General features: G+C 67.6%; 42 protein-coding genes and 1 pseudogene (1 of these 43 cut by a window edge). 20 read left to right on the forward strand and 23 right to left on the reverse strand.

Features of this window, described 5'->3' with window-relative positions; genetic code table 11:
* Together QMZ26_RS03590 and dbpA are read left to right on the forward strand one after the other, a co-directional pair.
* Positions 1–744 carry the 3' portion of a YeiH family protein gene (locus QMZ26_RS03590; RefSeq protein ID WP_200733491.1) on the forward strand. It extends 336 nt beyond the left edge of the window, so 744 of the gene's 1080 nt are visible here — the last part of the coding sequence; the start codon falls outside the window, past its left edge; its stop codon occupies positions 742–744.
* Between the two features lie 227 nt (positions 745–971).
* The gene (dbpA, locus tag QMZ26_RS03595) at positions 972–2348 is read left to right on the forward strand and encodes an ATP-dependent RNA helicase DbpA (protein ID WP_283220600.1); all 1377 of its coding nucleotides are present in this window, start codon (positions 972–974) and stop codon (positions 2346–2348) included.
* Between the two features lie 78 nt (positions 2349–2426).
* On the opposite strand, the gene QMZ26_RS03600 is transcribed toward dbpA, so the two are convergent.
* The gene (locus QMZ26_RS03600) at positions 2427–2966 is read right to left on the reverse strand and encodes an adenine phosphoribosyltransferase (protein ID WP_079221597.1); all 540 of its coding nucleotides are present in this window, start codon (positions 2964–2966) and stop codon (positions 2427–2429) included.
* 298 nt (positions 2967–3264) lie between these two features.
* Here QMZ26_RS03600 and QMZ26_RS03605 point away from each other — a divergent pair, with 298 nt between their 5' ends.
* Positions 3265–5688 (forward strand): membrane-bound PQQ-dependent dehydrogenase, glucose/quinate/shikimate family, encoded by a 2424-nt coding sequence (locus QMZ26_RS03605; protein ID WP_283220601.1) that lies wholly within the window; start codon positions 3265–3267, stop codon positions 5686–5688.
* A 101-nt stretch (positions 5689–5789) separates the two neighbouring features.
* Positions 5790–6644 (forward strand): IclR family transcriptional regulator C-terminal domain-containing protein, encoded by an 855-nt coding sequence (locus tag QMZ26_RS03610; protein WP_283220602.1) that lies wholly within the window; start codon positions 5790–5792, stop codon positions 6642–6644.
* 80 nt (positions 6645–6724) lie between these two features.
* Here QMZ26_RS03610 and pcaC read toward each other — a convergent pair whose 3' ends face one another.
* The 12 genes from pcaC to QMZ26_RS03670 all read right to left on the reverse strand — a co-directional run bounded on the left by pcaC (position 6725) and on the right by QMZ26_RS03670 (position 18529).
* Positions 6725–7111, reverse strand: a complete 387-nt coding sequence (gene pcaC / locus QMZ26_RS03615; RefSeq protein ID WP_079221594.1) for a 4-carboxymuconolactone decarboxylase — start codon at positions 7109–7111, stop codon at positions 6725–6727.
* Between the two features lie 22 nt (positions 7112–7133).
* Complete coding sequence (gene pcaD, locus QMZ26_RS03620) at positions 7134–7919, reverse strand: 3-oxoadipate enol-lactonase (RefSeq protein WP_283220603.1); 786 nt, start codon at positions 7917–7919, stop codon at positions 7134–7136.
* Positions 7920–7942: 23 nt separating this feature from the next.
* Positions 7943–9286: a 3-carboxy-cis,cis-muconate cycloisomerase gene (locus tag QMZ26_RS03625; RefSeq protein WP_283220604.1), complete on the reverse strand. Its 1344-nt coding sequence runs from the start codon at positions 9284–9286 to the stop codon at positions 7943–7945.
* Between the two features lie 90 nt (positions 9287–9376).
* Positions 9377–9940, reverse strand: coding sequence for a protocatechuate 3,4-dioxygenase subunit alpha (gene pcaG, locus QMZ26_RS03630; RefSeq protein WP_283220605.1), 564 nt, complete (start codon positions 9938–9940; stop codon positions 9377–9379).
* Positions 9941–9944: 4 nt separating this feature from the next.
* Entirely contained in the window at positions 9945–10655 is a 711-nt protein-coding gene (gene pcaH / locus QMZ26_RS03635) for a protocatechuate 3,4-dioxygenase subunit beta (protein ID WP_079221590.1), read from the reverse strand.
* A 66-nt stretch (positions 10656–10721) separates the two neighbouring features.
* The gene (gene pcaF, locus QMZ26_RS03640) at positions 10722–11930 is read right to left on the reverse strand and encodes a 3-oxoadipyl-CoA thiolase (RefSeq protein ID WP_283220633.1); all 1209 of its coding nucleotides are present in this window, start codon (positions 11928–11930) and stop codon (positions 10722–10724) included.
* A 7-nt stretch (positions 11931–11937) separates the two neighbouring features.
* The gene (locus tag QMZ26_RS03645) at positions 11938–12585 is read right to left on the reverse strand and encodes a 3-oxoacid CoA-transferase subunit B (RefSeq protein ID WP_283220606.1); all 648 of its coding nucleotides are present in this window, start codon (positions 12583–12585) and stop codon (positions 11938–11940) included.
* Complete coding sequence (locus QMZ26_RS03650; protein ID WP_283220607.1) at positions 12582–13262, reverse strand: 3-oxoacid CoA-transferase subunit A; 681 nt, start codon at positions 13260–13262, stop codon at positions 12582–12584. Before QMZ26_RS03650 ends, QMZ26_RS03645 begins: the two co-directional genes overlap by 4 nt.
* A gap of 171 nt (positions 13263–13433) precedes the next feature.
* Entirely contained in the window at positions 13434–14753 is a 1320-nt protein-coding gene (locus tag QMZ26_RS03655; RefSeq protein ID WP_079221587.1) for an MFS transporter, read from the reverse strand.
* Positions 14754–14806: 53 nt separating this feature from the next.
* Entirely contained in the window at positions 14807–15658 is an 852-nt protein-coding gene (gene aroD, locus QMZ26_RS03660) for a type I 3-dehydroquinate dehydratase (protein ID WP_283220608.1), read from the reverse strand.
* A 35-nt stretch (positions 15659–15693) separates the two neighbouring features.
* Positions 15694–16995: a carbohydrate porin gene (locus QMZ26_RS03665; RefSeq protein WP_283220609.1), complete on the reverse strand. Its 1302-nt coding sequence runs from the start codon at positions 16993–16995 to the stop codon at positions 15694–15696.
* A 22-nt stretch (positions 16996–17017) separates the two neighbouring features.
* The gene (locus QMZ26_RS03670) at positions 17018–18529 is read right to left on the reverse strand and encodes a right-handed parallel beta-helix repeat-containing protein (protein WP_283220610.1); all 1512 of its coding nucleotides are present in this window, start codon (positions 18527–18529) and stop codon (positions 17018–17020) included.
* A 761-nt stretch (positions 18530–19290) separates the two neighbouring features.
* On the opposite strand from QMZ26_RS03670, the gene QMZ26_RS03675 reads away from it, so the two are divergent.
* The 5 genes from QMZ26_RS03675 (at position 19291) to QMZ26_RS03695 (ending at position 27570) form a co-directional block, all read left to right on the forward strand.
* Positions 19291–20676: an NAD-dependent succinate-semialdehyde dehydrogenase gene (locus QMZ26_RS03675; RefSeq protein ID WP_283220611.1), complete on the forward strand. Its 1386-nt coding sequence runs from the start codon at positions 19291–19293 to the stop codon at positions 20674–20676.
* A 65-nt stretch (positions 20677–20741) separates the two neighbouring features.
* A complete protein-coding gene (locus QMZ26_RS03680; protein WP_283220612.1) occupies positions 20742–22382 on the forward strand; it encodes an acetolactate synthase large subunit in 1641 nt (546 codons plus the stop codon).
* Between the two features lie 162 nt (positions 22383–22544).
* Positions 22545–24056 carry a lysine--tRNA ligase gene (gene lysS / locus QMZ26_RS03685; RefSeq protein ID WP_283220613.1) on the forward strand — a complete coding sequence of 504 codons (1512 nt, stop codon included), beginning with the start codon at positions 22545–22547 and terminating at the stop codon, positions 24054–24056.
* Positions 24057–24256: 200 nt separating this feature from the next.
* Positions 24257–25402, forward strand: a complete 1146-nt coding sequence (locus QMZ26_RS03690) for a two-component system response regulator (RefSeq protein WP_283220614.1) — start codon at positions 24257–24259, stop codon at positions 25400–25402.
* Positions 25399–27570, forward strand: a complete 2172-nt coding sequence (locus tag QMZ26_RS03695; protein WP_108746622.1) for a response regulator — start codon at positions 25399–25401, stop codon at positions 27568–27570. Before QMZ26_RS03690 ends, QMZ26_RS03695 begins: the two co-directional genes overlap by 4 nt.
* A gap of 220 nt (positions 27571–27790) precedes the next feature.
* On the opposite strand, the gene QMZ26_RS03700 is transcribed toward QMZ26_RS03695, so the two are convergent.
* From QMZ26_RS03700 to acnA, 8 genes are all read right to left on the reverse strand, one after another.
* A complete protein-coding gene (locus QMZ26_RS03700) occupies positions 27791–28663 on the reverse strand; it encodes a crotonase/enoyl-CoA hydratase family protein (protein WP_079221765.1) in 873 nt (290 codons plus the stop codon).
* Between the two features lie 160 nt (positions 28664–28823).
* Positions 28824–30500 (reverse strand): long-chain fatty acid--CoA ligase, encoded by a 1677-nt coding sequence (locus QMZ26_RS03705; RefSeq protein ID WP_079221766.1) that lies wholly within the window; start codon positions 30498–30500, stop codon positions 28824–28826.
* Positions 30501–30690: 190 nt separating this feature from the next.
* The gene (gene betA, locus QMZ26_RS03710) at positions 30691–32373 is read right to left on the reverse strand and encodes a choline dehydrogenase (protein ID WP_283220615.1); all 1683 of its coding nucleotides are present in this window, start codon (positions 32371–32373) and stop codon (positions 30691–30693) included.
* A gap of 105 nt (positions 32374–32478) precedes the next feature.
* Entirely contained in the window at positions 32479–33951 is a 1473-nt protein-coding gene (gene betB / locus QMZ26_RS03715) for a betaine-aldehyde dehydrogenase (RefSeq protein ID WP_283220616.1), read from the reverse strand.
* Between the two features lie 40 nt (positions 33952–33991).
* Positions 33992–34582: a transcriptional regulator BetI gene (betI, locus tag QMZ26_RS03720; RefSeq protein ID WP_283220617.1), complete on the reverse strand. Its 591-nt coding sequence runs from the start codon at positions 34580–34582 to the stop codon at positions 33992–33994.
* A gap of 167 nt (positions 34583–34749) precedes the next feature.
* Positions 34750–35382, reverse strand: coding sequence for an AAA family ATPase (locus tag QMZ26_RS03725; protein WP_283220618.1), 633 nt, complete (start codon positions 35380–35382; stop codon positions 34750–34752).
* Positions 35382–35756, reverse strand: a complete 375-nt coding sequence (locus QMZ26_RS03730) for a type II toxin-antitoxin system Phd/YefM family antitoxin (RefSeq protein WP_283220619.1) — start codon at positions 35754–35756, stop codon at positions 35382–35384. Before QMZ26_RS03730 ends, QMZ26_RS03725 begins: the two co-directional genes overlap by 1 nt.
* Positions 35757–35970: 214 nt before the next feature.
* On the reverse strand, positions 35971–38724 hold the full coding sequence (gene acnA, locus QMZ26_RS03735) for an aconitate hydratase AcnA (RefSeq protein ID WP_283220620.1): 2754 nt from the start codon (positions 38722–38724) through the stop codon (positions 35971–35973).
* Between the two features lie 271 nt (positions 38725–38995).
* Between acnA and QMZ26_RS03740 the strand changes: the two genes are divergently transcribed.
* Genes QMZ26_RS03740 through QMZ26_RS03750 form a run of 3 tightly spaced genes read left to right on the forward strand, consistent with a single transcriptional unit; the run spans position 38996 to position 43000 of the window.
* Entirely contained in the window at positions 38996–41086 is a 2091-nt protein-coding gene (locus QMZ26_RS03740) for a DUF4034 domain-containing protein (protein WP_283220621.1), read from the forward strand.
* The gene (locus QMZ26_RS03745) at positions 41076–42062 is read left to right on the forward strand and encodes a M48 family metallopeptidase (RefSeq protein WP_283220622.1); all 987 of its coding nucleotides are present in this window, start codon (positions 41076–41078) and stop codon (positions 42060–42062) included. Before QMZ26_RS03740 ends, QMZ26_RS03745 begins: the two co-directional genes overlap by 11 nt.
* 32 nt (positions 42063–42094) lie before the next feature.
* Complete coding sequence (locus tag QMZ26_RS03750) at positions 42095–43000, forward strand: hypothetical protein (RefSeq protein WP_283220623.1); 906 nt, start codon at positions 42095–42097, stop codon at positions 42998–43000.
* Between the two features lie 31 nt (positions 43001–43031).
* Here QMZ26_RS03750 and QMZ26_RS03755 read toward each other — a convergent pair whose 3' ends face one another.
* Positions 43032–43934, reverse strand: a complete 903-nt coding sequence (locus tag QMZ26_RS03755) for a LysR family transcriptional regulator (protein WP_049455867.1) — start codon at positions 43932–43934, stop codon at positions 43032–43034.
* A gap of 109 nt (positions 43935–44043) precedes the next feature.
* Between QMZ26_RS03755 and QMZ26_RS03760 the strand changes: the two genes are divergently transcribed.
* The 8 genes from QMZ26_RS03760 (at position 44044) to acnB (ending at position 52813) form a co-directional block, all read left to right on the forward strand.
* Complete coding sequence (locus QMZ26_RS03760; RefSeq protein WP_200733814.1) at positions 44044–45165, forward strand: 4-oxalomesaconate tautomerase; 1122 nt, start codon at positions 44044–44046, stop codon at positions 45163–45165.
* Between the two features lie 76 nt (positions 45166–45241).
* Positions 45242–46303, forward strand: coding sequence for an ABC transporter substrate-binding protein (locus tag QMZ26_RS03765; protein ID WP_283220624.1), 1062 nt, complete (start codon positions 45242–45244; stop codon positions 46301–46303).
* A gap of 14 nt (positions 46304–46317) precedes the next feature.
* Complete coding sequence (locus QMZ26_RS03770; protein ID WP_079221774.1) at positions 46318–47151, forward strand: ABC transporter ATP-binding protein; 834 nt, start codon at positions 46318–46320, stop codon at positions 47149–47151.
* Complete coding sequence (locus tag QMZ26_RS03775; RefSeq protein WP_006442371.1) at positions 47135–47911, forward strand: ABC transporter permease; 777 nt, start codon at positions 47135–47137, stop codon at positions 47909–47911. Before QMZ26_RS03770 ends, QMZ26_RS03775 begins: the two co-directional genes overlap by 17 nt.
* Positions 47912–48045: 134 nt before the next feature.
* On the forward strand, positions 48046–49482 hold the full coding sequence (locus QMZ26_RS03780; RefSeq protein WP_283220625.1) for a porin: 1437 nt from the start codon (positions 48046–48048) through the stop codon (positions 49480–49482).
* Positions 49483–49547: 65 nt separating this feature from the next.
* Positions 49548–49772: an AbrB/MazE/SpoVT family DNA-binding domain-containing protein gene (locus QMZ26_RS03785; protein WP_108759291.1), complete on the forward strand. Its 225-nt coding sequence runs from the start codon at positions 49548–49550 to the stop codon at positions 49770–49772.
* A gap of 6 nt (positions 49773–49778) precedes the next feature.
* Positions 49779–50177: a type II toxin-antitoxin system VapC family toxin gene (locus tag QMZ26_RS03790; protein ID WP_079221777.1), complete on the forward strand. Its 399-nt coding sequence runs from the start codon at positions 49779–49781 to the stop codon at positions 50175–50177.
* 44 nt (positions 50178–50221) lie between these two features.
* The gene (gene acnB / locus QMZ26_RS03795) at positions 50222–52813 is read left to right on the forward strand and encodes a bifunctional aconitate hydratase 2/2-methylisocitrate dehydratase (protein ID WP_283220626.1); all 2592 of its coding nucleotides are present in this window, start codon (positions 50222–50224) and stop codon (positions 52811–52813) included.
* Between the two features lie 133 nt (positions 52814–52946).
* On the opposite strand, the pseudogene QMZ26_RS03800 reads toward acnB, so the two are convergent.
* A pseudogene (locus QMZ26_RS03800) lies at positions 52947–53117 on the reverse strand (LysR family transcriptional regulator); the annotation flags it as partial.
* Between the last annotated feature and the right edge of the window lie 249 nt (positions 53118–53366).

Here is a 53366-nt window from a genome sequence, read left to right on the forward strand (position 1 = left end):
GATGCACTGGTGGTGGCCAGCACCTTCGGGCTTGCGTGCTGGCTGGGCGTGCGTGTTTTCAGGATGGACCGTGAGGCGGCGATGCTGATCGGCGCCGGCAGCGCCATCTGCGGCGCGGCGGCGGTGATGGCCGCCGAGCCGGTGGTGCGCGGGCGGGCGGCCCAGGTCACCGTGGCGGTCTCGACGGTCGTGGTGTTCGGCACGCTGGCGATGTTCCTGTACCCGGCGCTGTATGCACTGGTGCAGTCGCATGGCTGGCTGGCCATGGACGCGCGCCAGTACGGGCTGTTCACCGGTGCGACCGTGCACGAGGTGGCGCAGGTGGTGGCCGCTGGCCGCGCGGTGAGCGAGTCGGCCGCCGATACCGCCGTCATCACCAAGATGGTGCGGGTGATGCTGCTGGCGCCGTTCCTGGTGGTGCTGTCGCTGTGGCTGGCACGCGGCGGCAAGGCAGCGGCCGATGGCAGCGCGCCGCGCATCGTGGTGCCGTGGTTCGCGTTCGGGTTCGTGGCGGTGGCCGGTTTCAATTCGCTGCATCTGCTGCCGGCGGGTGTGCAGGCCGGGCTGGTGCAGCTGGACACCGTGCTGCTGGCGATGGCGATGGCCGCGCTGGGCCTGACCACGCATGTGTCGGCGCTGCGCCAGGCCGGGTTGAAGCCGCTGCTGCTGGCATCGATCCTGTTCGCGTGGCTGCTGCTGGGTGGGCTGGCCATCCACCAGGGTGTGCTGGCGGTGCTGGGCTGAGCGCCGGGGCGATGCCATCCACGCATGGCGTGGATCTACTGGATCGCGGTAGATCCACGCCATGCGTGGATGCAGCCCCGCCCCGGTAGATCCACGCCACGCGTGGATGCAGCCCCGCCCCGGTAGATCCACGCCACGCGTGGATGCAGCCCCGCCCCGGTAGATCCACGCCATGCGTGGATGAAGGCCCGGAGCGGGACCGGCCCCGCGCACAGGTACAATGTGCCATGACTGACTTTTCGACCCTGCCGCTGAGCCCGGCCCTGCAGCCCGGCCTGGACGCCCTCGGCTATACCACTCTCACGCCGATCCAGGCGCAGAGCCTGCCGGCGATCCTGGATCGCCGCGATGTGATTGCACAGGCGCCGACCGGCAGCGGCAAGACCGCCGCCTTCGGCCTTGGCCTGCTGCAGGCCATCGACCCCAGCCTGATCCGCGTGCAGGCGCTGGTGCTGTGCCCCACCCGCGAACTGGCTGACCAGGTTGCCAAGCAGATCCGCAAGCTGGCCACCGGCATTCCCAACGTGAAGCTGCTGCTGCTGGTCGGTGGCGTGCCGCTGGGCCCGCAGCTGGCCTCGCTGGAAGGCCATGATCCGCACGTGGTGGTCGGCACCCCCGGCCGCGTGCAGGAGCTGGCCCGCAAGCGCGCCCTGAACCTGGGCGCGGTGCGCACCCTGGTGCTGGACGAAGCCGACCGCATGCTGGACATGGGCTTTGAAGAGCCGATCCGCGAGATCGCCGGACGCACCCACAAGGAGCGGCAGAGCCTGCTGTTCTCGGCCACCTTCCCCGACAGCATCCGCGAGATCGCCCGCGACCTGCTGCGCGACGCGGTGGAAGTGACCGTGGAAGGCGCCGACCAGGCCCCGGCCATCCGCCACCTGTTCTGCGAAGTGGAACCGGCCCACCGGCAGAAGGCGCTGGCCGGCCTGCTGCTGAAGTACACGCCGGAATCGGCGGTGGTGTTCTGCAACACCCGCAAGGACGTGGACGAGGTCGCCAACTCGCTGCAGCAGTTCGGGTTCTCGGCGCTGGCCCTGCATGGCGACATGGAACAGCGTGACCGCGAGGAAGTGCTGCTTCGCCTGGCCAACCGCAGCTGCAACGTGCTGGTGGCCAGCGACGTCGCCGCGCGCGGCCTGGACGTGGAAGAGCTGGCAGCGGTGATCAACTACGAGCTGCCCACCGACGTGGAAAGCTACCAGCACCGCGTGGGCCGTACCGGCCGCGCCGGTGCCAGCGGCCTGGCGATCAGCCTGGTGGCCGGCCGCGAGAAGACCCGTGCCGAGGCGGTGGAAGCCCATATGGGCCAGCCGCTGGACTGGCAGAAGACGCCGCTGGCGACTTCGCGCCCGGCCGAGCTGCCGCAGGCGGCGATGCGCACCCTGCGCATCGATGGCGGCAAGACCGACAAGCTGCGCGCAGGTGACATCCTCGGCGCGCTCACCGGTGATGCCGGCCTTTCGGCCAAGCACATCGGCAAGATCGCGATTTTCCCGACCCGCTCCTACGTGGCCATCGCCCGTGAGCAGGTCAACAAGGCTGTCGCGAAGCTGGAAGCCGGCAAGATCAAGGGCCGTCGCTTCCGCGTGCGGATGATGTAACGGTCAAGGTGTGCGCCGGGCATGGCCCGGCGCTACCTGCATGCCGTGTCTAGCGCCGGGCCATGCCCGGCGACGCCATCAGAACACCAGTTCGGTGTGCAGCGGCAGGCCGGCTTCCCAGCGGGCGCGGCCACCCAGGCCGTCCAGCTCGACCAGCACGCCGGCACCCACCACTTCAACGCCCAGGCGGCGGACCAGCGACAGCGCGGCGCCCAGGGTGCCGCCGGTGGCCAGCACGTCATCGATGATGGCCACGCGCGCACCGGCCGGCAGCGCGTCTGCATGCACTTCGATGCAGTCGCTGCGGTATTCCAGCGTGTATTCCTCGCGCAGCACCTTGCCCGGCAGCTTGCCCGGCTTGCGCACCGGCACGAAGCCCACGCCCAGTTCCAGCGCCATGGCGGCGCCCAGGATGAACCCGCGCGATTCGATGCCGACGATGGCATCCAGCTGCTGCCCGCGCCAACGGTCGGCCATGGCCGAGATCGCGCCGCGGAAGTCTTCGCCGTGGGCCAGCAGCGGCATGATGTCCTTGAACAGGATGCCGGGCTTCGGGAAATCGGCGATATCGCGCAGGCGCGAAGCCCAGGCGGGGACGGCCACGGTGGCGTCGGTCATTGCAGCTACCAGCTTGTATGGCGGCATAGGGTAACCGGTTCGCCCCTGCCCTGCCCGTTCCCGGCACCACCGCGCCGCTGCGTTCCACCCGTGGCGGCCTGGCGTCACGCCAAAATCGCACACACGTGCGATAATCGCCCTAACCGGTCATTCACCCAGCCTGCGTCATAAGCAGGCCGACGCCTGCCCGCCGCCATGGCCCGCAGCCGCCCCGGATGCCGACGGCCCCCGCCACGCCTGGCGCGCGCGGGGCTTTGCCCGCCTCCGCGCGGGTTCTTCGCAATGAGGTTCATGCAACGTGGACGAGACGACGAAAGTTCCGGCCCTGTGCCGTGTGCTGGTGGTCCTGCTCGGCATCCTGGTGACCCTGTTCGGCCTGGCTCTGCTGGTCGGCGGTGTTCGCCTGGTACAGCTGGGGGGCAGTTGGTATTTCCTGCTGATGGGTGCGGTGTCGGCCGTGGCTGGCGTCCTGCTGGCGATGCGCCGGCCGAAGGGTGCGCTGCTGTACGGCCTGGCCTTCGTGGCCACGCTGGCCTGGGCGCTGGTGGATGCGGGCTGGGAGTTCTGGCCGCTGGTCTCGCGCCTGGTGATGCCGGCCGTGCTGGCCCTGCTGGTTGCCCTGGCCTGGCCGGTGCTGCGCCGCAGCCGCGGCCAGGCTGCCGGTCGCGGCGCCTATGGCGTGGCTGCAGTGCTGCTGGTTGGCCTGCTGGGCACGGCGGTGTCTGCGTTCCAGCCGCGCCCGGTACAGACCGCGCAGGGCACCACGCCGCCGGTGGTGCCGGTGGCCAAGGGCGCTGAACAGCGCGACTGGATGCACTGGGGCAACACCACCGCCGGCACCCGCTTCGCCGCGCTGGACCAGATCACCCCGGCCAACGTGAAGGAACTGCAGGTTGCCTGGACCGCGCACACGGGCGACGTGCCGGAAAGCAACGGCTTCGGTGCCGAGGACCAGAACACCCCGCTGCAGATCGGCAACACCCTGTACCTGTGCACGCCGCACAACCAGGTGATCGCCATCGATGCCGACTCCGGCAAGCAGCGCTGGGCGTTCGACCCCAAGGCGACCGCGCCGAACTGGCAGCGTTGCCGCGGCCTGGGCTATTTTGATGCGGCCACCGCACCCGCGGCGGCGACTGCAGCGGCCCCGGCGCCCGCGCCGATGCCGGCCTCGGAAACCGCCGGCACCGCCCCGGCGCTGTGCGAGCAGCGCATCCTGATGACCTCCATCGATGCCCGCCTGTTCGCGCTGGATGCGAAGACCGGCGCCCTCTGCCCGGACTTCGGCAGCAACGGCGTGGTCGACCTGAAGACCGGCATGGGCGAGATCAAGCCCGGCTTCTATACGCTCACCGCCGCGCCGCTGGTGGCGGGCGAGCTGATCGTGGTTGGCGGCCGCGTGGCCGACAACATCGAAGTGGGTGAACCATCCGGCGTGGTGCGCGCCTACAACGTGCGTACCGGTGCGCTGGCCTGGGTCTGGGATCTGTCCAAGGAAACCCCGGACGTGCCGCTGGATCCGTCGATCCACTACACCCGTGCCACCCCGAACGTGTGGACCTCGATGGCCTACGACCCGCAGCTGGGCCTGGTCTACCTGCCTACCGGCAACACCACGCCGGACCAGTGGGCCGGCGAGCGGACCCCGCAGGATGACAAGTACAGCTCGGCCGTGGTCGCGCTGGATGTTGCCACCGGCAAGGAACGCTGGGTCTACCAGACCGTGCACCACGATCTGTGGGACTACGACCTGCCCGCACAGCCGACCCTGACCGACGTGCCCGACGGCAAGGGCGGCACGCTGCCGGCCCTGCTGCAGATCACCAAGGCCGGGCAGATCTTCATGCTCAACCGCCAGACCGGCGTGCCGATCAGCGAGGTGCGCAACATCCCCGCGCCGCAGGGCAATGCACAGGGCGAGCGCTATGCCGCGACCCAGCCGCTGTCGGTAGGCCTGCCGCAGATCGGTGCACAGACGCTGACCGAATCGGACATGTGGGGCGCCACCCCGATCGACCAGATGCTGTGCCGCATCCAGTTCAAGCAGTTCCGCTACGACGGCATGTACACGCCGCCGGGCGAGGATCTGGCGCTGCAGTGGCCGGGTTCGCTGGGCGGCATGAACTGGGGCAGCGCCTCGATCGACCCGACCACCGGCTACCTGTTCGTCAACGACATGCGCCTGGGCCTGTGGACCAAGCTGATCCCGCGCGCGCAGATGACCAGCGGCGACGGTGGCGTGGAAATGGGTGCGGCTTCGCAGACCGGCACGCCGTACGGCTCGCTGCGCGACCGCTTCCTGTCCAAGCTGGGCATCCCCTGCCAGAAGCCCCCGTTCGGCACGATGTCGGCGATCAACCTGGCCACCCGCCAGCTGGTCTGGCAGGTGCCGGTGGGCACGGTGAAGGACACCGGGCCGATGGGCATCAAGATGGGCCTGCCGATTCCGATCGGCATGCCGACGCTGGGTGGTTCGCTGGCTACGCAGTCAGGCCTGCTGTTCTTCGCCGGTACGCAGGATTACTACCTGCGCGCCTATGACAGCCGCACCGGCGAGGAAGTGTGGAAGGCACGCATGCCGGTCGGCAGCCAGGGCACGCCGATGACCTACGTTTCGCCTAAGACCGGACGCCAGTACGTGGTGATTTCCGCCGGTGGCGCACGCCAGTCGCCGGACCGTGGCGACTACGTGATCGCTTACGCGCTGCCCGAGCGCAAGTGAGCCGTGCCACGCGGTGCAGCCTGCCAGGCTGCGCCGCGTGGGTACCGGTTACCGGTTCCAGCGCTTACCATGCAAGGTCGAACCTGATGAAAGCTGCTGCCATGCCTGCCGTTCCTCCCAGCCGTCGCCCCAAGCGCCCGCCTGCGCCACCGCAGGACCGTGGGCTGGCCCATGAGCTGATGCAGCAGATCCAGGACAACCAGGGCGATCCGGATTTCATGACCTCGCTCGGCCGCGGCCTGGCCGTGCTGAGCGTGTTCTCGCAGCACCCGCGTGAAGTGACGATGTCGCAGATCAGCACCGATACCGGCATCTCGCGCGCAGCCGTGCGCCGGGTGCTGTACACGCTGGAAAAGCTGGGCTACGTGGGCGAGCAGGGCCGTGGCTTCGTACTGCTGCCGCGCGTGCTGGGCATGGGCGGCGCCTACGTCGCCTCGTCGTCGATGACCGCGGCCGCACAGCCCGTGCTGGATGCCCTGCGCGATGACGTGCACGAATCCTGCTCGCTGGGCGTGCTCGATGGCGATGACATCCTGTACGTCGCACGCGCGGAAACCGTGCGCATCATGTCGATCGGCCTGCGTGCGGGCAGCCGCCTGCCGGCCTACTGCACGTCGATGGGCCGCGTGCTGCTGGCCGCCCTGCCGCGCGACACGCTGGAAGGCTACCTGGAACGCAACCCGCTGCGGCCGCGCACCGACCGCACCGTCACCCGCATGGATGACTTCCTCGACCTGCTGGAAAAAGTGCGTCGTGAAGGCGTTTCGCTGGTCGACCAGGAGCTGGAGATCGGCCTGCGCTCGATCGCCGTGCCCGTGCGTTCGCGCAGCGGCGATGTGGTGGCCGCGCTGAACATCGGCACCCAGGCGGGCCGCATCGGCCTGGGCGTGATGCAGACCCAGCTGCTGCCACGCCTGCGCGAAGCAGCGCAACGGCTGGGCGCGCTGTTGAATTGAGGCACATCCGCCGGGCATGGCCCGGCGCTACCGAGGCCGCGGCGTGGTAGCGCCTGGCCATGCCCGGCGGATGTTCGGCGTCAGCCCTCGGACGCCTGCTCTTCCAGGATCGGCTTGGCCAGCGCGAAGGCGTGGTTGGCCGCCGGCACGCCACAATAGATCGCGGCCTGCAGCAGCACCTCTTTGATCTCCTCCGGCGTTACGCCGTTGTTGCGGGCGGCGCGGATGTGCAGCTTGAACTCTTCATCGTGGCCCAGTGCCACCATCATCACGATGGTCAGCAGCGAGCGCGTATGCCGCGGCAGTCCTTCGCGCGTCCACACCGTGCCCCACGCCGTGCGGGTGATGAAATCCTGGAATTCAGTCGTGAACTCAGTGCGCGCCTGCAGCGAGCGGTCAACGTGCGCCTCGCCCAGCACCTGGCGGCGCACCGCAAGGCCGGCTTCGTAGCGTTCCTGTTCGTCCATCGTCGTAACCCTGTTGAGTGATTCAGTGCGGCGCGGAAAGATGCGCGGCCAGTGCGGCAGTGAACGCCTGCGGCGATTCCAGATTGCAGATGTGGCGGCCTGCTACAGCGGCATAACGCCCCTGCGCCACGCCATCGGCGATGGCCTGCAGCTCGGCCGGCACGCAGACCGGATCGTCGTCACCGGCAATGGCCAGCAGCGGCACGCCGATGCGACCCAGCACATCACGGAAATCGGCCATGCCCACGGCGTTGCAGCAGCCTGCATAGCCGGCCACGCTGGTGGCGAGGAAGCGCTGCAGGATGTCCTCCACCTGGCTGGCATGGGTCTGTGCGAAGCTGGCGGTGAACCAGCGCTCGCGGGTGCCGTCCACCAGCGGCAGCAGGCCATCGTGCTGGACCTGGGCGATGCGCGCCTGCCAGCCGTCCAGCGTGCCGATCTTTGCTGCGGTGGCAGCCACGGTGAGCGTGCGCAGGCGGTTGCCTGCATGCACGCCCAGCCACTGTCCGGTCAGGCCACCGATCGACAGCCCGCAGAAATGGCTGCGCTCGATGCCAAGGTGATCCCACAGCGCCAGCACGTCGGCGCCCAGCTCGGCCACGGTGTACAGCCCCGGCGGCGCACTGGACTGGCCATGGCCGCGGCGGTCATAGCGCAGGATGCGGTACTGCGAGGCCAGCGCATCCACCTGCGGCTGCCACATGCTCAGGTCGGTACCCAGCGAATTGCAGAAAGTCAGCCACGGCGCATCGGCGCGGCCCTCGGTCTGGTAATGCAGGCGATGCTGCGGAAGGTCGAGGAAGGGCATGCGTGCTCCAGCGAATGTGGGGATCAGCCGCGCGCGAGCACGCGGTCGATCCAGGTATCGGCCATGCCGCGCCAGCTGTCGGCGGCGAACAGGGCATCGAGTTGTACGGGCGACAGCTGCGCGGTGACCTCCGGCGTCTGCGCCAGCACCTCGCGCAGATGCAGCGACTGCGCCAGCGCCTGCTTGGCGGCGTGTTCCACCAGCGCGTGCGCGGCCGGCTTGCCGATGCGCTCGCCCAGGGTGACCGCCACGGCTTCGGCATAGAGCAGGCCACCATGGCTGTCCAGGTGCTGGCGCATGCGCCCGCGGTCCAGCTGCAGGCCGTGCACCACCACGCTCACCTGGGCCAGGCTGCCGGCGCACAGGCGCACGATCTCCGGCACGGTGTCCCACTCGGCGTGCCATTGCCCGGCCGCGCGCTCGTGCGGCTGCGGCAGGGCGCTGAACAACGTGGACAGCAGGCCCGGCACGCGCGTTGCGGCGGCAATGGCCGCCACGCAGCCAACCGGGTTGCGCTTGTGCGGCATCGCCGAGGAACCACCCTTGCCCTCGCCCGCCGGCTCGAAGGCTTCAGCAACTTCCGACTGCATCAGCAGCACGATGTCGGTGGCGATCTTGCCGAGGCTGCCGGTCAGCAGCGCGAACACGCTGCCGAACTCGGCGATGCGGTCACGCGCGGTGTGCCAGGGCAGCGCCGGCAGCGGCAACTGCAGCCCGGCTGCGAGGGCTTCGGCCACGTCCAGCCCGCGCGTCTGCAGCGAGGCCAGCGTACCGGCGGCACCGCCGAACTGCAGCACCAGGGTGTCGTCGGCCAGCGCATCAAGGCGCCGCTGGCTGCGCTGCAGGGCATCCAGCCAACCGGCCGCCTTCAACCCGAAGGTCACCGGCACCGCCTGCTGCAGCAGCGTGCGCCCCGGCAGGCCGGTGCCGCGCTCGGCCTCGGCCAGCCGCGCCAGCGCCGTGCACAGCACCTGCAGGCGCGCCCGCACGTGGCTGACCGCCGCGCGCAGCTGCAGCACCGCGCCCGTATCGATGATGTCCTGGCTGGTGGCGCCCCAGTGCACCCAGCGCGCGGCGTCGGCATCGTTCGCCTTGACCTGCGCAGTAAGCGCCTTGACCAGCGGAATGGCCGGGTTGCCGGCAAGTGCCGTAGCGGCCGACAGCGCGGGTACGGCGTACAGGGCGGCGCTGCAGGCCGCTTCGATCGGCGCCAGCGCAGCGGCGGGTATCACCCCGCACTGCACCTGCGCGCGCGCCAGGGCGCGTTCGACATCCAGCATCGCCTGCAGGCGTGCTTCATCACTGAACACGGCGTCGACGGCGGGGTCGCCGAACAGACCGCCCAGCAGCGTTGGGGAGTGGCTCATCGGTGCAGTCCATCCTGGGTGGCCACAGCTTACCCGCGCGCGCTGCACGCGGGCATGGAGTGGCCGGAAGGCGCGTCGGGCGCGCCGGCGTCAGTAGGCGAAGAACACCGTTTCATCCGGGCCCTGCATGCGCACGTCCCAGTGGTACAGGCCCTTGCCCTGCGCCTGCGCGACCAGGGTGTGGCGGCGTTCGGCCGGCACCAGCGCGAGGATGCCGTCCTCGCCATTGCTTGCCTCGTCACTGAAATAGATGCGGCCACGGGTGGCCTGCAGCAGGCCGCGCATGAACACCAGCACGACCAGGTGCGGTGCCTGCGGCTCGCCACGCAGGCCCGGCACGCGGCCCGGCTTGACGGTGGTGAAGGCGAAGCGGCCCTGGTCATCGGTGGGCACGCGGCCCCAGCCATCGAAGGCCGGGTCGTGGTTGCCACGACGCGGGTCTTCGCCATGGGCGTAGATGCCCTGCGCGTCGGCCTGCCAGATTTCCAGCACGGCATCGGACACCGGCACGCCGTTGCCATCGAACACCTGGCCCTGCACCTCCACGCGTTCACCCTGCGCGGTGGCCGGGGCGATTTCGGTGCGGTACAGCGGTTCCAGGCCCAGCCGGTAGTACGGGCCTACGGTCTGCCATGGAGTGGATTGGAAACTCATGGTCTTACTCCCAGACGGTCATCTTGCGACCGCGCAGCACGATGTCGAAGCGGTAGCCGAGCGCGAATTCGTTGGCGGTGTTTTCCCAGTCGAACGAGGACACCATGCGCTCGCGCGCCTTGGCGTCATCCACGCAGTTGTAGATGGGATCGAACGCCAGCAGCGGGTCGTTGGGGAAGTACATCTGCGTGACCAGGCGCTGGCCGATGCCATCGCCGTGCAGTGAGAAATGGATGTGCGCCGGGCGCCAGGCGTTGTAGTGGTTGCGCCAGGGGTACGCGCCGGGCTTGATGGTGGTGAACCGGTAGCGGCCTTCGCTGTCGGTCAGCACCTGGCCGGTGCCCTTGAAGTTGGGGTCCAGCGGTGCGTCGTGCTGGTCGCCCTTGTGCAGGTAGCGGCCGGCGGCGTTGCACTGCCAGACCTCGACCACGGTGTTGCGCACCGGGCGACCATTCTCGTCCAGCACGCGGCCGCTGACGATGATGCGCTCGCCCTGCGGCTGGCCGGGGAAACCGGCCGTCAGGTCGGCGGCATGCTCACCCAGGGTGATGCGGTTGATGCTCGGGCCGGTCACTTCCGAGAGCGTCACCGGGATGGCGATCGGGTCGGTACCCGGGCCACGCAGCGCGGTGGAGGCATACGGCAGGTGGATGCGCGGCGGCTGGCTGCCGGGGTACGGCTTGCGGTAGCCGCGCAGTTCGGTGGGATCGCTCATGGCGTACTCCTGTTGGCGAGCGGCCCGGGGGCCGCGGCTGTCTTGCAGATCATGGATGCGGAAGGCTTACACGCGTTCGATGGCCAGCGCCACGCCCTGCCCCACGCCGATGCACATCGTGGCCAGGCCACGGCGGCCGCCGCTGGCTTCCAGCTGGCGCAGCAGGGTCAGCGCCAGCCGCGCACCGCTCATGCCCAGGGGATGGCCCAGGGCGATGGCACCGCCGTTGGGGTTCACGTGCGCGGCGTCGTCGGCCAGGCCGAGCTGGCGCATGCAGGCCAGGCCTTGCGAGGCGAAGGCTTCGTTCAGTTCGATGGCATCGAAATCGGTGATCGACAGGCCCAGCCGTGCCATCAGCTTCTGGCTGGCCGGCACCGGGCCCATGCCCATGATGGCCGGCTCCACGCCGGCGCTGGCGAAACCAAGAATGCGCGCGCGCGGGGTCAGGCCCAGCGCCTTCACCTGCGCGCCCGACGCGAGCAGCAGTGCCGCGGCACCATCGTTGATGCCCGAGGCATTGCCGGCGGTGACCGTGCCCGGCTGGCGGAACAGCGGCTTCAGCCTGGCCAGCGCCTCAGCGGTGGTATCGCCGCGCGGGTGTTCATCGCGGTCGACGGTCACGGTCTCGCCGCGCTTGCGGCCCGGCACGTCCACCGCGACGATTTCGCCGTCGAAGAAACCACGCGCCTGCGCAGCAGCCGTGCGCTGCTGGCTGCGCAGGGCGAACGCATCCTGGTCCTCGCGGCTGATGCCGTAGCGCTCGGCCACGTTCTCGGCGGTCTGGCCCATGGTCTCCACCCCGTGCAGCTCACGCAGGCGCGGGTTGATGAAGCGCCAGCCCATGGTGGTGTCTTCGATCTGCTGGTCACGGGCGAACGGCGAGGTGGCCTTGCCCATCACGAACGGCGCGCGCGACATCGATTCGACGCCACCGGCAATGGCCAGGCCCAGCTCGCCGGCGGCGATGCCACGGGCCACGGTGCCGATCGCATCCAGGCCCGAACCACACAGGCGGTTGATCGTGCTGCCCGGCACCGTCACCGGCAGGCCGGCCAGCAGCAGGCTCATGCGGGCGACGTTGCGGTTGTCCTCACCGGCCTGGTTGGCACAGCCCAGGTAGACATCCTCGACCCGCGCCGGGTCCAGCTGCGGGTGGCGCGCCAGCAGCGCCTTCAGCGGGATCGCGCCGAGGTCATCGGCGCGCACGCCGGACAGCGCGCCGCCGTAGCGGCCGATCGGGGTGCGGATGCCATCGACGATGTAGGTCTCGTGCAGGCTCATCTCAGGCTCCCTCGGCCAGTGCCAGCGGCAGGCCGGTCAGTTCACGCAGTTGTTCGATGTCCATGCCCTCGACCATCTCCAGCACGGTCGCACCGTCGGCGCTGAGGTCGAACACCGCCACATCGGTATACACGCGCGATACGCAGCGCAGGCCGGTCAGCGGGTAGCTGCATTCGGCCACCAGCTTGCTCTCACCCTTCTTGGTGAACAGGTCCATCATCACGAAGACCTGCTTGGCACCGATGGCCAGGTCCATCGCGCCGCCCACGGCGGGAATCGCGTCGGGCGCGCCGGTGCTCCAGTTGGCCAGATCGCCGTGCGCCGACACCTGGAAGGCGCCGAGCACGCAGATGTCCAGGTGGCCGCCACGCATCATCGCGAACGAATCGGCATGGTGGAAATAGCAGCCACCGGTCAGCAGCGTGACCGGCTGCTTGCCGGCGTTGATCAGGTCCGGATCTTCCTGGCCTGGGGCCGGCGCCGGGCCCATGCCCAGCAGGCCGTTTTCCGACTGCAGGAAGATCTCCTTGTCGGCCGGCAGGAAGTTGGCCACCGTGGTCGGCAGGCCGATGCCCAGGTTGACGTAGGCCCCTTCGGGAATGTCGCGCGCCACGCGCGCGGCTATCTGTTCGCGGCTGAGCTTGTTCATGCCTGCACTCCTTCTGCGGCCACCGGCACTACGCGCTGTACGAAGATGCCCGGGGTCACCACGGCCTCCGGGTCCAGTTCGCCCAGCGCCACCACCTCACGTACCTGCACGATGGCGCAGCGCGCGGCCATCGCCATCAGCGGGCCGAAGTTGCGCGCGGTCTTGCGATACACAAGGTTGCCCCAGCGGTCGCCGCGGTCGGCCTTGATCAGCGCGAAGTCGGCATGCAGCGGATACTCGAGCACGTAGTGGCGGCCGCCGATCTCGCGCGTTTCCTTGCCCTGGGCCAGCTCGGTGCCGTAGCCGGTCGGGGTGAAGATCGCGCCCAGGCCGGATCCGGCCGCGTGGATGCGCGCGGCCAGGTTGCCCTGTGGCACCAGCTCCAGTTCGATCTCGCCAGCGCGGTAGGCAGCATCAAAGTGCTGCGAATCGGCCTGGCGCGGGAAGGAGCAGACGATGCGGCGCACGCGCTTGTGCTTGATCAGCGCAGCCAGGCCGGTATCGCCGTTGCCGGCGTTGTTGTTGATGATGGTCAGTTCGCGCGCGCCCTGTGCGATGAGCGCGTCGATCAGCTCGTCAGGCATGCCGGCGGTACCAAAGCCGCCGATCATCACGGTGGCGCCATCATGGATATCGGCCACCGCTGCTTCCACGCTGGCCACGGTCTTGTCGATCACTGCATTGCTCCTTGCCCTGCCTGCCGGCGGTCACCGCCGCCACGCTGCAGGGCCACTGCGAAGGGAAAACGCGACCCGGACATGGTCGCCACGACACACCGCCCGGTCAATGCGATATTCGGCCCATTGATTCGATAATCGCACATTGAGTGACAGGCTCCGGACATCGGTTCAACGCCGGTTCTGGCCCACGCCGACGCGCAGGCCCAGGCATGCCCAGGCCGCCAGCAGCAGCGGCAGTGCGCACAGCACGTACAGCGCCGAGGGCTGCCAGTGGCCGTCCACCAGCACACCCACGGTGAGCGGCGAGAGGATCGCGCCGACGCGGCCGATGCCGATGGCCCAGCCCAGGCCGGTCGTACGCACTTCGGCGGCGAACACCACCGGCGCAGCCGCATACAGGCCAGCCATCGCCGCGAACAACGCCGCGCCGATCACGAAGGCCAACGGGAACGCCACGCCCAGCTGCGTATTGAAGGCGGCAAAGCCCAGCATCGAGACCATCGCCAGCAGCAGCGCGCCCGCGGTCAGCTTCGACAGCGACCAGCGCGAGGCCAGCCAGCCGAACAGGCTGCCGCCGACGATGCCGCCCAGGTTCAGCAGCACGCCACCGGTGATGCCCTGCTGCGCCGAGACACCGGCCGAGACCAGCAGTTTCGGCGTCCAGCTCAGCACGAAGTAGAAGGCGAACATGTGCAGGAAGAAGGCCAGCGCGATCAGCAGCGCGACGCGGCGCAGGTCGCCCACGAACAACGCCGCATAGCCCTGGCGCTGGCCATCACGCACCGGTGCCGGCGGCAGCGCCTGCAGTTCCGGCATGCGCATGCGCGACAGCAGTGCGTTGAGTCGCGGCAGCGCATTGGCCGGGCGACGCGCGACCAGGAAATCCAGCGATTCCGGCAGGCACTTCAGCACCAGCGGAATGCACAGCAGCGACGCGCCCGCGCCGATCAGGAACACGCTGTGCCAGGACCAGTGTTCCAGCATCCACGCCGCCAGCAGGCCGCCGGCGGTGGCACCGATCGGATAGCCGGTGGCCTGCAGCGCGACCGCCGTGCTGCGCCACTTGGCGTTGGCGTACTCGGCGGTGATCACGCCGACACCGGCCAGCATGCCGCCGATGCCGATGCCGGTATACACGCGCAGCGCGCCCAGCTGCCAGGCATTGGCCGCCAGCGCCGACAGCGCCATGCCGCTGGTCAGGATCAGCAGGCAGCAGACGATCATCGGCCGCCGGCCCCAGCGATCCGCCAGCGGCGCCAGCAGGAACGAACCCAGCGCCATGCCGACCAGGCCGGCACTGAGCATCAGCCCCAGCACCTTGCCCGACAGTTCCCAGTCCGCCGATACGTGCGGTGCGGTGAAGGCCATGACCATCACATCGAAGCCATCGAGCATGTTCAACAGCACGCAGATGGCGATGGCGGTCCACTGGAAGGGGCTCATCCGTTCCAGGACAAGCGAGGGTGCGGCGGCGGAGGCGTGGCTCATGGTGCGGTTTCCTGCAACAGCGTGATGCGATGGAACGTCCGGCGGGGAAGGTCTCAGCGACCGGCCTGGCTGGATGCATGGATGACCTGCAGGACGTCCTGCAGGCGATCGACCTCGACCTGGCCCGGCGCCGACGGGGTGCCGATCATGCCGAAGGTCAGGGCCTGGCCGAAGGTTTCGCCCGCGAGCCGGGACACCACGCCGGTGCCGCCCATCGACATCGTCAGCAGCGGCTTGTCGCTCTGCTGGCGGACCTGCCAGGTGGCATCGAGCAGGGCCAGCACATCACCGGCATCGCGCGGCATCACGGCGATCTTCAGCACGTCCGCGCCCAGTTCCTGCTGCTTCAGCAGGCGCGCGACGATCTCTTCGCGCGGCGGCGTGGCGTGGAAGTCATGGTTGGACATCACCACCTTCACCCCGGCCTTGTGCGCCTGCGCTACCAGCGCCTTCACCACCTTCGGGTCGCGGAACATCTCCACGTCGATCAGCTGGGCGACACCGCCGCGCAGCAGCGTGGCGTAGAGCGCGCCGTAGTCGGCATCGCTGATCGGCTTGGCACCGCCTTCGGCCTTGGTGCGGAAGGTGACGATGACCGGCTTGCCGCCCAGCGTCGCCTGGATGCGCTTGCCCAGCGCGACCAGCGCCTTGCCGTCGGTGGCGATGTCCAGGTAGTCGATGCGCCATTCTGCGATGTCGGTGGCCTTGCTGGCCGCGATTGCAGCGGCTTGCTGGAGGGCAACGTCAGCGGTGGCACCGGTGATCGGCACGATGGTGCGGGGGCTGCCCTCGCCGATGCGCAGCTGGCCGACTTGCAGCACCGCCGGCGGCGGTGCGGCCAGGGCCAGCAGGGGGGAGGCGCTGAGCGCACCGGCGAGGACAACGGACGCGAACGGGAGTTTCATGGCAGTCACCAGAGCGTGGAGGGAGCGCGCGGCCATCAGAAGGTCACCTTGGCCTGGACACCGACGGCCCAGGCGTTGTCGGTACCGCTGTAATTGAAGGTGCCGGGGTTGATGATGTACTGCACGTCCGGGCGGATCATCAGCCACGGGTTCACCTGGAAGCTGTAGGACAGTTCGAACAGCTCCTCGGCCTGGCTGAGGTTGTACAGCGGCGAATCGGTGGGTACGCCCCCTGCCATCAGCGTGGCCCGGCGCGCATCGACCAGGCGGTCGTTGATGTCTGCGCCCACGTAGCCCAGCGCGATGCTGTCCTGCGCGCGCGAGCCGATACCCTGGTAGACGCCGCCCAGCGCGTACCAGCGCTTGATCTGCGCGGTATCGGTGTCGGACACCATGTACTGCGCGAAGGCGGTCAGGCCGCGGCTCGGGTCGGCCGATTCCTGGGTCAGGCGCTGCTCGGCCAGCACGTAGGCGCCGTGGCGGCCGGTGGTCGGCGAGGTATCCAGGCCGCGCTTGTCCACGCGCGAGGTGTCGTAGTAACCGCCGAACTTGTAGACGCCGGCGTAGCGGCTGCCCTTGGCCGGGGTCCAGGTCACTTCCACCGGGAACAGCGAGCCGGTGGTGCCCGAGACGAAAGGACGGAACGCATTGCGCTCGATGTTGCCGCCCAGGTTCGGATTGACCTGGAACCAGCCGGTGCGCACGTTCACCGCCGGGCTGATCTGCTGCGCGAACTCGCCGCCCCAGCGTGCCATCGGGTAGTTGTACCAGCCGCTGTTGCCGGACATCGCCAGCGGGTGCGCGCAGAAGGCCGCGTTGACGAAGTGGGTCAGCAGGCTGTGCAGGCCGAACTGGTTGCCCATCGCGTAGTAGCCCAGCTTGTAGTACGACTGGCCCGCGTTGAAGGTCTGGTCGTAGCTCAGTTCGGTCAGCCGCGTGTACTGCCCGCCGTACGCTTCCTGGATCGGGAAGCGGTTGCCGACGAAGTCCACCGAGGTGCTGCGGCCGCGACGGTCATTGAGGGTGAAGTGGAATGCACCGCCGTCCCAGCCAGCCAGCTTGCCCATGTCCAGGTCCATGCCCACGCGCACCTGCTGCGCGTAGCGCGCACCGGTTTCGCCGTAGCCACCGTCCACCACGCCCATCGCTTCGCCCACGTAGTCACCGCGGAACGCGATGCCGCGCTCGTACAGGTTGGTGCGGGTACCGCCCCAGTCGCCGGTGAGGGTCTTGCCGTCGTAGCGGTTGCTGGACTGCGCGCTGGCCAGGGCCGGCAGCAGCGCAGTGGCGAGGATGCCCAGGGACAGGCCCAATGAAGGGGATTTCGCAGGATTCATGGTCGCGGTCTCGTGGAGGTGATCAGCGCAGCGACAGCGGCGCGCTCAGGGGGGAGGTGGCGCCCTGCGCCGAGGTGACGGTGGCGGTCAGACTGCCGGCAGCGGCAGCATCTGCCCCGGCACCGAGCGCAAAGGTGAAGCTGCCCTGCCCCTGCGCATCCGTACGGGCCTCGACGCTGCCCAGCACCAGCTCGGCCTCGCTGCCGCTGGCTGCACGGTTGCCGAACACTTCCACCTGGTAGCGGCTGTCGGGCACGCCCTGAAAACGGCCGGTCAGCTGGCGCTGCGCGCCCTTGCCCTGCACGGCGGTCAGCTGCGGCGCTGCCTGGCCCAGGTTCGGCAGCGGCTGGCAGTCGGCCTGGCCGGCAGCGGTGCAGATGCGTGCACGCTTGGACGGATCGTTGTCGACGCCACGGCCCCGCGAGCCGACGAAGCTGGCGTGTTCCAGGCCCGGCACGCCGAACACGATGGCGCCGCGCGGCTGGCCCTTCACGCAGGCGCCGCCGGCTTCACAGCGCTCGATCGGCAGGCCGTTGCCGAAGATGCGGTTGGCGGTGAAGCGGTTCGGCGCACTGACCGACTGCGGGCGCACGCCGATGCCGATGCCATTGCCGGTGATGGTGTTGCCATCGACCACGTTGCCGCTGCCGGTGATGCTCAGGCCCAGCGAATTGCCGGTGAAGGTGTTGGCCGCGATGTAGTTGCGGTTGCCCCAGTTGATCTGCAGGCCATCGGAGTAATCGACGAAGCGGTTGTGGACCACGCTGTTGTCGTTGCCCCACAGGATCTCGATGCCCTGCGAGGGTTCCGGGTTGGCGCGGGTGGACTGGAACAGGTTGTTGGCCACCAGGTTCCAGGCCGCGCCACGGGTCAGCTCCAGGCCGTCGCCGTTGTCGAGGAATTCGTTGCGCACGATGCGGTTGTGCACGGTGGTGGTGGCGGTGGACTGGCCCTTGCCGTCGTCGCCGGTGAGCATGATGCCGGCGCCGCCCTTGTTGGCGACGATGCGGTTGTCATGGATCTCGTTGTGGCTGGCGCGGTTGACCAGCACGCCGATGCAGAAGTTGCGGATCTCCAGGCCGGCCAGTTCCACGCCCTGGGTATCGCGCAGGACCAGGCCCGGCAGCGTGGTGGTGCGCACGTTGGTGCCGGACTGGCCTGGCTCGGCGCCCGGGCAGGCATCGGTACCGGTGCCAGTGACGTAGGCCGATCCATCGATGGCGACGTACTGCCCATCGCGCGCCCACGGCGTGCCGATGATCTGCACCGGACCCTTGATTTCCGGCAGCGGCGCGGCCGGCTTGATCACGTAGGGTGCGGTGCCGACGGCGTCGATCTCGATGCGATAGCGGCCCGGTGCGGCGTTGGCGGTGGTGATGGCCCAGCGCAGCGAGCCGGCATTGGCGTCGTCGGCGTAGCGGTCCACGCGCAGGACCTGCAGGTCTTCGCGCGGCGGTTCGGCCTGGTAGGCCAGCGCCAGCGACGGCAGCACGGCAAGCAGGGACATGGAAACAACGGACAGACGACGGCGCATGCGATCACTCCGCACAGATGAAGGGAAATCCGGCGGTCTTCCCCTGCACCTGGCTTCAGCACCGGACCGGCTGCTGCCCTCGCCCCGCCAGGGGTGGATCGCTTGGACTGCTGTGAAACTGTGGGAGTGAAATTAGGTTTATCGCACTGCACCATTCAAGTGCGGTAATCGACTGCGCGTGCGAATATCGCACTGAATGGGTAATACCATCGTTGTAGGTGGGGCTGTTTGCAGGGCTGCCGCCCTGCACCTGCTTCGAGCCAAGGCAACGTCAACGTCAAAGACCGCGTTCCGTGGGATGGCGGGACAATGGGCTGTTGGTGGGTGCCGACCGTTGGTCGGCACATCTGTCAGATCCGACCCCGTGCCGACCAACGGTCGGCACCCACCGACAGCAGCGGAAATCGGCACCCACCATCAGCAGCAGGTTCCGACAGCTCGCGGGAAACTGTCGAAGGCGGGGTGGGTCCGGTTGAGGGGGCGTGAGCCGCATGGATGCGGCGACCGAGCTTACATGGACGTACTTGCAGCGTCCCCCTCAACCGGACCCGCCCCGCCAACCCACGGAATGCACGCATTTGACGTTGACGTTGACGTTGCATTGAGCGGGTGCAGGGCGCAGCCCTGCCATGACCCCCTCCCTATACAGGTAACTGCAGGTCACAGGATAAGCAGACGCCTTGTTGCTGCCATCGAACAGGTCCACATTCCTGTGCAGGAGGCGGGCTGCCCGCCCGTTCTCGAGACAACAGGAGACCTGCATGTCCACTGCCCCCACCACCGCCATCTCCCGCGATCCGGCCACCGGCCAGCAGATCGCCAGCCATCCCTTCGCCACCGCCGCCGAACTTGAAACCCTCCTGCAGCGTGGCCAGGCAGGCTTTGCCGCCTGGAGCACCCAGCCGCTGGAGGCGCGCGCTGCCGTGCTGCGCGCGATGGCGGCCGTCCTGCGCCGCGACCGCGAGCCGCTGGCCGCGCTGGCCACCGCCGAAATGGGCAAGGTCCACGCCGAATCGCTGGCCGAAATCGAGAAATGCGCGCTGCTGTGCGACTGGTACGCCGAAAACGGTGCGCAGTTCCTGCGCGACGAACCCACCCAGGTGGCCAACGACAAGGCCTACGTGTCCTACCTGCCGCTGGGCGTGGTGCTGGGCATCATGCCGTGGAACTTCCCGTACTGGCAGGTGATGCGGGCGGCCGTGCCGATCCTGATGGGCGGCAATGGCTTCCTGCTGAAGCCCGCCGAGAACATCGTCGGCACCGCGCAGCTGCTCGATGCCGCCTGGCGCGAGGCTGGGCTGCCGGACGGCACCTTCATTGCGGCCAACATCAGCCGCGAAGGCACCAGTGCGGCCATCGCCGATGACCGCATCGCCGCGGTCACCCTCACCGGCAGCGTGGCCGCGGGCCGCAGCATCGCCGCCCAGGCCGGGCAGGCGCTGAAGAAGGTGGTGCTGGAGCTGGGCGGTTCTGATCCGTTCATCGTGCTGGCAGACGCCGATCTCGACGCTGCCGTCGATGCAGCCGTCGCTTCGCGCTTCCAGAACACCGGGCAGGTCTGCATTGCCGGCAAGCGCATCATCGTCGAAGCGGCGGTGTACGACCGCTTCGTGGCGCAGTTCTGCCAGAAGGTGCAGGCCCTGACGATTGGTGATGGCCGCGAAGCCGGTAACCGCATCGGCCCGATGGCCCGTCAGGACCTGCTGGAACAGCTGGATGCACAGGTGCGTGCCTCGGTCGATGCCGGTGCGCAGTTGCTGGTCGGCGGGCACCAGCTGGATCGTCCGGGTGCGTTCTATGCGCCCACCGTGCTGGCTGGCGTGGAGCCGGGCATGCAGGCCTTCGACACCGAGACCTTCGGCCCGGTCGCCTCGATCAGCCGCGCCCGTGATGCCGACCATGCGGTGGAACTGGCCAACCAGAGCGAATTCGGCCTCAGTGGGAACCTGTGGACCGGCGATCGTGCCCGCGCGATGCAGCTGGCACGCCGCCTGCAGACCGGCGGCGTATTCGTCAACGGCTTCTCGGCCTCCGACCCGCGCGTGCCGATCGGCGGCGTCAAGAAGAGCGGCTTTGGCCGCGAGCTCTCGCACTTCGGTATCCGCGAGTTCGTCAATGCGCAGACGGTGTGGTTCGACAAGCGTTGACGCGCGGCTTCCACCCTTCCTGCAACGATCCATCATCAGTCCAGCGAAAAAAGGACGGCATTCCCATGTCCAAGGGTTCAGACCTGCTCGTCGCCGCACTTGAGAACGAAGGCGTCGAGCGTATTTTCGGCATTCCCGGTGAAGAGAACCTCGACGTTGTCGAGTCGCTCCGCCATTCCAGCATCGAGCTGGTCATCACCCGCCACGAACAGGCGGCGGTGTTCATGGCCGCCACCTACGGCCGCCTCACCGGCAAGCCGGGCGTGTGCCTGGCCACGCTCGGCCCGGGCGCGCTCAATTTCACCACCGGCGCCGCGTACGCGTTGTTGGGCGCGTGGCCGGTCATCATGATCACCGGCCAGAAGGGCATCGTCGCCAGCAAGCAGGCGCGCTTCCAGATCGTGGACATCGTCAGCACGATGAAGCCGCTGACCAAGCAGGCGCGGCAGATCGTCTCGGCACGCACCATCCCGACCATCGTCCGTGAGGCGTTCCGCGTGGCCCAGGAGGAGCGCCCCGGCCCGGTGCTGCTGGAGCTGCCCGAGGACATCGCCGCCGATGAAGTCGAGGGCGTGGCACTGATTCCGCCGCACGCAGTGGACCGGCCGATTGCCAGCCCGGAAGCGCTGGACCGCGCGGCGGAGATCATCCGTACCGCAAAGCGGCCGCTGCTGATGATCGCTTCGGCGGCGTCGCGGCCGCAGTCCAGCGAGGCGCTGTCGGCCTTCGTGCAGCGCGCCGGCATTCCGTTCTTCACCACGCAGATGGGCAAGGGCGCGGTGGCCGGTGGCTCGGGCCTGTACATGGGCACTGCGGCGCTGACCGAGCGCGACTACGTGCACATGGCCATCGACCAGGCCGACGTGATCGTGACCATCGGCCACGAAGTGACCGAGAAGCCGCCGTTCGTGATGCGTCCGGGTGGCCCGACGGTCATCCATATCGGCTATTCGCAGGCGGCGGTGGAGCAGGTGTATTTCCCCCAGGTGGAGGTGATCGGCGACATCGGCCGGTCGCTGACCCAGCTCGGCGACCGCATCGAAGGTGCCGTGGCCAACGCCGATGCGCTGCTGCCGCTGCGCGCGACCATCCTGGAGCACCTCGCTGATCGTGCCGAGGAGGACGGGTTCACCCCGCAGCGGCTGGTGCATGACGTGCGCCAGGTGATGCCGCCGGACGGCATCGTGGCGCTGGACAACGGCATGTACAAGATCTGGTTCGCGCGCAATTACCGCACCCAGGTGGCCAATACGCTGCTGCTGGACAACGCCCTGGCGACGATGGGGGCGGGCCTGCCGTCGGCGATCATGGCCTCGATCCTGTATCCGCAGCGACGGGTGCTGGCGGTCTGCGGCGATGGCGGCTTCATGATGAACAGCCAGGAGCTGGAGACGGCGCGCCGGCTGGGCCTGAACCTGGTGGTGCTGATCCTCAACGACGGCGCCTACGGCATGATCCGCTGGAAGCAGGCGGTGGACGGCTTCACCGACTACGGCATGACCTTCAGCAACCCGGATTTCGTGAAGTACGCCGAGGCCTATGGCTGCAAGGGCCATGAGGTGACGGCCATCGAGCAGTTCATCCCGACCCTGGAAGCGGCCTTCAACGAGGGTGGGGTGCACCTGGTGTCGGTGCCGGTGGACTATTCGGAGAACCAGCGGGTGCTGGTGGAAGAACTGCGGCAGGCGTTCCCCGGGAACGCCTGAGGTAGCGCCGGGCCACGCCCGGCGGATTCTGGGCGACTGAACGCCGGGCATGGCCCGGCGCTACCGGCTGCGGCGGGGCCGGGGCAGGGCGGTTTTGGTATGCTGGGCAACCGGCTGTGCCGGGCGCAACCTCCCCCCTCACTACACGATTCCCGCAGATCCATGAGCGAAGCTACCGATACCCCCCCCGTCGACGAAAACAAGTTGATCGCCGAGCGCCGTGAGAAACTCAAATCGCTGCGTGGGCAGGGCATCGCGTACCCGAATGACTTCCGTCGCGAGGACTTCGCCGGGCAGCTGCAGGCCGAATTCGCCGATGCCGACACCTGGACCGCCGAGGCCCTGGAAGGCAACGGCCGCCAGGTGAAGATGGCCGGCCGCCTGATGGCCAAGCGCATCATGGGCAAGGCCAGCTTCGCGCAGATCCAGGACGAGTCCGGCGGCATCCAGCTGTTCCTGCAGGGCGGCACGCTGGGCGATGCCTACACCGCCTTCAAGGGCTGGGACGTGGGCGACATCATCGCCGTCGAAGGCGCCCTGACCCGCACCAAGACCGGCGAACTGTCGGTCAAGGCCGAATCGATCCGCCTGCTGACCAAGTCGCTGCGCCCGCTGCCGGACAAGTGGCATGGCCTGGCCGACGTTGAGCAGCGCTACCGCCAGCGTTACGTCGACCTGATCGTGACCCCGGAATCGCGCGCGGTCTTCATCAAGCGCTCCAAGATCATCCGCGCCATGCGCGCGTGGCTGGACAACCGCGACTTCCTGGAAGTCGAGACGCCGATGATGCATTACATCCCCGGCGGCGCAGCGGCCAAGCCGTTCACCACCCACCACAACGCGCTGGACCTGGACCTGTACCTGCGCGTGGCGCCGGAGCTGTACCTCAAGCGTCTGACCGTGGGCGGCCTGGAGCGGGTGTACGAGATCAACCGCAACTTCCGCAACGAAGGCGTCAGCACCCGCCACAACCCGGAGTTCACCATGATGGAGCTGTACGAGGCCTACGCCACGTACAACGAGATCATGGACCTGACCGAAGGCGTGATCCGTGACGTGGCCACCACCGTCAACGGCGGCACCGAAGTGGAATGGGACGGGGCGAAGATCGACCTGGGCCCGGCCTTCCGCCGCTGGCGCATGGACGAGGCGGTGCGCCACCACAATCCGGAAATCTCGGCGGCCGACTGCACCGACCGCGAGGCGCTGCTGCGCCATTGCGAGCGCCTGAAGATCCGCGTCAAGCCGTCCTACGGCTGGGGCAAGCTGCTGCTGGAAATCTTCGAAGCGACCGTCGAACACACCCTGATCCAGCCGACCTTCATCACCGACCATCCGGTGGAAGTCTCGCCGCTGGCGCGTGCCAACGACAACGATCCGGGCTACACCGACCGCTTCGAGCTGTTCGTCAACGGCAAGGAGCTGGCCAACGGCTTCTCCGAGCTGAACGATCCGGAAGACCAGGCGCAGCGTTTCCAGGCCCAGGTGGCCGCGAAGGAAGGTGGCGACGACGAGGCCATGCACTACGACGCCGATTACATCCGTGCGCTGGAGTACGGTATGGCCCCGACCGGTGGACTGGGCATCGGCGTGGATCGCCTGGTGATGCTGCTGACCGGCAGCAGCTCGATCCGCGACGTGCTCCTGTTCCCGTACATGCGCCCCGAGCAGTAAGACGCAGTACCGCTCCCGACTGTGCGCGCCGTTCCGGATCCGGACGGCGCCATTGACGCGATGCTTACTCGGCGTATGGTGGTTGAACGGCCTTGACACCCGCTGTGGCTTGACGGGGTTCGGGAGGGTCAATGTGGAGAACCCGCTTCACATTGTGACGACAATCATGAACCGGGACGCTCGTGACGGGAGTCGTGCCTATGCAGGGTGCCAGTGTGCGCAGCGACGGGGTATCCTCGCTGGCGGATCTTCCAGCGTGGTCGAGAAGGCAGGCAGAGAACGCCTTGAACATCGTCATCGTCGATGACCAGACGTCCGCACGGACGATGCTGCGCCATGTCATTGAAGACATCGCGCCCGAATTGAGCGTGCACGACTTTGGTGATCCACTCACCGCACTTGCCTGGTGCGAGTCGTACCCGGTTGACCTGCTGCTGCTGGACTACCGCATGCCGGAGATGGACGGGCTGGAATTCGCCCGCCGCTTCCGCCGGCTGCCCAAGCACCGCGATATTCCCGTGATCCTGATCACCGTGGTCGGCGACGAGCCGATCCGGCAGGCCGCGCTGGAAGCGGGCGTCATCGATTTCCTGGTCAAGCCGATCCGCCCGCGCGAGCTGCGGGCGCGCTGCTACAACCTGTTGCAGCTGCGCCAGCAGGCCGAGAACGTGAAGCAACGCGCGCTGTCGCTGGAACAGCGGCTGCTGGCCAGCATGCACGAGGTGGAGGAGCGCGAACGCGAGACCCTCTCGCGGCTGGCACGCGCCATCGAGTTCCGTGATGCCGGCACCAGTGCCTACCTCGAGCGCATGGCGCGCGTCGCCGGGCTGATCGCCGAGCAGCTGGGGCTGCCCGAGGAAGAGGTCAAGCTGATCGAGATGGCGGCGCCCTTGCACGACATGGGCAAGATCGCCATTCCCGATGCGGTGCTGCTCAAGCAGGGCAAGCTCAACGACGAGGAGCTGGCGATCATGCGCCGGCATCCGCGCATCGGCCATGAGCTGCTCAGCGGCAGCCAGAACCGCTTCATCCAGGTCGGCGCGTTGATCGCGCTGCGCCACCACGAGCGCTACGACGGCAGCGGCTACCCCGATGGCCTGGTCGGCGACGCGATCCCGCTGGAAGCGCGCATCGTCGCGGTCGCCGATGTGTTCGATGCCCTGATCTCGCCGCGCCCCTACAAGGAAGCGTGGACGTTCGAGGCAACCCTGGCGTACCTGTACGCCCAGCGCGGGCGCCTGTTCGACCCGCGCTGCGTGGATGCGCTGCTGCGTGGCCGCGAAGCGCTGGAACAGATCTGCGCCGAGCATTCCACCGCGTCGGCGCGGCCGGGGATGGGCGCGTGACATCCCTGCTGTCGCGGGCCCGCCTGCGGTTGTCCCAGCGCCACGACAGCGAGCACGGGCAGCAGATCGTCCGTATCGTCCTGATCAGCCTGATCCTGGCCTATGTGCTGCTGCCGGCACCGCGCCACGATCTGCCGCACGACCAGTACGTGGGCGTGCTGGCCATCGTGCTGACCGGACTGTCGCTGTCGCTGCTGCTGTTCGGCTGGCTGCTGTGGAAGCCTGGGCGTTCGGACCCGCGCCGCGTGCTGGGCATGCTGGCCGACTACGGGCTGATCGCCGCGGGCATGATCCAGATGGGCGAGCCGCTGTCGTGGGTCTACATCGTGGTGATGTGGGTGACCGTCGGCAACGGCATGCGCTTCGGCAACAACTACCTGTACGTCGCCGTGGCGATGGCGATGGTCAGCTTCGGCAGCACCGTGCTGCTGACCCCGTACTGGGAACAGAACCTGCGCCTGGCCATCGGCCTCTGGCTGGGGCTGGCCGCAGTGCCGCTGTACTTCTCGACCCTGCTCAAGCAGCTGACCAAGGCCATGGCCGAGGCGCGCCGCGCCAGTGAAGCCAAGAGCCGCTTCCTGGCCAACATGAGCCACGAGTTCCGCACCCCGCTCAACGGCCTGAGTGGCATGACCGAGGTGCTGGCCACCACCCGCCTGGACGATGAGCAGCGCGAGTGCCTGAACACCATCCAGGCCTCGTCCCGCAGCCTGCTGGCGCTGGTCGAGGAGGTGCTGGACATCTCCGCCATCGAGGCCGGCAAGCTGCGCGTGGTGGCCGAGGATTTCGTGCTGGCCGACGTGGTCCAGGCGATCGGCCTGATCCTGCTGCCACAGGCCAAGGCCAAGCATCTCGATTACCGGGTGAAGGTGGCTGCGAACGTTCCGGCCACGCTGCGGGGCGACGTCGGTCACCTGCGGCAGATCCTGCTCAACCTGGCCGGCAACGCGGTGAAGTTCACCGATCACGGCAAGGTGGAAGTGCGCGTGGGCCTCGTCCACGCCGACACCCAGGGTTCGGTGCGCCTGCGCTTCGACATCATCGATACCGGCATCGGCGTCCCGGTGGCGATGCGCCCGCGGCTGTTCGAAGCGTTCGAACAGGCCGACGTCAGCATGGCCCGTCGCCACGAAGGCACCGGCCTGGGCACGACCATCGCCAAGGGCCTGGTCGAGGCCATGGACGGCGAGATCGGCTACCTCGACAACCCGCCGCAGGGCAGCCACTTCTGGGTTGAACTGCCGTTCGCGCCGCCGCAGCCGGTGGTGGCCGGTGCGGTGCCGAGCGTGGCCGCCGGCGAAGACGTGGGCCCGGGTGGCAACGTCATCGCCTTCGCCGACCCCTTCCTGCGCCATCGGGCCCGCGTGCGCAGCATGCAGATCCTGGTGGCGGACGACCACGAGGCCAATCGCATGGTGCTGCAGCGCCTGCTGCAGAAGGCCGGGCACAAGGTGATGTGCGTCGATGGGGGCGAGGCGGTGCTGGATGCGCTGGCCGAGAGCGAATTCGACGCGGCCATCGTCGACCTGCACATGCCAGGCATGAGTGGGCTGGACATGCTGAAGGAGCTGCGGGTGATGCAGTCCGGTGGCGGCCCGCGCACGCCGGTGCTGGTGCTCAGTGCCGACGTCACCCCGGAGGCGATCCAGCGCTGCACGCAGGCCGGCGCGCACGCGTTCCTGGCCAAGCCGGTCGTGGCCGTGCGCCTGCTGGACACCCTGGCGGAGATCGCCAACAACGCCCAGCTGAAGGCCTCGGCGCCGCCGATCGTGCGTACCGCCACCAACCTTGATGGCGTGCTCGACACCGGCGTGCTGGACGAGCTGGCTTCACTGGGCATGGGCGATGGGTTCGAGCGCGAGTTCATCCGCCAGTGCCTGGAAGATGCCGACAACTGCCTGCGCAAGGCCGAAGGCGAGGGCGAGGCTGGTCGCTGGGATGCCTTCCGCGAGCAGTCCCACGCGATCAAGGGCGTGGCCGGCAACCTGGGCCTGGTGCGCGCCGCCAACCGCGCTGGCGAGTTGATGCGGATGGCCGATTGGCAGCTCAAGGCCGAGTGGCGCGCGCGCCTGGCCGTACTGCAGGGCGCGATCAAGGAAGGGCGTCACGCGTTGGACGCGCGCGCCGAGCGCAGGGCCCGCGGTGCCGCCGACGACATGGAGCGGTAGAGTCGAGCGTGCTCGACTGCCTTCGTTCGATGTAGTGCCGGGCCATGCTCGGCTGCATTCCGCGCGGTCCGCGACGCAAGGCATCCACGCACGGCGTGGATCTACTGGGTCCGCGATGCAAGGCATCCACGCATGGCGTGGATCTACTGCCTTGGTCGCGCGAGCGCGAAAAAAAGCCCGGTGGCCAGCCGGGCTTGAACCCAGAGGGGGAGGACAGCAATCAGGCCGCGTCGAGGCCGGCGCGACGGGTCTGCGCCTTCACCAGGCGATCCATCGTGCGCAGCGAACGGTCACCCAGGGCCAGCGCGGAGTCGACCCACACCTTGGTGATTTCCAGCAGTTCGTCGTAGCTGACCGCCTGCGCCAGGTTGCGCGCCGCGTTCATGGCCAGGTACGACTGCGGCAGACGCTGCTGCTGGCGGATCATGTCTTCGACGGCGGCGCGGCCTTCGCCCTTCTTCACCAGCACGTCGACCACGCCCAGTGCATGCATTTCCTCGGCGCTGTAGACGCGGCCATCGAGGATGATCTTCTCGGCCAGCTGCGGCGACACCCGGCGGCACAGGAAGGAATAGGCGCCCATGCCCGGGAACAGGCCGAACAGCACTTCCGGCAGGCCCATGCCGCAGCCTTCCTCGGCCACGATGGTGTGGCAGGCCAGGGCCATTTCCAGGCCGCCGCCCAGCGCATCGCCCTGGATGAGCGCGATCGAACGCACGTCACCGCCGAAACCGGTGTGCAGGTGATGCACGCCTTCCACGCAGCGCTGGGCGTAGGTCAGCAGCAGGTCGCGGTTGCCTTCGCGGATCAGGCGGGTGAACAGGTCCAGATCGCCACCCAGGTTGTACGCGGCGGCATCGGAGGCCAGCACGAAGTGGCGCAGCTGCCCGCTGTGGCGCTGCGCCGGGCCGCGGGTGATGGCGCTCATGTAGCTCCACATTTCGTCCAGCATGTCCTTGCGGCAGCACGGGCGGATGCCCGTCGCAGCATCGGCATGCATGAACAGCCAGTGGGCGGTGTCGTTGTTGCGGTCGTCCGTACGGATGGTGGCGTAGGGCGAACCACTGGTCGGCAGCTTTTCGATGGTGCTCATTGAAGTGTCCTCGGCATGCGGCCCGTAGAGAGAAGTGGTGGCCGGCGGGCCGAACGGTCCACACACGCGGCGATGCTACACCGGGCACGTGACCACGCATGCGAAAAGGCCCGGGTCGTTGCCGACCCGGGCCTGAAAGCATTCAACCTGGAGCAGACCCTTACGGGGCGGGCGTATCGCGCAGTTCACGGCGCAGGATCTTGCCCACGTTGGTCTTCGGCAGTTCCTTGCGGAATTCCACGATCCGGGGGTGCTTGTAGCCGGTGAGATTGGCCCGTGCGTGTTCCTTGACCATTTCGGCGGTCAGGTTCGGGTCCTTCTTCACGATGACCACCTTCACGACTTCACCGGACTTCTCGTCCGGTACACCGACGGCGGCCACTTCCAGCACGCCCGGCATCATCGCGATGACGTCCTCGACTTCGTTCGGGTATACGTTGAAGCCGGACACCAGGATCATGTCCTTCTTGCGGTCGACGATGTAGAAGAAGCCCTGTTCGTCCATCTTCGCCATGTCGCCGGTGTGCAGCCACTGGTCGGCATCGATGGCGGTGGCGGTCTCGTCGGGGCGCTGCCAGTAGCCCTTCATCACCTGCGGGCCGCGGATGCACAGCTCGCCCACCTCGCCCATGGCCAGGACATTGCCGTTGTCGTCCTTGATGCAGGCATCGGTGGACGGGATCGGCAGGCCGATGGCGCCGTTGTATTCCTTCAGGTCCAGCGGGTTGATGCAGGCTGCCGGCGAGGTCTCGGTCAGGCCGTAGGCCTCGACCAGAGTCACCCCGGTCACCTTCTTCCAGCGCTCGGCCACCGCACGCTGCACGGCCATGCCGCCACCCAGGGTCACCTTCAGCGAGGAGAAGTCGACGGTGTCGAAGCCGGGGGTGTTGAGCAGGCCGTTGAACAGGGTGTTGACGCCGGTGATGGCGGTGAAGCGCACCGACTTGAGCTCCTTGACGAAGCCCTTCATGTCGCGCGGGTTGGTGATGAGGTGGTTGCAGCCACCGAACTTCATGAAGACCAGGCCGTTGGCCGTCAGCGCGAAGATGTGGTACAGCGGCAGGGCAGTGATGATCCACTCCTTGCCCGGCTCGATGCCCGACGCGCCGATCCAGGCCGAAGCCTGCTGCATGTTGGCGATCAGGTTGCGGTTGGTCAGCATCGCACCCTTGGCGACGCCGGTGGTGCCGCCGGTGTACTGCAGGAACGCGACGTCGTCGTGGTCGATCTCGACCTTGGGCAGGGTGTGGCGGCTGCCGAGCTTGAGTGCCTGGCGGAAGCGCACCGCGCCCTTCAGATGGTAGTTGGGCACCATCTTCTTGACGTACTTGAGCACGAAATTGACGATCGTGCCCTTGAGGCCGAGCAGGTCGCCCAGGCCGGTGGTGATGACGTGCTTGACCGGGGTGTCGGCGATGACCTGCTGGACGGTGTCACCGAAGTTGTCCACCACCACCAGCGCGCTGACGCCGGCGTCGACCAGCTGGTGCTTCAGCTCGCGCGCGGTGTACAGCGGGTTGACGTTGACCACGGTCAGGCCGGCGCGCAGCACGCCGAAGGTGGCGATGGGGTACTGCAGGCAGTTGGGCATCATCAGGGCGACGCGGTCACCCTTCTTGAGCTTGAGCTCACCCAGCAGGTAGGCGGCGAACTGCTCGACCAGGGCGTCGGTTTCGCCGTAGGTGAGGACCTTGCCGAAACTGGAGTAGGCGGGACGGTCGCGGAATTTCGCGACGGAAGCGTCGAAGACCGAAGCTACCGAATGGAACTCGTTGATGTCGATTTCGGCGGGAACGCCTTTCGGATAGCTCTGCAGCCAGGGACGATCCAGACTCATATTCCCCCTCCAGGAATCGTTTTTGATGGGTGCGGCGCGGACAGTATCCGCCAGAACCGCTCGCAGCAGCATACCGTTCCGTAGGGAAAACGCGAAGGGGGCGTCTGTGTCCGGTAGTGCCGGCCGCTGGCCGGCACTGAAGGAGCCGGCCAGCGGCCGGCACTACCCGAAGGATTGAGAGGCGTATGCGTCAGCTGCGGCTGCGCGCGGGGGCGCCGTTGGCCTTGTAATAGGGCGCGGTGCTGCGGGCCAGCGGACTCCGCCCACGGATCACGTCGGCCAGCTTCTCGGCCATCATGATGGTCGGCGCGTTGAGGTTGCCGGTCACCACCTGCGGCATGATCGAGGCATCGACGATGCGCAGGCCTTCCAGGCCGTGCACGCGGCCCTGGCCGTCGACCACCGCCATCGGGTCATCGGCGTGGCCCATCTTGTTGGTGCACGAGGGGTGGTAGGCCGTCTCGGCGTGCTCGCGGACGAAACCGTCGATCTGTGCGTCGGTCTGCAGCTCGCGGCCCGGCGAAATCTCGCGGCCGCTGTACGGCGCCAGCGCTGGCTGCGCGAAGATCTCGCGGGTGATGCGGATGGCCGCGCGGAACTCGCGCCAGTCCTGCTCGTGCGACATGTAGTTGAACAGGATGCTGGGGTGCACGCGCGGATCCTTGGATACCACCTGCACGCGGCCGCGGCTGGGCGAGCGCATCGAGCCGACGTGCATCTGGAAGCTGTGCGCCTTGATCGGGTTGGAGCCGTTGTAATTGATCGCCACCGGCAGGAAGTGGTACTGCAGGTTCGGCCAGTCGAAGGCCTCGTCGCTGCGGATGAAGCCACCGGCCTCGAACTGGTTGCTGGCGCCGATGCCGGTGCCCATGAACAGCCATTCGGCACCGATGGCGGGCTGGTTGTGCAGCTTCAGCGCCGGGGCCAGCGATACCGGCTTTTTGCACTCGTACTGCAGGTACATCTCCAGGTGATCCTGCAGGTTGGCGCCGACGCCCGGCAGGTGGTGCACCAGATCGATGTCCAGGCTGCGCAGCAGGTCGGCCGGGCCGACGCCGGAGCGCTGCAGGATCTGCGGCGAGGCGATGGCGCCGCCGCACAGCAGCACTTCGCGGCGTGCAGTGGCACGCTGCGGCTGGTCGTTGTGCAGCCACTGCACGCCGACCGCGCGCTTGCCCGAGAACAGGATGCGATCGGTGAGGGCGTGGGTGACGATGGTCAGGTTCGGGCGCGGCTTGGCCAGGTCCAGGTAGCCACGGGCGGTGCTGGAGCGGCGGCCCTGCGGGGTCACCGTGCGGTCCATCGGGCCGAAGCCTTCCTGCTGGTAGCCGTTGAGGTCATCGGTGCGCGGGTAGCCGGCCTGCACGCCGGCTTCGACCATGGCGGCGAACAGTTCGTTGTTGCCGGCCTTTGGCGTGGTCACCCGCAGCGGGCCATCGCCGCCGTGGTAATCGTTGGCGCCGATGTCGCGGGTCTCGGCCTTGCGGAAGTAGGGCAGGCAGTCCAGGTAGGTCCAGTTTTCCAGGCCGGGCATGCTGGCCCAGTGGTCATAGTCCATGGCGTTGCCGCGGATGTAGCACATGCCATTGATGAGCGATGAGCCGCCCAGGCCCTTGCCGCGGCCGCAATCCATGCGGCGGTTGTTCATGAAGGGCTCCGGGTCGGTCTTGTACGCCCAGTTGTAGCGCTTGCCCTGCAGCGGATAGGCCAGCGCGGCCGGCATCTGGGTACGGAAGTCGAGGCGGTAATCCGGGCCACCGGCTTCCAGCAGCAGCACGCTGACATCGGCATCCTCGGTGAGGCGGGTGGCCAGCACGTTGCCGGCCGAACCAGCGCCGATGATGATGTAGTCGTACTCGGTGTGGGTGCTCATGGGGTTCTCCTGCTGGCCGGGACGCGCGATGCGCAGGCGTCCCGGCGGAATGTCGGTCCGGCACGCGGGCCGGGCGGTGGGGCGGGGCGGCTCAGGGCGCGCCGATCAGAACACGCTGGCGTAGTCGCCCAGTTCGACCTGCACCGACTTGATGCGGGTGTAGTGGCCCAGCGTGGACAGGCCGTTCTCGCGGCCGACGCCGGATTGCTTGTAGCCACCCACCGGCATTTCCGCCGGCGATTCGCCCCAGGTGTTGATCCAGCAGATGCCGGCTTCGAGGCGGTGGATGATGCGATGGGCGCGGCTGATGTCCCGGCTGACCACGCCTGCAGCGAGGCCGAAGGTGGTGTCGTTGGCGCGGCGGATGGCTTCGTCCTCGTCGTCGTAGGCGAGGATGCTCATCACCGGCCCGAAGATCTCCTCGCGGACGATGGTCATGTCATCGCGGCAATCGGAGAACACGGTCGGCAGCACGTAGGCGCCTTCGGCCAGTGCGCCTTCCCCGGCACGGCCACCGCCGGCCAGCAGGCGCGCGCCTTCGGCCTTGCCACTGTCGATGTAGCGCAGCACGTTCTGCATGTGCGGGAAGCTGACCATCGGGCCGAAGTTGGTGTCGGCCGCCTGCGGGTCGCCGATGCGGATGCGCTTCACGCGCTCGACCACGGCGGCTTCGAACGCGGCCAGCAGGGCGCGCGGCACAAACACGCGGGTGCCGTTGGTGCAGACCTGGCCGGAGCTGAAGAAATTGGCCATCACCGCGATGTCAGCGGCGCGGTCCAGGTCGGCGTCATCGCAGATGACCAGCGGCGACTTGCCGCCCAGTTCCATGGTCACTTCCTTCAACGAGGAGGACGCGGCCGCGGCCATCACCTTCTTGCCGGTGGCCACGCCGCCGGTGAAGGAGATCTTCTCGATCACCGGATGCTCGGTGAGCCAGTTGCCGATCTCGCCGCCCGGGCCCTGCACCACGTTGAACACGCCGTCCGGAACGCCGGCTTCGCTGTAGATCTCGGCCAGCTTCAGTGCGGTCAGCGGGGTCACTTCGGAGGGCTTGAACACCATGGCGTTGCCGGCGGCCAGCGCAGGCGCCGATTTCCACAGCGCGATCTGGATCGGGTAATTCCAGGCACCGATGCCGGCGACCACGCCCAGCGGTTCGCGGCGCGTGTAGAAGAAGCTTGATTCGCGCAGCGGCAGCTGGATGCCTTCGATGGCGGTGGCCAGGCCGGCGTAGTACTCCAGCACATCGGCGCCGGTGACGATGTCCACCGTGGTGGTTTCGGCCAGGGCCTTGCCGGTATCCAGGGTTTCCAGCCGGGCCAGCTCATCGTTGCGCTCGCGCAGGATATCGACGGCGCGGCGCAGGATGCGCGAACGCTCCATCGCCGTCATCGCCGCCCAGACCTTCTGTCCTTCGGCGGCACTCCGCACCGCGCGTTCGACGTCGGCCTCGCTGGCGATCTGCACCTCGGCCAGCACCTGGCCGTTGGCCGGGTTGATGCTCTGGAAGGTCTTGCCGCTGGTGGCGTCGACGCGTTGGCCGTGGATGTAGAGCTGCTGTACGGGCAGGGGGGACATGGGGCACTCCTGGAAACAAAGGGGAAGGGCTTGAGGCTGCTTATACGCCCTCGGGCTGCAGCTGGAAGTCGATATAGGCGTAGGCCAGCGCGCGTGCGGCGGCGGTGTCGAATGGGCCGCCGACCAGGCTGCCGCGCAGCCACAGGCCGTCGATCATCGCGGCCAGCCCGCGCGCGGCGTCGCGGGCGCGTCCGGAGGGCAGCGCGCGGTGGAACTGATGGGCCAGGTTGGAATACAGCCGCTGGTCGTTGATGCGCTGCAGGCGGGCCAGTTCCGGCTGGTGCATGCTCGCCGCCCAGAAGGTCAGCCAGACCCGCATGGCCGGGCCGCTGGTCTGGGTCTGGTCGAAGTTGCCATCGACCAGGGCGCGCAACTGGGCCCGCGGGTCTGCATCGGCGCGGGCCCGGCAGTGGGCGAAGGCATCCTTCAGTTCATTGAGGATCTGCCGCATGGCCGCGTTGAGCAGGCCGGCCTTGTCGCCGAAGTAGTGGGCGACGATGCCGGTGGACAGGCCGGCCTGGCGGGCGATGGTGGCCACGGTGGCATCGGCCAGGCCGATATCGTGGATGACCTGGAAGGTGGCTTGGATCAGCTGCTCGCGGCGGATGGGTTCGATGCCTTTCTTCGGCACGGTCTCACCTGGGGCATGGGCGTTGGCCCGAGGTGGACAGTATCGCGTTTGTTGATTGAACGTTCAATCAACAAACAGTGAAGGTGGTGTATGGATGGGGATCAGGATTGGGGGTCAGAGCCCTTTCCTTTGGAAAGGGATCCGACCCCGGGATCCGACCCCTTGGGTTACAGGCGGAGGGCGGCTTCCAGCAGCGGGGTGGCCCAGGCGGGCGTGGCTGCCAGCTGGGCAAGGTCGTCGGGCTCGGGGTACAGCACTTGGCCGTCTTCCATCTGCAGCAGCAGCTGCGGATCGGGCACGGCTTCGCCGGGGGCGGCCTCGGCGCTGTTGTCGTAGACCTGCAGCTGGGCCAGCACCGGCATCAGCCGCACCAGGTTCTGCTGGGCCAGCGGCCAGCGCCGGCGGATGTCGGCCTCGTTGATGGGGTGGCCACCGCTGCGCACCCGTGCCTGCACGCGCGCGATGTGCTGCTCCGGGCTGGACAGCCCGCAGAACCACATCAGCACGTCGTGGCTGTGGCTGGCTTCATGCAGCAGGGCGGCGATGGAATTGCCGCCCAGGGTGGTTTCGAAGGCGTGGTTGTGGCCCCGGTCGAGGGCATCGCGGATGCGGTTGACGCCTTCCTGCCAGGCCTGGGCGTTGGCCTCGGCCTGGGACTGGCCCGACAGCTCGCGCAGGCCACGGGCGAACGTATCCGGATTGAACCAGTCCAGCCCGGCCTCGCGCAGCACGTGGCCGCCCACCGAACTCTTGCCGGCGCCGTTGACGCCGGCAAGGACGTACAGGAACGGTCGAGACATCAGTGCCCCGTGCCGGCCTTGACCTGCCCCTTCAGGCGCGCCGGGCGGCGCAGCAGCGCACGCGCGGTGTCACCGGCCTGGGCCTGCTGCAGCACGGCCAGGCGCTGGTCGAAGCCGGCGCGCAGTTCGGCCAGGCCCGGGGCCTGCCCGCGCAGTTCTTCCAGCGAGGATTCCAGCGCTTCGACGCGGGCCTGCAGGGCGCGGTACTGCTCGATGGAGACGATGACCGCCTGCGGCTCATTGTGGTTGGTGACCACCACCATGCGCTGGTCGCGGACCTCCTGCATGACCTTCCGCCAGTGCTCCTTCACCGACGAGGCGGTGGTGCGGGTCAGCTCATTGATCGGGTCGAAGCGGACGGGCAGGTGAAGCATGGCGGGGCTCCAGCGGGGGTATGGGCCCACCTTACGCCTGTTTCATGCGAATTGCATGAATCGGGAAAAATATGAAAATCTCATCGTGGCTGTAGAGCCGAGCCTGCGCTCGGCTGATGCTGGCAGGTCGCCAACCGCAGCCGAGCATGGGCTCGGCTCTACAAGAGCCGGGGCGTTAGCCGAGCGTGGGCTCGGCTCTACAACAGCCGGGGCGTTATTTGCTGGCCAGCTGGCGCAGCACGTACTGCAGCAGGCCGCCGTGGCGGAAGTACTCGACTTCCTTCGGGGTCAGCAGCATCACCGAGACCTCGAAGGTCTTCTTCGTGCCATCGGCCTTGGTCGCGGTGACGGTCGCACGCTTGCTGGCACCGTCTTCCAGGCCGGTGATGTCGATCGTTTCCGAACCGTCCAGGCCCAGCGACTGTGCGTTGTCACCGTTGCGGAACTGCAGCGGCAGCACGCCCATGCCGACCAGGTTGGAACGGTGGATGCGCTCGAAGCTCTCGGCCACCACGGCCTTCACGCCCAGCAGCAGGGTGCCCTTGGCGGCCCAGTCGCGCGACGAGCCGGTGCCGTATTCCTTGCCGGCCAGCACCACCAGCGGCACGTTGTCGGCCTTGTACTTCATGGCCGCGTCGTAGATCGCCAGCTTTTCCGGCTGGCCGCCGTTGGCCGGGTAGTACAGGGTGTTGCCGCCTTCCTCGCCACCGAACATCAGGTTCTTGATGCGGATGTTGGCGAAGGTGCCGCGGACCATGACGTCATCGTTGCCGCGGCGGCTGCCGTAGCTGTTGAAGTCGGCCGGCTGCACGCCGCGTTCCTGCAGGAAGCGGCCTGCCGGCGAATCCTTCTTGATGTTGCCGGCCGGGGAGATGTGGTCGGTGGTGATCGAATCGCCGAACAGGCCCATCACGCGTGCACCGTGCACGTCGTCGATGCTGCCGGTCTGCATGGTCATGCCATCGAAGTACGGCGGGTTCTTGATGTAGGTGGACGCGTCGCTCCACTCGTACAGGTTGCCGTCCGGCGAGGCGATGGTGTTCCAGCGGCTGTCACCCTTGAACACATCGGCGTAGTTCTGCTTGAACATCTCCGGGCCGATGGTCGCAGCGATGACGTCGCCGATTTCCTTGTTGCTCGGCCAGATGTCGCGCAGGAACACCGGCTGGCCATCGCTGCCGGTGCCCAGCGGCTGGGTGGTCAGGTCGATGTCGGTGGTGCCGGCGATGGCGTAGGCCACCACCAGCGGCGGGCTGGCCAGGTAGTTCATCTTCACTTCGGGGTGCACGCGGCCCTCGAAGTTGCGGTTGCCCGACAGCACCGAGGTGACCACCAGATCGCCAGTGGCGATGCCGGCACTGACTTCGGTGGGCAGCGGGCCTGAGTTGCCGATGCAGGTGGTGCAGCCGTAGCCGACCACGTAGAAGCCGATCTTCTCCAGCTCCTTCAGCACGCCGGCCTTTTCCAGGTAATCGGTGACCACGCGCGAGCCTGGGCCGAGCGAGGTCTTCACCCACGGCTGGCGGTTCAGGCCCTTGGCGGCGGCGTTGCGGGCCAGCAGGCCGGCGCCGATCATCACCGCCGGGTTGGAGGTGTTGGTGCAGGAGGTGATGGCGGCGATGACGACCGCGCCGTCCTTCAAGCGGACCTTGCGGCCTTCGGTCTCGATGTCCGCATAGCCCTTGGCCAGCTGTTCGTTGCCGACGGCCGCGCCGCCGCCTTCATTGACGAAGGTGGAGACATCGGCGCTGCGCTTGTCACGGTTGGCGGTGAGGCCGACCAGCGATTCGCGGTAGTTCTTCTGCACGTCTTCCAGCAGCACGCGGTCCTGCGGGCGCTTGGGGCCGGCCAGCGAAGGCTTGACCGTGCCCATGTCCAGTTCCAGCGTGTTGCTGTACTGGGCCGGTGCGCTGCCCGGTTCGTGCCACAGGCCCTGGGCCTTGGCATAGGCTTCGACCAGGTTGATCTGCTCGTCGCTGCGGCCGGACAGGCGCAGGTAGTTCAGCGATTCGTGATCGATCGGGAAGATGCCGCAGGTGGCACCGTATTCGGGGGCCATGTTGCCGATGGTGGCGCGGTCGGCCAGCGGCAGGTGCTGCAGGCCGTCGCCGTAGAACTCGACGAACTTGCCGACCACGCCCAGCTTGCGCAGCATCTGGGTGACGGTCAGCACCAGGTCGGTGGCGGTGGCGCCTTCGGGCAGCTTGCCGCTCAGCTTGAAGCCGACCACCTGCGGGATCAGCATCGAGGACGGCTGGCCGAGCATGGCCGCCTCCGCTTCAATGCCGCCCACGCCCCAGCCGAGCACGCCGATGCCGTTGATCATCGTGGTGTGGCTGTCGGTACCGAACACGGTATCGGGGTAGGCAACCGCCTTGCCGTCCTTGTCCGCGGTCATCACCACGCGGGCCAGGTTCTCCAGGTTCACCTGGTGGACGATGCCGGTGTTGGGCGGCACCACCTTGAAGTTGTCGAAGGCCTTCTGGCCCCAGCGCAGGAAGCCGTAGCGTTCCTGGTTGCGCTGGAATTCGATCTTGCCGTTGAGGTCCAGGGCGTCGGGCTTGCCGAACACATCGACCTGCACCGAGTGGTCGATGACCAGTTCGGAGGGGATCTGCGGATTGATCTGCTCGGGCTTGCCGCCCAGCTTGACCACCGCATCGCGCATGGCGGCCAGGTCGACCACGCAGGGCACGCCGGTGAAGTCCTGCAGGACCACGCGCGCGGGCATGAAGGCGATTTCGGTATCGGGCTCGGCGCTGGGCTGCCAGCGAGCCACCGCTTCGATGTGGTCGGGGCCGACGGTGGCGCCGCCGTCCTCGTGCCGGAGCAGGTTCTCCAGCAGGATCTTCATCGAATAGGGCAGGTGGGAGATATCGAAGCGCTGGCCCAGCTTGGGAAGGCTGAAGTAGTCGTAGGTCTTGCCGCCGACGTCCAGCTGGCTGCGGGTGGAGAACGAATCGCTCATGCGGGATGACTCCTCTTGCGGATGGCTTGCACTGGCCCACCGTGGCGGGCCTGCTTGCGTTTGCCGGTGGCGTTCCGGCCGCCGGATCCCCACCAGTATGGCCGAGCGGGGAGGGCCCGAAACGCCCTTGGCGCAGGACGCAAGGTTACATGGCTGTATGTAGTGCCGATGTCACGGTTTGGCGGGAGGCTGCCCACTTTGCAACTTTGTGCATGGAAGCGGCCAGCCAGGCTGAGCAGAGTGGGCGGTTGATCCCTGCGAGGCCCAGCCGATGCCCCATGAACGTCCGATCGCCCCCCACGAACGCCAGGAAGTGGTTGATGCCGTTCGCGTCCGTACTGCCGCCCGGGCGCTGCTCCTGTCCGGCCAGGGGGAGGGCCTGGATGCGCTGTTCGCCAGCCGTGACGGCGTCGAGGGGCCACGCACCGGGCTGGGCTCGGCGCAGTGGCTGTTGGAGCAGCTGATCGCGCCGTGGCTTGAGCAGGCCCGGTTGATGGAACTGTTACGCGAATGGGTTGACCAGTGTCCGCAGAGCTACCGCCCGTGGCTGGCGCTGGGCGCCGCCTGGCACGAGGTTGCCGCACGCATCCGTTCAGCACGGTGTGCAAACCAGGTCGGCCGCAGTCAGTGGATCGGTGCCGGCCTGGCCAGGGATCACGCCGTCGCCTGTTTCTTGAAGGCGCTGAACTGTGATCCGCGCGGGCGAGAGGCATGGCATCGACTGTTCAGGGTCACCTGCTACCTCGGTGAGCCGCAGTGGCTGCTGGATCAGCGGGCCGGCAAAGCGCCGGACGACTACCTGGACGCCGATGGCCATGATGAGCTGACCTGGCAGGCAGGAATGGCACATGTGGCATCCCTTGGTGGGGCGCTGCAGCAGATCCCCAGCCTGCCGGCCTGCCTGGCACCGCGACTGCCGCACGAATTCGCGGACGGCAAAACCTACTGGCTACGTCAGGCACTGGCGGTCAGTCCTGACGATCTGGATCTGCTGACTGTCTATCTGTACTACCTGTATCCACGCTGGGGAGGAAGCCACGAGCAGATGCAGGGTTTCATCGACGGGCCGATCTGCAGGGGGCTCACCGAGGCACAGCGCAATCATCTGCGCGAGATGAAGGAGAACGACTGGATCGAGCTGATCGATGACAGCGAAGATCCGGACGACATCGCGCAGGTACGGGAATGCCTCGATGGCCTCCTGGCCTTGGAGCTCCTGCCCGTGACACGTGCCCGCGTGTTGAGAGCCTATACCCGCCATCTTTCCTATCAGGCACGGACCGAGGTGGACGGCGACGTCCGATGGAACAAGGCCGACATGCAACGTGCATATGGGATGCTGGCTGAGATGTTCGAACTGAGGCCGTACGCGTTCGCCGAGTGGAGCTTCTATACGCTGGAGCAATGCGTTGCGCATGCCGGGATAGAGGACAGCGCCGATCTGATGCGTCGCTGCCTGCAGCTTGAGGAACTTCTGCAGAACGATGCGTGCGCGCTGCTGTGGCTGGACGTCGCCCGCCAGTGCCATGCCTTCGGCCTTTCTGGCGACGCGCCTTCGGAAGCTGGCTGCAGGGAAGACCGCTTCGACATGGCGTTGCGGATGGCCGAGTCTCAAGGTACGGATGTGGGCCAGCACGCGTTCAATCTGTATAGCGGTATCGATTCGGACGCTGGAATCGCGTTGTTCGAGCGCCTCATCGCGCGGGGTCACGCGGGCGCCATGCTTGTGTACTCCGGCGAGCTATCGCCAGACGCACCCCCGACCAAGCGCGGGCGCGTGGTTCCGGACGCAGCCCGAAGCGCCGCGCTGCTCGAGGCCGCAGCGGCGGCCGATCACCCGGTTGCCCTGTGCAACTGGGGGCTAAAGCGCGCAAAGACTTTCTATAGCGATGGTTGTCCCGAAGCGCGCGCCGACGCGTTGCGCTGCTATCGGCGTGTCAACGACGTTGCGCTGCCGCACGAAGCGGCATGGCCTTACGCAATGAAGACGCTGGTGCGGATGCTCTGGGAAGGAACCCCGGAAGAGCAGCATGAGGCGGTTCATACCGTCCTGGTTCGTATCTGGCTGCAGGATGATGCAGATCTGGAGGCATGGGCGTCCAGGTTCTTCGCTGATGCCTTCCTTTCGGGCATTGGCGTTGCGGCTAACCGCTGGCTGGCGAGTATCTGGTTGGACCGCGCCTGCGAGCGTGAGCCGGACGATCCGGATATTGCAGACCTGCAGGGCCGACTTCAGATGCAGGGAGACTGGCTGGGCGGCCTTCGCTGGCGCCGCGCAGTTGAACGGGACCGCCGTCAGACCGATCCCGAGGCCTATGCGCTGACGTTCGGTGAGGCACCGCCGAATCCCGATGCAGGCTGACGCGCCAGCATCCGCCTGGTCGGTCCGCGGGATTCGTGAGGCTGCGGGTGGGGTGCTGGCAGGCACGGCGGGCGTGGCTCTGCTGGCGCTGCCACTGGCAGTGATCGCGGCACTGCCGTTGACGGCTGTGCTGGCACTGGCCTGGGTCGGGAAGGCCGGCCAGGCATGGTCGCACGTCATGCTGGCTGCCATGGCCGCGCTTGCGCTGCTGCATCTGTGTGCCGTTGCCGGCATGCTGGCTGGGTATCGGACGACAGCGACCGATGTGGAACCATGGCCGGTCATGCGGAGAGCCGAGGCCCCTGCGCTGTTTGCGATGATGGATTCGGTGGCAGCAACGCGGCGGCTGCCACCCATCGATCAGGTCTGGATTCACGACGAGTGCAATGCGTCCATAAGCATCGAACGTCGCTGGCGGCCGGGGACCATGCCCGTGCTCCGGGTGACGCTTGGTTTTCCGTTGCTGGTGATGCTCTCTCCCGAGCAGCTGCGAGCGGTCATTGCGCACGAGCTGGGGCATGTCGAGGGAACACGTGCTGTCCTGCATTCGCTGCTGGCCAGACTGCTGGCACTGACATCGGGCAACGTGCCGCAGAACGCCGATACGCGCTACGCACGATCAACGTGGCGTGTGGTGGCGTGGGTCGGGCGACTGTGTAGCCCGGGGACCGGGAGATGCTGGCGTCGTCTCTCGCACAGCTGCGAGTATCGTGCCGACCTTGCCGCTGCGCAGTGCTGCGGCGGTGCACGGGTCGCGCAGACGCTGGCCATGATCGGGTTGGCAAAGCATACGCTGTCAACGCTTTGGTGGCCGTTGTTCTTCCCCGTTGATGCCACGTCTGCCGGGCCGGAAGGCCGGCCTTTTGCAGGCTTGCTGCTGGGGACCTGCGCTGGCCAGACGCCAGTGAGCGGAGTTATTGGCTCGACGAAGCCTTGTTGTGCGGTGTCGCGCCGTTGCCGACACACCCGAGATTGAGCGACCGGCTTGGCATGCTGGGAGGCACGGACATGCCGCTGCTGGAACCGATCGGCGAGGGATGCTCGGCGCTGTCAGTGCTGGTGCCCATGCAGACGTCCCGCAGGTTGGCTGATGCGCTTGACTGTCGGTGGCCTGCCGATGCTGCTGGCGCCTGGTCAGAGCATGTGGCGCGCTGCGAGCGGCTGCGTCGGGAGCGCGACCATCTGCTCTGTCGCCGGAGTACCCAGGTGCTGCCTGCGCGTGCGCTGGAGCGGCTGGGCTGGCTGCAGCGGGAGCTGGCGGATGCGGAGTGGTGGCAGGTCCTGAACGATGCGTTGGCTTCCAGCGATCAGGATCTCGCGCTTGCGCGGTCAATGCTGATTGAGCGGGCCATTGACCGCGGAGACCGTGCCGCGGCGATCGCGTTGCTCGACCAGAGTGCGGGCCAGTCCATTGACATGGATCGTCATTGCCGTCGCTGGCAACTGCGTCTTCTGCATGGGGAAAACGCAGAAGGGTCCAGGCTGGCAGGGCTGCGCCGTGCCGTGGCCGCCGACGCGCTTGCAGACCATGCCGAGAGCGTTGAATGGGACAGCCTTGGCGCCGGCAGTATCTTCGAGCCGTTTGAGATGCCCGGTCATGTGCTTGAAGACTTCAGGTCTGCATTACAGCGCGTGCAGGCGACAGCGAGGTCGGTGAGCCTGTTGCGGCAACGATCGCGGTGGCGGAGCGATCGCCATCGGCTGGTGGTCGTGGTTGTGCCCGATGCAGGCCTTCAGGAAACGCTGCTGGACCGGCTGCGTATCCGCGACAGCCACCAGAGGGTGCGTTGCACGCACCTTCTTGAGGCGGTGCGGCTTCCTGACGGGCTTGCGTGGGTGGGCACCGTGGAAATGCCTGACAGCCGGCTTGCGGGTCGCGTCGCGCGAGGCAAGGCTTTTGCCCAGATGATCTGATCACGGGCACACCTCCTTCCCCGCGGCGATGTCACGGTTTGCCGCGCCACTGGCTCATCAGCATCTGCAGGAAGCGCTCGGCGGTGGGTGAGAGCAGGGCACCGCGGCGGCGCACGATGCCGATGGTGCGCGACACCACCGGATTGCCGATCGGGCGGGTCACCAGGATCGGGTGGTCGCCATCGGGGGTGGCCATTTTCGGCAGCACCGATACGCCGATGCCGGCTTCGACCATGCCCAGGGACGTGGACAGGTGGGTCACTTCGTAGTGCCAGCTCAGCTTGAGGTTTTCGCGTGCCAGGGCGCCGTCGAGCAGGGTGCGGTTGCCGCTGGTGCGGTGCACGGTGATGAGCTGGTGCTGGGCCAGGTCGGCCCATTCGACCTTGCGCTTGCGGGCCAGCGGGTGGTCGCGGCGGCAGGCTAGCACGAAGGGGTCTTCGGCCAGCACGTCGAAATCCAGGTTGGGGTCGTTGGCCCCCATGAAGTTGATGCCGAATTCCACTTCGCCGCGTTCCACCGCCTGCAGGCCCTCGGTGGCCGGAATATCGAGGATGCGGAAGCGCACGTTCGGGTGCGCCTCGTGGAAGCGAGCCATCACGCTGGGCAGGAAGTAGAACGCGGCCGTGGGCAGGCAGGCGATGGTAACCGTGGCGCCGCGGGTGTCCTCGCGGCCGCGCAGGGAAAACAACGAACCGTCGAACTCTTCCAGCATGCGCCGCACCAGCGGCAGCAGGTTCTCGCCGACGGCGGTGGTGCTGACGCTGCGCGTGGTGCGTTCCAGCAGGGGTGAGCCGACGGCCTGTTCCAGCTTCTGGATGCGACGGCTGAGCGCCGGCTGCGATACGTGCAGGCTTTCAGCGGCGCGATGGAAGCTGCGTGTCTCGGCAACGAGAAGGAACGCGCGCAGGTCGAGGATTTCGCAATTGATGCTCATTGGGTATCAATCATCCAAAAATCAGCAATTCACAGATTAATCGGGGTCATGCCAGTATCGAATCACAGAGGGGGTATTCATCCCCTATACGCATCAATCTAGCACACGTATGTCCAACGATCTGCTCAGCATTCCCTGCGTGCTCATGCGCGGCGGTACATCCAAAGGCCCCTTCTTCCTGGCATCCGACCTGCCGGCGGATACCGCCCAGCGCGACCGCCTGCTGCTGGAAGTGATGGGCTCGGGCCATCCGCTGCAGATCGACGGCATCGGTGGTGGCAACGCCCTGACCAGCAAGGTGGCGATCATCGACCGCTCCAGCCGCGATGATGCCGACGTGGACTATCTGTTCGCCCAGGTGCGGGTGGAGCAGCAGGTGGTGGATACCTCGCCCAACTGCGGCAACATGCTGGCCGCGGTCGGCCCGTACGCCATCGAACGGGGCCTGGTGCAGGCGCAGGACCCGCAGACGTCGGTGCGCATCTTCAACGTCAACACCGGCAAGCTGATCGTGGCCACGGTGGAAACGCCCGGCGGCGAAGTGGTCTACCGCGGCGATACGCGGATTGCCGGTGCGCCGGGCTCGGCCTCGCCGGTGCGGCTGTCCTTCCTGGATGCGGCCGGCGCCCGCACCGGCAAGCTGCTGCCCAGTGGCCACGCCCAGGAAACCATCGATGGCGTGGCGGTGAGCCTGGTGGACTGCGCGATGCCGATGATGCTGGTGCGCGCCGAGGACCTGGGGGTGCGCGGTGATGCGGCGCCGGCGGAACTGAATGCGGATGCGGCCTTCCTCGCCCGGCTGGAGGCGCTGCGCATCGAAGCCGGCACGCGCATGGGTATCGCCGATGCCGGCAACAAGGTGATTCCCAAGCCGGTGCTGCTGTCTGCGCCGCAGCACGGCGGCCATCTGCAGGTGCGCTACTTCATGCCGCACCAGTGCCATACCGCGCTGGCAATCACCGGCGGGGTCGGCCTGGCCACGGCGGCGGTCACGCCAGGCACGCTGGCCAACACTTTCGTCGGATGCCTGGGCCTGCCCGGCAGCATTACCCTCGAACATCCGAGCGGGGCCCTGGACGTGGGCCTCAGCCGAAGCTCGGACGATGCGCCGGTGGTTGCCAGCGTGGTCCGTACCGCCCGCCGCCTGTTCGAAGGCCGCGTGTTCGCGACCTCGCCGGCAACCCCCGAGATCTGTTCCACCCAAGCCCGCCAATGGACTTCAGCGGCATGACCTGAAACCGGTCGGGCCCGCGCAGCCGCGCGTGGCCGGCCACCACAACGTAGATGCTTCACTCCTGGGAGGGATGATGTACAAGCAGATGTTCATGGCCGCGCTGTGCGCGGCAGGCCTGGCCATGGCCGGGTGCAGCAAGCAGGGGGCCGATGCACAGGGCGCGGCGGCCAGCGGTGGCGACAACGCGCCCGTGCGGATCAGCGTGGGGTCATACAACCTCAACAACCTGCCGTTCTTCATTGCCGATTCGAAGGGCTACTTCAAGGACGTCGGCCTGGAAGTGAAGACCGAGAACTTCGCCCAGGGCGGTTCGAAGGTCCTGCAGGCGCTGGTGGCCAACTCGACCGACGTGGCGGTGGGCTTCTATGACCACACCATCCAGATGCAGGCCAAGCACAAGGACGTGGTGGGCTTCGTGCTGCTGTCGCGCAACTCCGGCCTGGTGATGGCCGGCCGCGATGATGCGACGTTCGACCCGGCGCGCCCGGATACGATCAAGGGCCAGAAAGTGGGCATCACCGCACCGGGTTCCTCGTCCGATTTCTTCGTGCGCCACTTCCTGGCCCAGCATGACATCCCGGTGGACAGCATCTCGCTGATCGGCGTGGGCTCCGGCGCGGCGGCGGTGGCAGCACTGGAGCAGGGCAAGATCGACCTGCTGGTGAACTACGACCCGGCGGCGACGCTGATCACCGAGCGCAAGGTCGGGAAGATCATCATCGATGCACGCAGCGACGAGGGCGCACGCCAGGTCTACGGTGGCCTGTACCCGACCTCCGTGATGTATGCCAACCGCAGCTTCCTGGAACAGCGCCCGCAGGCGGCCGAGAAGATCGCCCGCGCCGAGCAGATGGCCCTGAAGTTCATCGCCGACAACAGCGCCGAGGACATCGTCGCCGCGCTGCCGGACAGCTACGTCTCCGGCGACCGTGCCACCTACGCCCGTGCCGTGGAGAACGCCCGCGCGATCTTCACCACCGATGGCCACTTCACCGCGGCCGATCTGGAAACGCCGCTGAAGGTGCTGCGCGAGTTCAACAAGGATGTCGCCAACGCCGACATCGATCTGTCCAAAACCTACACCAATGCCTTCGTCGAGCGTGCCCACGCTGCGGCGCCGGCCGCCCAACGTTAAGCGGAGGTAACCCCATGGCCCTCAATGCCACCGTGCGCCAGCTCAACGGCGCGCCGCAGCTGGAGCCTGCACAGACCATGGTCGCCATCAACAAGGTGACCATGTCCTTCGGCGAATTCACCGCCGTGCGTGATGTCGACATCCAGGTGGGCGACGGCGAGTTCCTCGCCATCGTCGGCCCCACCGGCTGCGGCAAGAGCACCATCCTCAATTCCGTGGCGGGGCTGCTGAAGCCGTCGTCCGGCGAAGTGGCCATCGACGGCCGCGCGGTCAGCGGCGTGCAGGAGTCGGTTGGCTACCTGTTCCAGCAGGATGCGCTGCTGCCGTGGAAGACTGCTTACCAGAACGTCGAGCTGGGCCTGCGCTTCCGCGGCGTGCCCGAGGCCGAGCGCAAGGCCAAGGCCAATGCGTGGCTGGCCAAGGTCGGCCTGGCCGGCTTCGAGCACCGCTATCCGCACCAGCTGTCCGGTGGCCAGCGCAAGCGCGTGCAGATGGCACAGGCGCTGATCGTCGAGCCGAAGGTGATCCTGATGGACGAGCCGTTTTCGGCGCTGGACATCCACACCCGCCACCTGATGCAGAACGAGCTGCTGCGCCTGTGGCAGGAGGATCGCCGCTCGGTGATCCTGATCACCCACGACCTGGAAGAAGCCATCGCGCTGGGTGACCGCGTGGTGGTGCTGTCTTCCGGCCCGGCCAGCCGCGTTGTGCGCAGCTTCGATGTGGGCCTGGAACGGCCGCGCAATGTTGCCGAAATCAAGCTGGACGAACGTTTCACCGACCTGTACCGCGACATCTGGGCCTGCCTGCGCGGCGAAGTGGAGAAGAGCTATGCACGCCAAGACTGACAAGATCATCCAGCTGGCCCTGGTCATCGCCGTGTTCGGTGGCTGGGAAGGCGGCATCGCGCTGGGCGTGATCGATCCGTTCTTCTTCCCCTCGCCGACGGCGATCGTGCAGCAGGCCTGGACCTGGCTGTCCGATACATCCTTCTACCAGCACGTCTACATCACCCTGACCGAAACCGCGCTGGGCTACCTGATCGGTACCGGCCTGGGTGTGGCCGGTGGCGTCTGGCTCGGCCTGAGCCGCCGCTCGGCGCGCATCCTGGATCCCTTCATCAAGGGCTTCAATGCGATCCCGCGCGTGGTGCTGGCGCCGATCTTCGTGCTCTGGCTGGGCCTGGGCCTGTGGTCGAAGGTGGCCCTGGCGGTGACCCTGGTGTTCTTCACCACCTTCTTCAACGCCATGCAGGGCGTGCGTGAAGTGAACCCGGTGGTGCTGGCCAATGCGCGCATCCTCGGTGCGGGCCGCAGCGACCTGCTGCGCCACGTCTACTTCCCCGCGGCTGCCAGCTGGATCCTGTCTTCGCTGCGGACCTCGGTCGGCTTCGCCGTGGTCGGCGCCATCATCGGTGAGTACCTGGGCGCTTCGGCAGGCCTGGGCTACCTGATCGCGCAGGCCGAAGGCAACTTCAATGCCGTGGGTGTGTTTGCCGGCATCATCATCCTGGCCGCCTTCGTGCTGGTCATCGATGCCCTGCTCGACGTGGTCGAGAACAAGCTGATCACCTGGCGTCCCAACGCCCAGGCACAGGCCACCAGCTGACCGCGCTGCGCTGAGCCCGCATGCCGTGCCGCCGGGCTGATCCGGCGGCGCGCGCTGCCTCCCCCGATCTTCCCCCGCACCACCGCAACAGGCCAGCGCCAGGCCAGGGGGCCGGCTGGCCGGAGAGAGAACCCATGAACACGCACACCGTGCTGCCCCGCGCAGCGCTGTCGGTCGCGCTCGGCCTGCTGTTGGCCAGCGGCCATGCCGGGGCACAGTCCGCCCCGGCCCCGTTGAGCCAGGCCGAACTGTCGGCGCTGGTGCAGCAGCAGGCACTGCAGATCCGGCAGCTTGAAGCCCGCCTGCGTGCGGTTGAAGGCGGGCAGGGCGGCGCTGCAGCCGCCGTGGCGACGCCGGGACCGGCACCAGCCCCGGCGCTGGAAACGCGCGTGGCCGCACTGGAGTCGAGCCAGTCCAAGGCGCCGAAGGTGTCCTGGGCCAAGGGCGCGCCGGAATTCAGCAGTGCCGATGGCAAGGTCGCCTTCCGCCCGCGCGGCCGCCTGTTCGTCGATGGCTCCAGTACCGACGGTTCGTCGGTGGCCGACCGCAACATTTCCGGCACCGAGATCCGCTCGGTGCGCCTGGGCGCCGAGGGCCGTTACGGCATCCTCGGCTGGGCGGTGGAGGGTGACTTCGCCGACAACGCAGTGGCCTGGAAATCGGTCTATGCGACCGTGGACCACACCCTGTTAGGCCTGCCGGCCGACCTGACCGTGGGCAACCGGCTGAACGACCGTGGCATCGACGGCTCCAGCAGCACCTCCAACACCCCGTTCCCGGACCGCAACGTGGTCGGCACGCTGATGCTGCCGCAGCGTGGCCTGTTCGGCGTGGGCCTGACCGAGCGCGTGTACGGCAAGGGCTGGCACGCCAGCCTGTCGGTGGCAGGCAACGATCTGAACAACGCCGGCAACGACAACGACAGCCAGACCTGGGCCACCCGCGTGCATTGGAATCCGGTGGCCAGCAAGGCCGCCACCGTGCACCTGGGGGCCTGGGCCTTCCACGAGGAGATCGCCGCCGGTGCCAGCGGCGTGCTGCGCAGCTCGGCCATCGCCGGGCACTTCAACGATCTGGTGAAGATCGCCCCGGGCACCCTGGTGGGGGCCGAGCGCAGCACGGCCTATGGCCTGGAAGCGGCTGGGTTCTTCGGCCCGGCATGGGCCACCGGCGAATGGGGTACGCGCAACCTGCGCGGCGTCGACGCCAGCGGCCGTTACGACCTGGACCATGAGGCCTGGGCGGTGTCGGCGGGCTGGTTCCTGGCGGGCGCACTTCCAGCTTACTCGGGCAAGGCAGGCACCTGGGGCAAGGTGAAGGTGGCCGACCCGGTGACCGATGGTGGCGCCGGGGCCTGGGAACTGAAGGCGCGCTATGAGGATGTGGACTACGCCGAGCTGCCCACCGGCGGTACCGGCCACGCGTGGACGCTGGGAACGAACTGGTACCTGAACGACTACAGCCGGGTGATGTTCGAGGCGATCCGCTGGCAGACCTACAACCGCAGCGGCAGCGGGCAGGGCAGGGACGAGGGCACGACCTTCAATACCCGCCTGCAGGTGGTCTTCTAAGTACGCGGGTGGCGGTATGGCCCCTTCGGTATGTATAATTCGTGCATACCTAAGAGGGCCTACCCATGGAAGCCACCGTTGCAGAGCGCGGACAGATCACCCTGCCCAAGGCAGTGCGTGATGCGCTGGGCCTGACCAAGGGCACCCAGCTGAAGGTCGAGCTGGACGGCAGCCGGATCATTCTGCGCAAGAGTGTTGACGATGCCATTTCACGGGCGCGCGGCAAGTTCGCGCTTGATGGCTTCGATTCGGCCGAGGCCGCCGTGCGCGCCGTGCGCGACGAGGACTGAGCCGTGATGATCGCCGTCGATTCCCCGGTGCTGGTCGAACTGCTGAGCAACGGCCCGCAGGCCGATGCAGTGGAGGCCTGCCTGCGGCAGAGCCTGGTCGGCGGCCGCGTGGTGGTCTGCGGCGCGACCCTGGCTGAAGTCTGCGCCTCGCTGCGCGGCGGCGCCGAGGTGCTTGAAGCACTGGAAGAAATGGGCGTGCACTTCAATGCGCTGGAGGCCAAGTCGGCCCTGCGCGCCGGCGAGATGCACCGCCGCCACCGCCAGCGCAGCGGCAGCCGCCGCAGCCTGGACGATTTCATGGTTGGCGCCCACGCACTGCTGCAGTGCGATGGCCTGATCACCTGGAACGACACGTTTTACCGCGACTACTTCAAGGGCCTGAAGCTGATCGTGCCGCAAGCCTGAGCCCACTTTTGTTTTTTCAACCTACGCATTACCCGGGAGTTGTCATGTTGGAAGCCTACCGCCACCACGTCGCCGAGCGCGCTGCGCTTGGCATCCCGCCGCTGCCGCTGAGCGCGCAGCAGACGGCCGATGTCATCGAACTGCTGAAGAACCCGCCGCAGGGCGAGGCCGAGTTCCTGCTCGACCTGCTGACCCACCGCGTGCCGGCCGGCGTCGACGATGCTGCCAAAGTCAAAGCCTCGTACCTGGCGGCCATCGCCCTGGGCAGCGAGCAGAACCCGCTGATCAGCCGCGAGCGCGCCACCGAACTGCTGGGCACCATGCTCGGCGGTTACAACGTCGCCCCGCTGGTGCAGCTGCTGGACGATGCGGCCATCGGCACCATCGCCGCTGCGGGCCTGAAGAAGACCCTGCTGGTCTTCGACGCCTTCCATGACGTGAAGGAAAAGGCCAAGGCCGGCAACGCCAACGCCCAGTCCGTGCTGCAGAGCTGGGCCGATGCCGAGTGGTTCACCAGCAACCCGGAAGTGCCGCAGAGCCTGACCGTCACCGTGTTCAAGGTGCCGGGCGAAACCAACACCGACGACCTGTCGCCGGCCCCGGACGCAACCACCCGCCCGGACATCCCGATGCACGCGCTGGCGATGCTGAAGAACAAGCGCGACGATGCGCCGTTCACCCCGGAAGAAGACGGCAAGCGCGGCCCGATCCAGCAGATCCTCGACCTGAAGGACAAGGGCCATCTGGTTGCCTACGTCGGCGACGTGGTCGGCACCGGTTCCTCGCGCAAGTCGGCCACCAACAGCGTGCTGTGGTGGACCGGCGATGACATTCCGTTCATCCCGAACAAGCGCGCCGGTGGCGTCTGCCTGGGCGGCAAGATCGCCCCGATCTTCTACAACACCATGGAAGATGCCGGCGCCCTGCCGATCGAGCTGGACGTTTCGCAGATGGAGCACGGCGACGTGGTCGAGCTGCGTCCGTACGACGGCAAGGCACTGAAGAACGGCGAAGTGATCGCCGAGTTCGAAGTGAAGAGCGACGTGCTGTTCGACGAAGTGCGCGCCGGTGGCCGCATTCCGCTGATCATCGGCCGCGGCCTGACCGGCAAGGCGCGTGAAGCGCTGGGCCTGGCCCCGACCGACCTGTTCCGCCTGCCGGTGCAGCCGGCCGACAACGGCAAGGGCTTCTCGCTGGCGCAGAAGATGGTCGGCCGCGCCTGTGGCCTGGCCGAAGGCCAGGGCATGCGCCCGGGCACCTACTGCGAACCGAAGATGACCTCGGTCGGCTCGCAGGACACCACCGGCCCGATGACCCGTGACGAGCTGAAGGACTTGGCCTGCCTGGGCTTCTCGGCCGACCTGGTGATGCAGTCGTTCTGCCACACCGCCGCGTACCCGAAGCCGGTGGACGTGAAGACTCACCACACCCTGCCGGAGTTCATCTCCACCCGTGGCGGCGTCTCGCTGCGCCCGGGCGACGGCGTGATCCACAGCTGGCTCAACCGCATGCTGCTGCCGGACACCGTCGGTACCGGTGGTGACTCGCACACCCGTTTCCCGGTGGGCATTTCGTTCCCGGCCGGTTCGGGCCTGGTCGCCTTCGCCGCTGCCACCGGCGTGATGCCGCTGGACATGCCGGAGTCGGTGCTGGTGCGCTTCAAGGGCCAGATGCAGCCGGGCGTCACCCTGCGTGACCTGGTCAACGCGATCCCGCTGTACGCGATCAAGTCGGGCCTGCTGACCGTGGCCAAGGCTGGCAAGAAGAACATCTTCTCCGGCCGCATCCTGGAAATCGAAGGCCTGCCGGAGCTGAAGGTCGAACAGGCGTTCGAGCTGTCCGACGCCTCGGCCGAGCGTTCGGCGGCCGGTTGCTCGGTGCGCCTGAACAAGGAACCGATCATCGAGTACCTGACCAGCAACATCACCCTGCTGAAGTGGATGATTGCCGAGGGTTACCAGGATCCGCGTTCGCTGCAGCGCCGTATCGAGAAGATGGAAGCGTGGCTGGCCAACCCGGAGCTGCTGGAGCCGGATGCCGACGCCGAATACGCCGCCGTCATCGAGATCGACCTGGCCGACATCCACGAGCCGATCGTGGCCTGCCCGAACGACCCGGACGACGTGAAGACGCTGTCCGAAGTGGCCGGCGCCAAGATCGACGAAGTGTTCATCGGTTCGTGCATGACCAACATCGGTCACTTCCGTGCCGCTGCGAAGCTGCTTGAAGGCAAGCGCGACCTGCCGACCCGCCTGTGGGTGGCCCCGCCGACCAAGATGGACGCCTCGGAGCTGACCAAGGAAGGCGTGTACGGCACCTTCGGCGCCACCGGTGCACGCATGGAAATGCCGGGCTGCTCGCTGTGCATGGGCAACCAGGCGCAGATCCGCGAACGTTCCACCGCGATGTCGACCTCGACCCGCAACTTCCCGAACCGCCTGGGCCGCAACACCAACGTGTACCTGGGTTCGGCCGAACTGGCCGCGATCTGCTCGCGTCTGGGCCGCATCCCGACCAAGGAAGAGTACATGGCCGATGTGGGCGTGATCGCCCAGAGCGGCGCGGAGATCTACCGCTACATGAACTTCGACCAGATCGAGGAGTACCAGGACGTGGCCAAGACGGTCGCTGCCTGATGCGGTAACGGAAAACCCCCGGCTCGCGCCGGGGGTTTTTTTATGTGCGGACGATGTGCGGTAGTGCCGGCCGCTGGCCGGCAGCCGTGTGATGGGCGCAGGCATGCCGGCCAGCGGCCGGCACTACCAGGGCTCAGCGATAGCGGAAGGGCCAGGCGTCCGGGCCGTCGTTGCTGCGCTCGGCGCAGACCTCGCGGAAGGTCTGCAGGAAGGCCTGCTGCGGACGCGTCGGGTGCCAGTCGGCGCGGGTGGTCAGGCCGATGCGGCGGCGCAGGGCGCGGCTGGCCAGGCCCAGTTCGGCCAGATGAACTTCGACCAGATCGAGGAGTACCAGGACGTGGCCAAGACGGTCGCTGCCTGATGCGGTAACGGAAAACCCCCGGCTCGCGCCGGGGGTTTTTTTATGTGCGGACGATGTGCGGTAGTGCCGGCCGCGGGCCGGCAGCCGTGTGATGGGCGCAGGCATGCCGGCCAGCGGCCGGCACTACCAGGGCTCAGCGATAGCGGAAGGGCCAGGCGTCCGGGCCGTCGTTGCTGCGCTCGGCGCAGACCT

Origin of the sequence: Stenotrophomonas sp. PFBMAA-4 (assembly GCF_030053215.1) — a bacterium.
In the GTDB taxonomy this organism is placed as follows: domain Bacteria; phylum Pseudomonadota; class Gammaproteobacteria; order Xanthomonadales; family Xanthomonadaceae; genus Stenotrophomonas.

Bases quoted from the DNA above. Each gene is read 5' to 3' on its own strand.
- dbpA (WP_283220600.1), top strand. From the start codon at position 972: ATGACTGACTTTTCGACCCTGCCGCTGAGCCCGGCCCTGCAGCCCGGC.
- QMZ26_RS03600 (WP_079221597.1), bottom strand. From the start codon at position 2,966: ATGACCGACGCCACCGTGGCCGTCCCCGCCTGGGCTTCGCGCCTGCGC.
- QMZ26_RS03610 (WP_283220602.1), top strand. From the start codon at position 5,790: ATGCCTGCCGTTCCTCCCAGCCGTCGCCCCAAGCGCCCGCCTGCGCCA.
- pcaC (WP_079221594.1), bottom strand. From the start codon at position 7,111: ATGGACGAACAGGAACGCTACGAAGCCGGCCTTGCGGTGCGCCGCCAG.
- pcaD (WP_283220603.1), bottom strand. From the start codon at position 7,919: ATGCCCTTCCTCGACCTTCCGCAGCATCGCCTGCATTACCAGACCGAG.
- QMZ26_RS03625 (WP_283220604.1), bottom strand. From the start codon at position 9,286: ATGAGCCACTCCCCAACGCTGCTGGGCGGTCTGTTCGGCGACCCCGCC.
- pcaG (WP_283220605.1), bottom strand. From the start codon at position 9,940: ATGAGTTTCCAATCCACTCCATGGCAGACCGTAGGCCCGTACTACCGG.
- pcaH (WP_079221590.1), bottom strand. From the start codon at position 10,655: ATGAGCGATCCCACCGAACTGCGCGGCTACCGCAAGCCGTACCCCGGC.
- QMZ26_RS03645 (WP_283220606.1), bottom strand. From the start codon at position 12,585: ATGAACAAGCTCAGCCGCGAACAGATAGCCGCGCGCGTGGCGCGCGAC.
- QMZ26_RS03655 (WP_079221587.1), bottom strand. From the start codon at position 14,753: ATGAGCCACGCCTCCGCCGCCGCACCCTCGCTTGTCCTGGAACGGATG.
- aroD (WP_283220608.1), bottom strand. From the start codon at position 15,658: ATGAAACTCCCGTTCGCGTCCGTTGTCCTCGCCGGTGCGCTCAGCGCC.
- QMZ26_RS03665 (WP_283220609.1), bottom strand. From the start codon at position 16,995: ATGAATCCTGCGAAATCCCCTTCATTGGGCCTGTCCCTGGGCATCCTC.
- QMZ26_RS03670 (WP_283220610.1), bottom strand. From the start codon at position 18,529: ATGCGCCGTCGTCTGTCCGTTGTTTCCATGTCCCTGCTTGCCGTGCTG.
- QMZ26_RS03675 (WP_283220611.1), top strand. From the start codon at position 19,291: ATGTCCACTGCCCCCACCACCGCCATCTCCCGCGATCCGGCCACCGGC.
- QMZ26_RS03680 (WP_283220612.1), top strand. From the start codon at position 20,742: ATGTCCAAGGGTTCAGACCTGCTCGTCGCCGCACTTGAGAACGAAGGC.
- lysS (WP_283220613.1), top strand. From the start codon at position 22,545: ATGAGCGAAGCTACCGATACCCCCCCCGTCGACGAAAACAAGTTGATC.
- QMZ26_RS03690 (WP_283220614.1), top strand. From the start codon at position 24,257: ATGCAGGGTGCCAGTGTGCGCAGCGACGGGGTATCCTCGCTGGCGGAT.
- QMZ26_RS03700 (WP_079221765.1), bottom strand. From the start codon at position 28,663: ATGAGCACCATCGAAAAGCTGCCGACCAGTGGTTCGCCCTACGCCACC.
- QMZ26_RS03705 (WP_079221766.1), bottom strand. From the start codon at position 30,500: ATGAGTCTGGATCGTCCCTGGCTGCAGAGCTATCCGAAAGGCGTTCCC.
- betA (WP_283220615.1), bottom strand. From the start codon at position 32,373: ATGAGCACCCACACCGAGTACGACTACATCATCATCGGCGCTGGTTCG.
- betB (WP_283220616.1), bottom strand. From the start codon at position 33,951: ATGTCCCCCCTGCCCGTACAGCAGCTCTACATCCACGGCCAACGCGTC.
- QMZ26_RS03725 (WP_283220618.1), bottom strand. From the start codon at position 35,382: ATGTCTCGACCGTTCCTGTACGTCCTTGCCGGCGTCAACGGCGCCGGC.
- QMZ26_RS03730 (WP_283220619.1), bottom strand. From the start codon at position 35,756: ATGCTTCACCTGCCCGTCCGCTTCGACCCGATCAATGAGCTGACCCGC.
- acnA (WP_283220620.1), bottom strand. From the start codon at position 38,724: ATGAGCGATTCGTTCTCCACCCGCAGCCAGCTGGACGTCGGCGGCAAG.
- QMZ26_RS03740 (WP_283220621.1), top strand. From the start codon at position 38,996: ATGCCCCATGAACGTCCGATCGCCCCCCACGAACGCCAGGAAGTGGTT.
- QMZ26_RS03745 (WP_283220622.1), top strand. From the start codon at position 41,076: ATGCAGGCTGACGCGCCAGCATCCGCCTGGTCGGTCCGCGGGATTCGT.
- QMZ26_RS03750 (WP_283220623.1), top strand. From the start codon at position 42,095: ATGCCGCTGCTGGAACCGATCGGCGAGGGATGCTCGGCGCTGTCAGTG.
- QMZ26_RS03755 (WP_049455867.1), bottom strand. From the start codon at position 43,934: ATGAGCATCAATTGCGAAATCCTCGACCTGCGCGCGTTCCTTCTCGTT.
- QMZ26_RS03760 (WP_200733814.1), top strand. From the start codon at position 44,044: ATGTCCAACGATCTGCTCAGCATTCCCTGCGTGCTCATGCGCGGCGGT.
- QMZ26_RS03765 (WP_283220624.1), top strand. From the start codon at position 45,242: ATGTACAAGCAGATGTTCATGGCCGCGCTGTGCGCGGCAGGCCTGGCC.
- QMZ26_RS03770 (WP_079221774.1), top strand. From the start codon at position 46,318: ATGGCCCTCAATGCCACCGTGCGCCAGCTCAACGGCGCGCCGCAGCTG.
- QMZ26_RS03775 (WP_006442371.1), top strand. From the start codon at position 47,135: ATGCACGCCAAGACTGACAAGATCATCCAGCTGGCCCTGGTCATCGCC.
- QMZ26_RS03780 (WP_283220625.1), top strand. From the start codon at position 48,046: ATGAACACGCACACCGTGCTGCCCCGCGCAGCGCTGTCGGTCGCGCTC.
- QMZ26_RS03785 (WP_108759291.1), top strand. From the start codon at position 49,548: ATGGAAGCCACCGTTGCAGAGCGCGGACAGATCACCCTGCCCAAGGCA.
- QMZ26_RS03790 (WP_079221777.1), top strand. From the start codon at position 49,779: ATGATCGCCGTCGATTCCCCGGTGCTGGTCGAACTGCTGAGCAACGGC.
- acnB (WP_283220626.1), top strand. From the start codon at position 50,222: ATGTTGGAAGCCTACCGCCACCACGTCGCCGAGCGCGCTGCGCTTGGC.